At 52.8% G+C, this 40,589-nt stretch carries 29 protein-coding genes and 1 riboswitch; of the genes, 6 read left to right on the top strand and 23 right to left on the bottom strand.

Going from position 1 to position 40,589, the window contains the following annotated elements; all coding sequences use genetic code 11:
- The first annotated feature begins 244 nt into the window (after nt 1–244).
- Nucleotides 245–1,972 (top strand): putative glycoside hydrolase, encoded by a 1,728-nt coding sequence (locus Q2J39_RS03355; protein ID WP_300925326.1) that lies wholly within the window; start codon nt 245–247, stop codon nt 1,970–1,972.
- A 293-nt stretch (nt 1,973–2,265) separates the two neighbouring features.
- On the opposite strand, the gene Q2J39_RS03350 is transcribed toward Q2J39_RS03355, so the two are convergent.
- Nucleotides 2,266–2,628, bottom strand: coding sequence for a thioesterase family protein (locus tag Q2J39_RS03350; protein ID WP_230268413.1), 363 nt, complete (start codon nt 2,626–2,628; stop codon nt 2,266–2,268).
- 343 nt (nt 2,629–2,971) lie between these two features.
- On the opposite strand from Q2J39_RS03350, the gene Q2J39_RS03345 reads away from it, so the two are divergent.
- Nucleotides 2,972–4,399, top strand: coding sequence for a hypothetical protein (locus Q2J39_RS03345; RefSeq protein WP_230268414.1), 1,428 nt, complete (start codon nt 2,972–2,974; stop codon nt 4,397–4,399).
- A gap of 227 nt (nt 4,400–4,626) precedes the next feature.
- Here the strand turns inward: Q2J39_RS03345 and gpmI are convergent, their stop codons facing one another.
- From gpmI to Q2J39_RS03305, 8 genes are all read right to left on the bottom strand, one after another.
- Entirely contained in the window at nt 4,627–6,219 is a 1,593-nt protein-coding gene (gene gpmI / locus Q2J39_RS03340) for a 2,3-bisphosphoglycerate-independent phosphoglycerate mutase (RefSeq protein ID WP_230268415.1), read from the bottom strand.
- A 163-nt stretch (nt 6,220–6,382) separates the two neighbouring features.
- Nucleotides 6,383–6,943: a hypothetical protein gene (locus Q2J39_RS03335; RefSeq protein ID WP_230268416.1), complete on the bottom strand. Its 561-nt coding sequence runs from the start codon at nt 6,941–6,943 to the stop codon at nt 6,383–6,385.
- 108 nt (nt 6,944–7,051) lie between these two features.
- Nucleotides 7,052–7,243: a hypothetical protein gene (locus tag Q2J39_RS03330; RefSeq protein WP_230268417.1), complete on the bottom strand. Its 192-nt coding sequence runs from the start codon at nt 7,241–7,243 to the stop codon at nt 7,052–7,054.
- Nucleotides 7,240–7,932: an ABC transporter ATP-binding protein gene (locus tag Q2J39_RS03325; RefSeq protein ID WP_288339116.1), complete on the bottom strand. Its 693-nt coding sequence runs from the start codon at nt 7,930–7,932 to the stop codon at nt 7,240–7,242. Before Q2J39_RS03325 ends, Q2J39_RS03330 begins: the two co-directional genes overlap by 4 nt.
- On the bottom strand, nt 7,901–8,287 hold the full coding sequence (locus tag Q2J39_RS03320; RefSeq protein ID WP_288339115.1) for a GntR family transcriptional regulator: 387 nt from the start codon (nt 8,285–8,287) through the stop codon (nt 7,901–7,903). Before Q2J39_RS03320 ends, Q2J39_RS03325 begins: the two co-directional genes overlap by 32 nt.
- Nucleotides 8,288–8,579: 292 nt before the next feature.
- Nucleotides 8,580–9,332, bottom strand: a complete 753-nt coding sequence (locus Q2J39_RS03315) for an amino acid ABC transporter ATP-binding protein (protein ID WP_288339114.1) — start codon at nt 9,330–9,332, stop codon at nt 8,580–8,582.
- On the bottom strand, nt 9,329–10,075 hold the full coding sequence (locus tag Q2J39_RS03310; RefSeq protein ID WP_230268290.1) for an amino acid ABC transporter permease: 747 nt from the start codon (nt 10,073–10,075) through the stop codon (nt 9,329–9,331). The genes Q2J39_RS03315 and Q2J39_RS03310 overlap by 4 nt, the downstream gene beginning before the upstream one ends.
- Nucleotides 10,076–10,080: 5 nt before the next feature.
- Complete coding sequence (locus Q2J39_RS03305; RefSeq protein WP_230268291.1) at nt 10,081–10,911, bottom strand: transporter substrate-binding domain-containing protein; 831 nt, start codon at nt 10,909–10,911, stop codon at nt 10,081–10,083.
- 73 nt (nt 10,912–10,984) lie between these two features.
- Nucleotides 10,985–11,149: riboswitch (Lysine riboswitch) on the bottom strand.
- A gap of 505 nt (nt 11,150–11,654) precedes the next feature.
- On the opposite strand from Q2J39_RS03305, the gene Q2J39_RS03300 reads away from it, so the two are divergent.
- Complete coding sequence (locus Q2J39_RS03300) at nt 11,655–17,660, top strand: glycoside hydrolase (RefSeq protein WP_288339113.1); 6,006 nt, start codon at nt 11,655–11,657, stop codon at nt 17,658–17,660.
- Nucleotides 17,661–17,973: 313 nt separating this feature from the next.
- Here Q2J39_RS03300 and Q2J39_RS03295 read toward each other — a convergent pair whose 3' ends face one another.
- The gene (locus Q2J39_RS03295) at nt 17,974–19,605 is read right to left on the bottom strand and encodes a GH25 family lysozyme (RefSeq protein ID WP_288339112.1); all 1,632 of its coding nucleotides are present in this window, start codon (nt 19,603–19,605) and stop codon (nt 17,974–17,976) included.
- Nucleotides 19,606–19,960: 355 nt separating this feature from the next.
- Complete coding sequence (locus tag Q2J39_RS03290) at nt 19,961–20,974, bottom strand: GYF domain-containing protein (protein WP_288339111.1); 1,014 nt, start codon at nt 20,972–20,974, stop codon at nt 19,961–19,963.
- Between the two features lie 291 nt (nt 20,975–21,265).
- Between Q2J39_RS03290 and Q2J39_RS03285 the strand changes: the two genes are divergently transcribed.
- Nucleotides 21,266–22,132 carry an HAD hydrolase family protein gene (locus Q2J39_RS03285; RefSeq protein WP_230268295.1) on the top strand — a complete coding sequence of 289 codons (867 nt, stop codon included), beginning with the start codon at nt 21,266–21,268 and terminating at the stop codon, nt 22,130–22,132.
- Nucleotides 22,098–22,949 carry a hypothetical protein gene (locus Q2J39_RS03280; RefSeq protein ID WP_230268296.1) on the top strand — a complete coding sequence of 284 codons (852 nt, stop codon included), beginning with the start codon at nt 22,098–22,100 and terminating at the stop codon, nt 22,947–22,949. Before Q2J39_RS03285 ends, Q2J39_RS03280 begins: the two co-directional genes overlap by 35 nt.
- Before the next feature lie 178 nt (nt 22,950–23,127).
- On the opposite strand, the gene Q2J39_RS03275 is transcribed toward Q2J39_RS03280, so the two are convergent.
- From Q2J39_RS03275 to Q2J39_RS03260, 4 genes are all read right to left on the bottom strand, one after another.
- Nucleotides 23,128–23,784: a UDP-N-acetylglucosamine pyrophosphorylase gene (locus Q2J39_RS03275; protein ID WP_230267648.1), complete on the bottom strand. Its 657-nt coding sequence runs from the start codon at nt 23,782–23,784 to the stop codon at nt 23,128–23,130.
- 31 nt (nt 23,785–23,815) lie between these two features.
- Nucleotides 23,816–25,873, bottom strand: a complete 2,058-nt coding sequence (locus Q2J39_RS03270; protein WP_288339110.1) for a hypothetical protein — start codon at nt 25,871–25,873, stop codon at nt 23,816–23,818.
- A 151-nt stretch (nt 25,874–26,024) separates the two neighbouring features.
- Nucleotides 26,025–28,196 (bottom strand): ATP-dependent helicase, encoded by a 2,172-nt coding sequence (locus Q2J39_RS03265; RefSeq protein ID WP_288339109.1) that lies wholly within the window; start codon nt 28,194–28,196, stop codon nt 26,025–26,027.
- Nucleotides 28,186–29,202, bottom strand: a complete 1,017-nt coding sequence (locus Q2J39_RS03260; RefSeq protein WP_288339108.1) for a diacylglycerol kinase family protein — start codon at nt 29,200–29,202, stop codon at nt 28,186–28,188. Before Q2J39_RS03260 ends, Q2J39_RS03265 begins: the two co-directional genes overlap by 11 nt.
- 242 nt (nt 29,203–29,444) lie before the next feature.
- On the opposite strand from Q2J39_RS03260, the gene Q2J39_RS03255 reads away from it, so the two are divergent.
- The gene (locus tag Q2J39_RS03255; RefSeq protein ID WP_288339107.1) at nt 29,445–30,527 is read left to right on the top strand and encodes an MraY family glycosyltransferase; all 1,083 of its coding nucleotides are present in this window, start codon (nt 29,445–29,447) and stop codon (nt 30,525–30,527) included.
- Between the two features lie 210 nt (nt 30,528–30,737).
- Here the strand turns inward: Q2J39_RS03255 and rfbD are convergent, their stop codons facing one another.
- The 8 genes from rfbD to Q2J39_RS03215 form a co-directional block, all read right to left on the bottom strand.
- Nucleotides 30,738–31,592, bottom strand: coding sequence for a dTDP-4-dehydrorhamnose reductase (gene rfbD, locus Q2J39_RS03250; RefSeq protein WP_230267643.1), 855 nt, complete (start codon nt 31,590–31,592; stop codon nt 30,738–30,740).
- 108 nt (nt 31,593–31,700) lie between these two features.
- Complete coding sequence (gene rfbB / locus Q2J39_RS03245) at nt 31,701–32,735, bottom strand: dTDP-glucose 4,6-dehydratase (protein WP_230267642.1); 1,035 nt, start codon at nt 32,733–32,735, stop codon at nt 31,701–31,703.
- Nucleotides 32,736–32,741: 6 nt separating this feature from the next.
- Nucleotides 32,742–33,326: a dTDP-4-dehydrorhamnose 3,5-epimerase gene (gene rfbC / locus Q2J39_RS03240; RefSeq protein WP_230267641.1), complete on the bottom strand. Its 585-nt coding sequence runs from the start codon at nt 33,324–33,326 to the stop codon at nt 32,742–32,744.
- Nucleotides 33,327–33,396: 70 nt separating this feature from the next.
- On the bottom strand, nt 33,397–34,287 hold the full coding sequence (rfbA, locus tag Q2J39_RS03235; RefSeq protein ID WP_288339106.1) for a glucose-1-phosphate thymidylyltransferase RfbA: 891 nt from the start codon (nt 34,285–34,287) through the stop codon (nt 33,397–33,399).
- A 260-nt stretch (nt 34,288–34,547) separates the two neighbouring features.
- Nucleotides 34,548–35,288 carry a glycosyltransferase gene (locus Q2J39_RS03230; protein WP_230267639.1) on the bottom strand — a complete coding sequence of 247 codons (741 nt, stop codon included), beginning with the start codon at nt 35,286–35,288 and terminating at the stop codon, nt 34,548–34,550.
- Nucleotides 35,285–36,424: a glycosyltransferase gene (locus tag Q2J39_RS03225; protein WP_288339105.1), complete on the bottom strand. Its 1,140-nt coding sequence runs from the start codon at nt 36,422–36,424 to the stop codon at nt 35,285–35,287. The genes Q2J39_RS03230 and Q2J39_RS03225 overlap by 4 nt, the downstream gene beginning before the upstream one ends.
- Before the next feature lie 375 nt (nt 36,425–36,799).
- Nucleotides 36,800–37,963 carry a glycosyltransferase gene (locus tag Q2J39_RS03220; RefSeq protein ID WP_288339104.1) on the bottom strand — a complete coding sequence of 388 codons (1,164 nt, stop codon included), beginning with the start codon at nt 37,961–37,963 and terminating at the stop codon, nt 36,800–36,802.
- A gap of 331 nt (nt 37,964–38,294) precedes the next feature.
- Nucleotides 38,295–40,286 carry an LCP family protein gene (locus Q2J39_RS03215; protein ID WP_288339103.1) on the bottom strand — a complete coding sequence of 664 codons (1,992 nt, stop codon included), beginning with the start codon at nt 40,284–40,286 and terminating at the stop codon, nt 38,295–38,297.
- Between the last annotated feature and the right edge of the window lie 303 nt (nt 40,287–40,589).

Below are 40,589 nucleotides of genomic sequence, written 5' to 3'. Positions count from 1 at the left end.
GAGGAACTAACCTGATTTGTAAGTGAGCTTGTGAAGCTTAAGTGAACAGCATTGTTATAAAAGAGATAAAAAACCAAAAATCTGCTAAATTTGATCAGGGTTCCCCACTCCATGCCTTCTTTTTCGGTTCATTTTGGCTGTCTTCACCCTTTTTTGGCCATATTTACGTTTATTTTGGGATTGTGGTAAATTGAGAATGATGAACAGGAATTCTTTATTACGACGCGCATGCCTGACGTTTCTTATGGGCTCGCTCGCCATTGCTTCGATCGTCGTCTCGCTGACCTTCTTTCCCTTTCTGCATGAGCGGATGTATCCAGTCCGCTACATACAGAGCGAAACCCCGATTCTGAAAATTGATTCGCCCTACATTGAAAACGGTGAAATCGAGACGAGACAGTTTTCGCTCACGCGCGGACAGGAAGTGCGTCTGGTTGCCGGCGGGGCACACCTTTCGAGCATCGAAGCCGACGGAGAGATTCTCGAAATCGATAATTCCCATCTCTCACGCGATCAGCTCCAGGCTATGACACCTTCGCGCGCAAGCGTCAATCGCAAAGTCTGGCTGCGCAAGACCAAGGACGGCCCGCTCGAAGAAGCGTATATCCAGCCGGGCACGCCCTTTAAAGTGATCGACGCTGATCTCGACGATTACGATGCGAGTGCCGGGCTGCTGCGCTGGTATCAGATCGAAACGCTCCCGAATTCAACAGAGGATGACGCTTCTTTCCAGCCGCTGACTGGATATATTCCCGGTTCTGTCGTGCTGTGGCTGGCCTATTCCAATGCGTCGACAGCACCCGCCAAAGAATTCCAGAAAGACATACCCGAAGCTGCTTCTCTGGGCAAGGAAGCCTGCCCCCAGCCGGACTGGAAAGAAAACTCGCTTCCCGATCCGGAACGCGCTCTGAACGTTTCCCTTCCTGTTCTGTTCGACTATTCTTCCCAGATTGAAGACTATATGACACGAAACGACTTCAACACGCTGATCGTTACGCTCAAGGATGAAAACGGAAAGCTGTCCTATCTTTCCGATACCGCTTCTGCCTTTTTGGGTGATGACATCGATGCCGCCCAGCCCTGGGCCATCGATATGGACAGTTTCCGCGCTTTAGTCGACCGCCTGAAAGCCAAAGGCATTTTTATGGCCGCCCGCCTGGAAACGTTCCTCGATCCCCTTCTCGCCCAGAGCCGGCCGGATCTTGCCCTGTGTGAGGAAAACGGTACGCCGGCTCTGCTGGAAGGATCGTACTGGACCAGTCCGTATGAGCACAGGGTGTGGCAGTACAATCTCGATCTGGCGCTGGAAGCCTGCTCGATCGGCTTTCAGGAAATCCAGTTTGATTCGCTGCGCTTTCCCGCAGGCAGAGCCGGTCTGACCGATCCGAATTTGCCCGGGCGCACCGAACAGATTGACGGCTTTCTGTATGAAGCGCGCAATCTGCTGGAAGAAAAGCACGTCTATACTGGGGCGACGCTGGAACCGGATGCCGTTTACGACGAAATCAATTTGGAAAGCGGACAGTCCTTTCAGGGTATGCGGCAGGCGGCTAACCGTCTGTACGTGCTTCCCTATTTACAAAATCTGCAGCTGTTAAGCGCCAACTACGGCATCGAAGTGTTCGGCAGCGCGCACGATGTGCTGCAGGCATTCACGAGTCAGCTCGCCAAATATCCGCCGCAGGAATACGACAGCAGTCTTTGCGTATCCCTGCAGGGCTTTGGCTTGATGTCTCCCCAGACGCTCCAGGCCCAGATTCAGGGCGTTCTCGATGGCGGTCAGACTTCGTATGCGATCAATACGATCGACGGTCACCCCGACCGGCTGTATCCGTTAGAACCTGCGTTTCAGGCGCTGTCCATTCCGGCTGCTCCGTATACGGATGAAGTGTACGAAGAGCCGGTCGCCCGCCTGCATTGCCTGCCTTGTTCTTTCAGAAGAGCAGGCCTTCTTGCGACGCAAGCTGCGTGAGGAAAATGCCTTTCTCCCGATTCCTGGCACGGATATCCATTTTTTCCAGAACGATTCAAAACGATACACAAACGCCCGGCGGTTCCATAGGTTTTCCCATGAACAGCCGGGCTTTGGTCTTCGTATGTTTTCGTTTTGTATTCGCTTCTGGATCTGCAGTTTCTTCCAGAGTCTATATTTGCTTTCTATATAATATTTGATGCCCGCTTTACATTAGATGCCCGCTTTTTGAAACCAGAAAAGCCGAAGGGCGAAACGCCGCCGTTCCGTCGGGAAGCTGGCAGGCCGGCACCTTACTTCAGACGGCTCATGAATTTTTCCGCGTTCACGTCCACCCGTTCATGATGACCTTTACCCAGACATTTGTCGCCCTGCCAGGCGCTGACTTCAAATCTGGAAATGCGGCCCTTCTTTTCGAGAAGATGACTGACGATGCGAATGCGGGCATGCAGAGGACTAGGTGCGTCGTGCGTCGTATCCATATGGATGCCGACGGTGGTCCATCCCTCTTCCACATCGTTCAGCAAGCAGCTGGCTTCTTCCATCCAGGCGATCATCTGCGGCGTAGCCAGAACTTCAAGCGCGCCGCTTTTCATGGCGCACGCCAGCCCCTTCTCATCTACCGTTCGATAAATTACGGAATACATTTCTGCCATTGTCTTTTCTCCTTTTTACGTTCAGGCTTCACCCGTTTTCGCGATCTCTTTTGCCCGCCATATGACCTCATTGCGGAGGAAAAGCTCTCTTTTTCTCGAGACATTCCGATCGACAAATTCTAGGTGCAGCTTCTCTTTTTTCGCCGTCTTAAAACGGACCCGTTCTTTGTACAGTTTAACAAAACAGTCCTTTTCGACGCATTGGAATGATGTTTTGGATCGTGTTACGCTTAATGGTATGAATCCAAGACAAAATTCTTCAACACGACGCGCTTCTCCGGCGCCTTCACGCCGTCGAGAAGACCTTTACTATTTTAAAAAAGCGAAGCAGCGCATACAGAGCATGCTCATACTGAGCTATGGCATTCTCTGCATCTGCTCGCTGGCCCTGTATTCCATTTTAAACCAGCCGCTCTTTTCCAAACCGCCCTATTTCAACTCGCTGTACATGATGACGCTGTTTGTGGAGCTGGCCATGTGGCTGGGCATCTTCTTTCTAGCCGCGTTTGGCAAAAAAGCGTCCCGCTCGCTGTTTAATCTGGGCATTGCCGCCGAGTTTCTGTTTGCGGGCTGGCTCGTCTATGACCTTTTCCGGCACACCAGCTTCTTTGTGTTTTATCTCGTCTGGTGCGCGCTCGTTCTGATCAAAGGCTTTTTACTGATGTGGTTTAAAAACTGGCTCTTTGATTCCTGGTTTGGCCGCATTTATTACGACCACGTTCTCTTCCTTCCGCAGGAAGAGCAGCGAAGAGATCAGGCCCGTGCCCGAAACGCCCGCCGTGCTCGGGAGCAGCAGGCCAGAGCCGCTTCCGCACAAGCGCACCGGCAGCCATCGCCGACCCGACCGGGAGCACAGACCGCTGTGCAGCCGGAGACACGAAGAAGCGCTCCGGCACGGTCCGCCGGCTTTCAAACGAATGGTGCAGCGGATTACGGATCGAACTCTGCGCAGCCCCAGCCTTCTCGCACCCCGCTTCGAAACCGGCCCGACCCGGACTTCTCAAGCGCATCCCCGCGAAGTTCGCAAGCGGACTGGGAAGCACAGGAAAGAAAAACCAGTCGCCAGACCGCGCGCTCCGCACAGTCTTCCCCCGATTTGCAGGGAAATCCAGAGCGTGAAGAACAGCTTCGGCTTGAACGGCAGGCCAGAGCCCGCAAGGCACTGTCTTCGAAATATCCAAGAGCCGCCATTCGCATGGCGATCGGGGTATATGGCGAGCTGATCGTCTTTCCGATTCTGGTGCATCTCTTCCAGAACCGATTCGTTTCCATCGACAACGGATCCGTCTTCGCGACTGGTCTGATGTTTACCTTATGCATTCTGACCGCCGCCTTATGGACGCTGCCGATTTTCTTCTACTATTTAAAATACCCGGGCTCGAAAAAGAGTCTGTACGCGGCTCTGGGCGGTCAGCTTCTGATTCTCACCTATGGCCTGTTCATTTTGTATCGCTACTGGAAAAGCGATACGACCGTCTACCCCGACAGCGCCTTCATTCTGTTTCTGATTTTTGAACTCGTCCGCTACGCGGTTTTGATCATCATGGTGTTTCCGGCATTCCGGCTTCCCAATATTTACGATCCTTATCGCAGCCGGCCGGCTTCAGATGAGGAAGAAAACTATGACGTCAGTGAAGAGGGCGTCCAGTTTGAAATTTATGAAGACGATGATCCCCTTGATGAGGAAAATGAGGAAGAGGACAACGAAGATGCAGACGGCCCCGAATCCGATTTTGCGGGACGCCGCTCTGGCCGTTTTCGAAGACGGTAGCCGTTCCCCTTTCCAATCGTTTACAGACCTTTTTAAACCCATAGAGGCGCTGGCAGCGCATCGATCGAAACCCGATCAAAGCGTACCAGCGCCTTTTCTGCATCCCTGCCTGCTTTTTCCAGGCGCAAAAGCAAAGGCCTCTCTGTCCTTCTGGATCTGGAAAAGATCTTCAGGCAGAGAGGTCTTGAATGCATCAAACAGGTTCGACCGGGCCGCAGCTCTTTCGATTATTCTGCGGATTCGATGATGGAAGATCTCCAGTGTTCGTTGGGTTTTACGCCAAGAATTTCGCAGACGGTTGCTGCGATGTTGGAAAGACCCATGTCATCGTCCTGCTTGAGCTTGCAGTCGTAGTTGTAGACGATGAACGGAACCTTGTTGAGGGTATGGGAAGTTTTCGCCTTGAGCGGAGCGCCGGCTTTCTTTGGCTTCTCATACATTTCATCGGCATTGCCATGGTCGGCGGTAACGAGCAGAACGCCGTTTACGGCTTTAACAGCTTCGATGACGCGGCCAAGGGCGAGGTCAACGGATTCGACACCGATAATTGTGGCTTCCAGGCTGCCGGTATGGCCAACCATGTCGCCGTTTGGATAGTTCGTCCGCAGGAAGTCGTACTTGCCCGAACGGATGGCTTCGCAGAGCTTGTCGGTAATCTGAGCGGATTTCATCCACGGACGCTGCTCGAACGGGATTACATCGGATTCGATTTCTACGTATTCTTCGAGTTCTTCGGAGAACTTAGCGGCACGGTTTCCGTTCCAGAAGTACGTTACGTGACCGTATTTCTGGGTTTCGGAAATGGCGTATTCGCTGATGCCGGCATTAACGAGCTGTTCGGTCAGCGTGTAATGGATTTTTGGCGGTTCCGTGAGGTATTTCTTCGGAATCTGCGCATCGGCATCGTACTGCAGCATGCCCGCAAATTTTACGTTAGGAACTTTTACGCGATCGAACTTGTCGAACGATTCATCGGCATCGAAAGCGATGGAAATTTCCTGAGCGCGGTCGCCGCGGAAGTTGAAGAGGATAACGGAATCGTTGTCATTGATCGTTCCTTTCGGATCGCCGTTTTCATCGACAACGACAAAGCCTGGCAGGTCCTGGTCAACGACGCCGGTTTCTGCACGGTACGTTTCAATGGCTTCGGTTGCGGATTTGAAATTGCGTCCAAGGCCGCGCACGTGAATCTTCCAGCCTTCTTCAACCATTGGCCAGTTGGCTTCGTAACGGTCCATCGTGATTTTCATGCGTCCGCCGCCGGAAGCGATCTGAGCGTCGAAGTCGGCATCGTTGAGATCGTTCATGAAGCTTTCGATTTCATCGACGTATTTCAGTGCGCTCGTTTCCGGAACGTCACGTCCGTCGAGCAGGATGTGCAGACGTACGCGTTTCACGCCTTCTTTTTTCGCCTGAGCGATCAGAGCCTTCAGATGATTGATATGGGAATGAACGTTGCCGTCCGAAAGAAGGCCAAGGAAATGCATGGTGGAATCGTGTTCCTTTACGTTGTTTACGAGTTCTTTCCATGCAGCGGATTCGAACATTTCGCCGGATTCGATGTTCTCGTTAACGAGTTTGGCACCCTGCGAGTAAATCTGTCCGCTTCCGATGGCGTTGTGACCAACTTCCGAGTTGCCCATGTCGCCGTCTGTAGGCAGACCTACAGCCAGACCGTGCGCACGCAGTTCTGTGTGCGGGCAGGTTTCCCAGAGTTTGTCGAGATGCGGTTTGTATGCCATTTTTACGGCATTTCCAAGAACGTTGTCAGACAGACCTACGCCGTCCATGACAACAAGAACTACAGGTTTTTTAACCATTTCAATATTTCCTCCTGGTTTATCCTCTTTATTATAGCGATATGCGCTTCGACCCGCCTTGAAAAACCAATTTTCTGCCCGCATTTTCAGGCATGGATAGTTTGCTTAAAAGCCTTCTTTTCACCGGGCATGCCTGGCGCTTTTAAAAACGGCGGCGCCTGTTTCATTCGAGAGAAACAGGCGCCGTTTTGTACACATACTTCAAAAGCGAAAAACGTTTTCTTCCATACAGACGTTTCAAAAGGATTTCAGGCGACCGGACTTCCTCCACATCCGCGTGCTTTTCCACGCGTCTTGCGCAAAGAAAAGCCAGTATGCCATCCAGAAGCAGAAAGGCCAGCGCCATCTTGTAAATGATTCGAACCAGATCCGCGCCTTGAATTGTCGGACTGTCCAGAAGTGAAATGAAACCGGGTTCGAACACAAACAGCAGGCCCGCCGCAGTCAGCTGTACGATCAGCGCGCACGCAATGCCGGTCGCGATGAAAATCAGCCACTCCGAGCGGCCGTTTCTGTGGCCATAGGCTATGCCGAAGGCGCCGGAAAGCATATAGGCGATCCACTGGACAATCACCTCAATGACAAACGCCAGGACCATCTGGCGTGCATCGACATCCAGAATGCCCCCAGTCTGAATTTCCGCGAAATCGTGCAGAACAAACGGCAGGGCCACCATAGCCGTAAAAAGCGCGATCAGAAGCAGAAGCGTAAGCAGACTCGTCACAAACCAGGACCAGTAAATGGTTTTCCGGCTGTAAGGCAGCGTACGAATGAGATACGCTCTGGCGCTGTAAAAGCAGTCCGCAAACAGCTTCCAGATTTGAAAAAACGCTTAGAAGACCAGCGCCGCGCTCATCACAAATACCGCAATCAAAAGCAGATGACAGAGCAGCGAATAAAAGCGGCCGCTCCAGTCCAGACTGACCAGAATAAGCCATACGCTATAAACGATCAGCTGAATCAGCCAGACCGGAAGCAGACGCTTTCCGATCTGGGCAGTAAAGGTTTCGGTCAGTTTTTTCATAGCAGTGTCTCCACGAAAATCTGTTCCAGCGATTTTCCCTGTTTCTGACGAAGCGTATCCGCGTCTTCGTCCAGAACGATTTTTCCGTGCCGCAAAATGAGCGCCCGATCGAGGATGCGTTCAATTTCGCCGATCATATGCGTGCTGATCAGAATGGATGCTTCCGGACTGGAATGTTCCAGAATCAGATCGAGAATTTTCTGTCTCGCGACCGGATCGACACCGCCGATCGGCTCATCGAGAATATACAGTTCGGCCTTGCGGCTTAGTACCAGAATCAGCTGCTGCTTTTCCTGCATGCCCTTGGACATCGATTTAATCGGCTGATTCAGATCCAGATCCATCGCTTCCATGAGCCGGCAGGCTTTTTTGCGATCAAAATCCGGATAGAACTTTTCAAAAAAGCGAAGAGTTTCCTTTCCGTTGGCGTTCAAATCCAGATACGTTTTTTCCGGCAAATAGGAAATGCGCAGATGATCCGAGGGATCCAGCTTCTTTCCATCGGCGGAAATCTCTCCCTGCTCATAGACGAGCAGATCGTTGATGCACTTGATCAGCGTACTTTTTCCAGCGCCGTTCGGGCCAAGCAGACCGGTAATCTGTCCGGGTTCGAGCGTAAACGACACATCCTGAAGCACCGGGCGGTTTCCATACGATTTACTGAGATGACGAACGTTCAGTTCCATCATTTACTCCTTCCTTCAGAAGGCGGATGCTTTCTGACGCGGAAAATCCAAGAGCCTGCATTCCACGCAAAAACGTTTCGCAGAGCGTTTTTGCGGCTTCTCTTTTTTGTCCTGCCAGGGTTTCCGGATTGTCGCAGACGTACTTTCCGCTGGTACGCCGTGTTCCAATCAGGCCCTGACTCTCCAGCCTGGCCAGCGCTTTCTGAACAGTATTGATATTTGTCCGGCTTTCGAGTGCAATTTCCCGAACGGACGGCAGCTTATCGCCAGGGGCGAATTCTCCCCGAACGATGGCGCCTTCGAGAATAGAAGCCAGCTGCAGATATACAGGCGAGTCGTTTCGAAATGAATAGTCCATAATCTCTTCCCTCTGTCTTATCTGTATCACTTGGGTAATACAAAGATACAGCTTGGCATTTCCGATGTCAATGCCTTTGTCGGGCCGTATTTCCCGTTTCGCCACGGAATCAAAAACTGTATACCCGACGCAGTATGCGTCTATTTTAGGCCGAATCCATGACCGCCTGCGGATTCTGATTCGTGCAGTTCCGTCCAGTCCCCTCCGTTTTGGGCACAAAAAAACCCGGCATGACCTCAACGGGTCATACCGAGCGATTTAAATTCAGATTGAAGAGAGAACAGAGTCGGTTCTAGTCTTCTTTTTCAAGCGTCGTCTGGCGAAAGCGGGAAAGGAAATGTTTCGTTCTTTCGTTTTTCGGATGTTCGAAGACTTCATCCGGCGTGCCTTCTTCGGCGATGACGCCCTGATCCATGAAAATGACGCGATCGGATACATCTTTCGCAAACTGCATTTCATGCGTTACGACGATCATCGTCAGACCGGACTTGGCCAGGTCTTTCATGACTTCGAGAACTTCGCCGACCATTTCCGGGTCGAGCGCGGACGTCGGTTCATCGAACAGCAGCACTTCCGGATCCATGGACAGTGCTCTGGCAATCGCGACGCGCTGTTTCTGACCGCCGGAAAGCTTGGTGGCTCCCTTATCGAGGAAGTTCGACATACCTACGCGATCGAGATGCGTTTTGGCGATGGCGACCGCTTCTTCCCTGGAGCGCTTGAGCACCTTGCGCTGACCGAGAACACAGTTGTCCAGAACGCTCTTGTTCTGAAAGAGGTTGAAGTTCTGGAAAACCATGCCGACTTTCGAACGATAGCCGTTCAGATCGCCTTTGAGAATGTCCTGACCGTGGAACGTGATCGTTCCCGAATCCGGGATTTCGAGCAGGTTGATGCAGCGAAGAAGCGTACTCTTGCCGGATCCCGAAGATCCGATGATGGAGACTACTTCGCCTTTGTTAATGGAGAAGTCGATATCGTGAAGAACTTCCTGCTTGCCAAAGCTCTTCTTTAAATGACTGACACGAATTACAGGTTCACTCATGAGGACATCTCCATGAAAAGTTTCTTCTTTTCTTTTCCTTCGTTTTCGCGGGCGTTCATCCTGCGCTCAATGAAGCTGAGCAGCCAGGTAGCGAGCGTCGTAAGAACCAGATACAGAACGGCTGTATCGAGGTAAATTTCCGCGAAACGCATGTTGCTTCCCGCGATGGAAGACGACTGGAAGAACAGCTCCGTTACGGAAATAGCGTTCATCATGCAGGAGTCTTTCAGATTGACGATCAGCTGGTTGCCGATAGCCGGGAAGGTATTTTTGATGGCCTGCGGGAAAATAACCGAGACCATGGCCTGGAAGCTGGACATGCCGACCGCTTTGCAGGCTTCTAACTGGCCGGGATCTACGGACTGGATGCCAGAACGCAGAATTTCAGCCATGTAGGCGCCGGTGTTGATCGAGATGATCACAAAACCGGCCGTAATCGCATTCCAGTGAATGACTGGAAGCAGAAGGTAATAAATGAAGCAGGCCTGAATCATCATCGGCGTACCGCGGAAAACCCAGATGTACAGGCCGGTGATGCCGCGTCCGAACTTCTTCAGTCCTTTCATGAAGGAAGAATCGAGCGGATCAACAGGAACGGAGCGGATGGCGCCGACAATCAGACCGATCAGAAAACCGAACACTGTGCCGACGATCGCAAAGGCGATCGTAACTTCGACACCGTGCCAGAACATCGGCCAGTTATTGACGAGCGCCCGCCAGGCGTAAGACCAGTCAATACTCATACGGCTTATTCACCAGTCGTCGGCGCGTTCAGTACGGCATCCTGCATCATGGATTCGCGCTCTTCGGTTGTGATTTTGTCTAAAGCGTCCTGAACGGCTTTGAAGCTTTCGGTATCGCGGGTATTGTTTTTCAGACCGATGGATACGGATGTATCGACATCAAAGCCCTTGCCGTCTTCAAACGTGATGTACGTCAGATCCGGGTTGGCCTGCACGATGCCTTTGGCAACCGGAAGCTCAGCGGTAATCGCTTCGGCTTCTCCGGACTGCAGAGCCAGAATCAGCTCCGGATAGCGTGCTTTTGGAACGACGTGGATAACGCCGTCGATCTGATCGATGACGGTATCGTAGTTGGTGTTTTTCTGGCCGATGACTTTGTGGCCGGAGAACTGCTGAATATCGGTAAAGGAAGCGGCTTCGGAATCCTTCGGTACGATCATGACCATTTCGCTTTCGGAATACGGGGTTGTGAAGTCAATGCCTTCTTCACGTTCTTCGTTTGCGGTCATTCCGGCAACGATGGCATCAATTTCACCGGATTCAAGGGCTGGCTGCAGGCCGTCCCAGTCGATTTTTTTAATGACAAGATCCTTGCCCATTTCGTCGGCGAGCTTGCGGGAAATGCGAACGTCGTAGCCGTCGCAGTAGCCGGCGCCGCTGGCCAGAGGAACCGTCGTATCGGTTTCGGTTGTGGTCTGCCAGTTAAACGGGGCGTAGCCGCATTCCATGCCGACGGTAAAGGTATTGGAACTGTCGCTGGTCTGCGCTGGTGCAGATGAGCATCCGGCAAGCATCATCATGGCAATGGCCGCTGCTGCAATCGATGATTTTTTCATGTATTTTTCTTCTCCTTATTCAAACGAAAATCAGAAATGAAAAAAACTGCGGTATCCGCAGTCAAAAAGATGAAGTTAAGATAACACCTCTTCGACCGAAGGAGTCTGCAAAGTATTTCCCTGCAGCCCAAGATCAGCCCCTGCCGGACCTGTCTTTCGGCGATGATTGCCTTTCCCTTTCTTCTTCGAATGCCTTCTCCAAAAGGTACTATTCTGCACCGCTGCCTCTATCTTTTTCCTGTTTCGTAAGTTGCACTCATACTAGCAAGCCCCCGATAGCCTGTCAAACGGATCCCCCAAAAATCCAGAACCGGCACCCTCACGGCGCAAAAAGGACGGGATTTTCTCCTTTTGAACACTCTTTCCTGAAAAAAAGTCCTTTATTCTCATTCTGTCTGCTTTCCTCAACCAATCAGTTTGCCATCGTTCATCCTTGCCGGACAGAACCAAAACTTTATAGCCGTTCGCCTTTTCGCTCGGTCTGCGCATCCGCCCTTTGGACCGTCCTTTCCCATGTCGTCTGAAATTGTCGTTTGAAATCGTTCCGCGAAAACGGCTGCTTCAAAAAACGAATAGACAATCCGCAATGAGAATACGTCCATTTTTAAACATCCGTTGAATGTAACCGCTTAACCGGCCAAAATAAAGAAGATGGAGCCGCTTGCCTCTGTTCCCCCGGCCTGTGCGTTTTCAGGCCATGCAGACCCGGGCGGCTTCTTGCTGAAAAGCAGGAAAGGAAAGATATGAACAAAAGGTACAGACTGCTCAGTCTGCTCTGTTCCGGCGCCATGGCGATGCAAAGCATTTCCGCTTTTGTACTCCCGATTTCGGCTGCAGAAAGCGCTCCGGATCAGACGGTTCGCGTACAGGCTGCCAAAGCGTCTCCGTTTCACGATACGGACGGCGACGGCCTGGGCGAATTCGAAGGCTGGGGCACTTCGCTTTGCTGGTGGGCCAACCGCATCGGCTCAAGCGAAGCCCTGACTTCGGACACGGCAGAGAAGTTTTTCTCCGATGACGGACTCGATCTGAACATCGGCCGCTACAACCTGGGCGGCGGAGACAGCACGATCGCTTCGCTCTCTCCAAACGAAAACGCCGTTCTGTGCACGCTCGAAGAAGGAAGCGCGCCGTCCTTTGGCGGATCCAAAATGCAGATTTCTTCGAAGACGTACAACGATTCGACGCGCTGGCAGAAAACGGACCGCGATCTCGGACTTCTCAAAGGCGCAAAGCTTGGCACTCTTAAGGAAATCGGCTGGATCGGACCGATCAACGGCACGGTAGGCAATGCGGACATGCTGACGTATACCGTTCAGGCAGAAAAAACCGGAACGTATACCGTCAAAGTGCTGGTTAAACTGGACGGTACGCACAACCGCGGCGTTTCCCTGCAAGTCAATCACGACAAAATTTACTCCGCTTCCACAGAGGAAATCGAAAAGAACATCATGGCCGTACAGGGGAACGTGAAATTTTATATAGCCGTTCTCGAAAATGTGGAACTGGCTCAGGGCGAAAACACGCTGCAGCTTGGAGGAAACACAGCTTCTTCCAACACGTACATGCACGACTACATCGAGATGGCGGTCATCCCGGAGGATCAGGTTCTCGAAGACGGCACGCAGGATCCCGGACTGCATCAGAGCCACATTATTCGCTCGGACTCCGCAGTCCCCGGCTACTGCACCAACATCACCCCGATCGTCATTACCGAGGAACACCCGCTCAGCTGGTATGTAGAAAACTTCACCCGGGTCGATCCAGACTGCGGATATGCCTGGAACTATGACTGGGAGGCCGACAAGGATCAGCTGAACGTGCTCAAGGCGGCGTCTTCGGCGTCCGGTCAGGATTTCATTGCGGAAATTTTCTCCAATTCCCCGCCGTATTTCATGACGGAATCGCTCTGCTCTTCCGGAAACTACACCGCCAGTCAGAACAACCTGCGCACAGACAGCTACGACGCCTTTGCAACGTACATGGCAGATGTCATCGAACATCTCCATCAAAACGGAGTGACGTTTGAGAGCGCGTCGGCGTTTAACGAACCGAATACCGATTACTGGGGCGCCTATTCCAGCAAACAGGAAGGCTGCCATTTCGACGCAAACGCCATTTCGCAGATTCTGGTCCGTCTCAACGCAAAGCTGGAAGAAAAGAACATTGATCTCCAGCTGAGCGCGTCTGATGAAACGAGCATCGATACGCAGATCACCACGTACAACGCACTCAGCAGCGAAGCAAAAACCGTAGTCGATCGCATCGATACGCACACGTATGGCGGAAGCAACCGTGCCGGTCTGCAGGCTTTAGCGAAAAAAGAAGAGAAAAATCTCTGGATGAGCGAAGTGGACGGCGGCTTTACCGCCGGAAGCAATGCCGGCGAAATGAGCGCGGCTTTAGGTCTTGGCAAGCGCATCATTACCGATGTCAACGGCCTCAACTGCTCCGCCTGGATTTTCTGGAATCTGATCGACAAGCATGCCGATAATTCCGAATACGGCCAGAGCTGGATTTCGTCTTCCAATGGCATTGATAAAGCCACGCTCGAAGATCTCGGCTGGAACGGTCAGACCGGCGGCTACTGGGGCGTCGCGGCTGCCGATCATAACACCGGCCGCCTTGCCCTTTCCATGAAGTACTACGGCTTTGGCCAGTTCACCCGCTACATCCGTCCGGGCTATACGATTCTCGCTTCCAGCGACAGTACGCTTTGCGCCTATGACCCCGACGAGCAGAAAGCCGTCATCGTCGCCATCAACGACAAAGCCGACGCACAGACGATGCAGTTCAACCTGGGCGATTTCAGTCATGCGCCAGGCAAGGTCACCGCGATCCGTACGAGCGGCTCAATGGAAGAGGGCGAAAAATGGAAAGACGTCAGCGAAGAAGCTCTCGCCTCGAAAGATGATCATTCCGTAACCGCAAATCTGAAAGACAATTCCATTACGACGTACATCATCGAAGGCATCGGCAAGCCAAAACGCATGCTGGAAGATAGCGGCGCTTTGCGTACCGATCTCTCCTTTGATGTCCAGGACGGAGAAAGCGCTCTGCGCGATCAGTCCGGCTATGGGCTGGATGCGCCTCTGACCAGCCTGGACAGTGCCGACAGCGCAAGCTATGGCGAAGCCTCGATTTTAAGCTTCAGCCAGAACGGCTACGTCACGCTGCCCAAGGGCATGATCGAAGACGGAAACGCCTTTACGATCAGCCTGAGCGCCTATGCGCCGCAGACATCCAGCCACTGGCTGCTGACGCTTGGCAGCAAGGAAGGCGTATGGCCAAACGTCGACAACTATTTCTTCCTGACGCCAAAGAGCGGACAGGGCGGCTACACGGATAAAATTCTTGCCGCCATCTCGCAAAGCGGCGAAACCCGTCTGCCCGTCAATACCGACAAAGTCGCCTCGAACACCGCGTTTAATACGTATACCATCGTCTCGGACGGTTATACGATCACAGTGTATCTGGATGGCGAAAAAGTCACCGAACTCGACCACTCCAAAGACTGGAGCCAGATTTTAACCGGCGATCGCGACGGCTATATCGGAAAATCGCTTTATACGCCCGATCCTCTCTTCTCCGGTGCAGCAGCTTCCTTCAAAGTGTGGAACAAGGCCCTGAACAGCGAAGAGCTCGCACAGGCCTGGAAGGAAGAGCCCAATAAGGACGACTGCATGAAAGCCGCCCTGGCGCAGGCGATTTTAAACAAAAACAAGAGCGTCGATGCGATCGACTCCGATCTGAACTTACCAGCGCAGGTCTATGGACAGAACGTCACCTGGAGCGTTTCGGAAAATGATGCGATTTCCGCAGACGGCAAGTACACGATGCCGCTGGCCGATACGAAAGCAAGCATCACCGCAGCCTTCACCGGCACCGATACATCCTATGTTCTGGATCTGAACGTGCCCGGCGAAGATCCCGACAAAATTGTTTCGGATGCCAAAGCCGAACTGTCCATTCCGAACGCCGACAACATCAAGGGAAACATCAGGCTGCCCGTTCATCTGGGCAAAGCGTCGATTACCTGGTCGATGTCCGAATCGGGAAACGGCATTCTCGATCTGAGTGAAAAAGAAGCCAGCGTCCCTGGTTATGGCAAAGTTCCTGCCGGCGTCATCACCCGTCCGGCAAGCGATACGAACGTCACCTTAACCGCGACGATTTCCTACAAGAACACAACCGAAACCAAAGTCTTTGATCTGACGATCAAGGCCGCGCCGAAGCAGCAGGAAATGACGGATTATTTCTTCGCCTATTTCACCGGCGAAGGAAAAGCCGACGGCGAACAGATTTACTTCTCCGCCAGCCAGGACGGCCTGAACTGGAACGACCTCAACGACGGCAAGCCTTCGCTCGTATCGTCTCTGGGCGAAAAAGGCGTCCGAGACCCGTACATTTTGCGTTCTCCCGAAGGCGACAAGTTTTACATCATCGCCACCGATCTCAAAATCAACGGCAACGGAAACTGGGATCGCGCCCAGAAAGCCGGCTCGCAAAGCCTGCTCGTCTGGGAATCCGATGACCTCATCGACTGGGGCGAACCGCGTCTGGTCGAAGTGTCTGCATCGATTGATGCCGGATGCACCTGGGCCCCGGAAGCTGCGTACGATCCGCTGACGGGCGAATACATCGTCTACTGGTCCAGCAAAGTCAAAGGCGACAATTACGCCAAGCAGCGCGTCTACTATACCCGTACCCGTGACTTCTGCACGTTCAGCGAGCCGCAAGTATGGATCGACAAGGATCAGTCTTCAATCGATACGACCGTTATTGCTCATAACAATGCCTACTACCGTCTGACCAAAAACGAAGGCGGCGAAACGAACAGTCTAGGCGCGAAAACCAAGACGCTGTTCCTGGAAAAATCCGATACGCTTCTTGGCGAGTACACCCACATCGCTTCCGATTCGCTCAACGCCAACCAGTATGTCGAAGGTCCGGCCATTTACAAGCTCAACGCCGACGACAGCGCCAGCGACAAATGGATCCTGCTGGCGGATGACTTTGGCGGCATCGGCTACTACCCGCTTGAAATTTCCGATCTGGACTCGGGCACTTTCACAAAACTTGAAAGCGGCTTTAAGATGCCGTCCGGCGCCCGTCACGGAACGCCGATCGCCATTTCGGCCGAAGAATACGACCGCCTGATGAAAGCAAACGGCCAGGCGGAACCCGTAAACACCTGGTATTCGACATCCTCCAAGAGCGGTCTGCCCGAAACCGTCACCATCGGTCATTCCAGCTATCCGGTGACATGGCAAAACGAAGATTTGTGGAGCAGTCATAAAGCCTTCGATACGGTTACGATTAGCGGCACTGCCGTTCTGGATGAAGCGAAAAACGAGACTATGAAGGTTTTCGCTTCCGTTCAGCTGATTCCGGAAAACATGGAATACATGATCGATTGCAACAACCCCGACTCGCTTTCCCACAAATACGCTCTCGCGTCTTCTTCCCAGATGAAAAACACCGTCAGCGAACAAGTCAAAACGGACGAAAACACATGGGGATCGCTCTCGAGAATCGGCGAAAACAGCGGCGATGTCGACATGGTCGCCTTCTCCCAGACCAGTCTGGAAAACCCGTATACCGGCGGATACTGGGCGCGAGGCGGCAAGACGATTTCGTATGCGCTGACGCTTCCTAAAGGCGACCATACGATTTACGTCGGCGTCAACGGCTGGTGGAGCGTCAGCCGCACGATGAAACTGGACGTGACGACATCCAAAGGCACTTCCAAACTCATGGACTGCAACGTCACCAGTTCGAAAGAAACGCTGCACAGCGCCAATATTCATCTTGATCAGGAAGAAACGATTACCCTGACCCTTTCCAAAACGGACAATCAGGATCCGATTCTTTCCTGGATCGGCGTTTCCCTTAAGACCAGCCCCGATAAGACCCAGCTCGAATCCCTGCTTGCCGAAGTATCGGCCCTGAATGAAACCGACTGGACACCTTCGACCTGGAGCGCCCTGCAGGCGAAACGGGAAGCCGCCCAGAATACAGTTTCTAATCCGAATGCGAGTGAGGAGGACGTCAGGGCTGCACTCTCCGCACTGCAGGCAGCCAGAGACGCGCTGAAGCGCCAGTGGAGCGTCACCTTCAAAAACGGAACAACTGTCCTGAAGAAGGCGTATGTCGAAGACGGCCAGAGTGCTGAAACGCTCGCTCCAGCCGCTTCGGAGGTTACTGTTCCCGAGGGCAAAGTGTTCATAGGCTGGACGCCTGCGTTTGGACCGGTTCATGCCATGAAGGAATACACCCCTGTCTTTGAAGACGCGCCAATCGTGGTGGATAAAGAGGCTTTGCAGGCACGCGTCGATGCGATTGAAGCGGAACAGCTTGCTCTGCGTCCCGATGAAAATCACAGCTATGTAAAAGCTTCATTTGAAGCGCTGAATACCGCTCTGGATCAGGCAAAACGCGTTCTGAATGACAGCGACGCCCAACAGAAGACGGTCGATGCCGCGCTCGAATCGCTTAATACCGCCCGTTCGAATCTCACGCTGGTCGACCTGACGTTTGTCCGGCTGACCCATAACAAGTATGAGTCGCTCAACCTGTCGCTCTTTAAGGCGGATGGAAAAGCGGCTCTTACAGAGGCTGCATCGGCTGCCAAAGCGCAGATCGACAATCCGACCAGTCAGAAGGCTGTCAATGACGCGGCCAGTGCTCTGAACCAAACCCTTTTGAAACTGCGCAAAAATCCAGAAGATCCAAAAGCGAATTTCTAATCGTTCCGATTCTATTCGAACAGTTTCTGGAAAATAGAACGAAGATCAATTCTCCTTTACGGATTTTCATCCGGTGTTCTGAACTTTTAAGAATGTCGTCCTTTGTGCCGGCATTCTTTTTCTCTGTCCGGATTTTTTCTGTTCAGATTTTTTCTTTCTGGACTTTCTTTCTTTCGCAAAAAAGGCTTTGCCGCCTGGCTGTTCAATGCGAGCAGCAGGCAGACAAAGCCTTTTCGTATGCAGTGAGGATCAGAAATCGGATTCGAATTTTGCAAATCCGGATTCCGATCACAATTTCGTTTTTTGCGGTTCGCTAATCCTGGACGTGAATTTTCATGCCGTTGGGATTGGAAGAAACGGTTATGGACGATTTTGTATCTTTGTTCTCGCCGGGGCGTTCTGGATAGGTTGCCCGGCGTTTGGATGCGGTGTTGAGTTCGGGTGTTTCCACGCGAATCGATTTGTTCTGCGAGGAACTGTTATTGTGCTCGGAGGAAGAAATCCAGTTTTCACGCACCGTCTTTTCTTCTTTGCTCTCCTCGACTGTGCCGTACCAGGCAATGCCTTCCTGATTCCAGCCGGCTTTTTTCAGATAGCTGTATTCGTTGGAAACCGTAGTGAAGTGGTGCGAGCCCGTTCTGGCATTCGGGTTATAGACACGGTAAACCGGCGTGCCTTCCTTCAGATCGGAATACCAGCCGATGCCTTCGTACGTCCAGCCGGCTCGAATCAGGCCGTCTTTCTCTTTGGCATCCATTGTGTAATGGTGGTCGCCCGCATTCGGGTTGTACAGGCGGAAAACCGGCTCGCCCGTCGCTGGAAGCTGCCAGGCGGTGCCTTCATCTTTCCAGCCCGCATCGCACAAGAAGGCCCATTCGTTGCGGTCGGCGGTGTAAAAATGTTCGCCGGAATTCGGGTTGTAGACGCGATACATCGTCTTAGGCACTTCGTTTACCGTGCATAACGATTTCCAGTCTTCGGCGGAACCGAAAAACTTGTTGAGATCGAGATCGCCGTCGTAGCCTTCCAGACGGCCTCTCGACGAATACTGGTGCATCCAGTATTCCTCAAAGGCGCCCGTACCGGCCCTGTCGGTAAACGTATTTTCCCGATAGCCGTTCTGCACTTCGTTCTGGCCATAGTTGGCGACCCAGAGGGGATACCCTTCTTCCGCCAGACGGCTCCAGTCCAGCGTCCGGGTGTAATAGCTGCTCATGTAAATCATGCACTTCATGCCGGACAGACTGTAGTAGGCTTTCACAAAGCGGTACGCCCAGTCGGTATCTTTCGCGCTTAACAGATCGCGCGCTTCAAAGTCGAGAATCGGCACGCCCTTGCCGATGTAGGCACGGGTTGTGCGGTAAAAAAATTCAGCTTCCTTTTCCGGCGTGTCTTCGCAGCCGCGATCATGCGCAAAGTGGTAAAAGCCAAACAGCTTGCCGCTTTCAAGAATGCTCGAGGCGTACTCGTAAAATTTCGGATCCCGGTAGCCGTTGCCGCCGGATGCCTTGCAGATGATAAAATCCGCATCCATGGCCGCCGGATCGATACCGTCCTGCCAGCGGGAAATGTCAATACCGTTGAGCTTCACGTCGCTCTTGCGGTGATTGTCGAGCGGAAGAGGCATGGACGGCTTGTCTTCCTCCTGTTCGCTCGCTTCTTCCACGATTTCCTCTGTTATGACTGCCGGCGTTTCTGGAGCGGCCGGATCAGCAGTCGGAGCGGAAGGCGCAGTGTTATCGGATGGAGTGTTGTCCGGTGTGGAAGACGGTTCAAGCGGCATGGAGGATACGTCCTGCGAAGGGCTGCCCGTCTGCGGCATGGAGGAGGTGTGCGTTTCTTCCATAGGCTGAATGTCCTGCGCATGCACAGGAAGGCCGCCCAGCACCAGACCGCCGGCCAGCGAGGCCTGCAGAAGCCTGTTTCGTGTTGTTTTATAGTTCATAATGCAATCTCCTTTTGCGCGTTTTTGATGAATTTTTTTTGCGCTGGATTCAAATTTCTCTGCTGCGCTTTTCCCTCGCGGGCTCGTCAACCCGGCTGAAAGCCAGGTCGCGGGCAGAGGGGAAGCCGTTTCATTGTAAAGTTTGTACAGTCCTGAAATCAAGATTCGAAAGACATTTTAAGCGCAGCGGCAGAGCGGCCAAAACCATGTGCCTTTTCTTCATAGACTCGTTCTTCTTCGGCTGAAGGTTTCTCTTCTCGCTGCGTTTTTTCTCTGGCTGCCTTCCCTGACTGAATTGGAAACAAAAAGCCAGTCCCAAAACAGGACTGGCCAGGTTCGAAAAGGTGATGCAAAACTAGTCTTGCGAAATGATGGTATTGATCTGATCCTGCGCGATCATCATGGAAACGACATCGAGACCGAAGATCGACAAAATCAGCATGAGTACCGCGTTGTTGGACTGACGACGGCCGGAGCAGTCATACAGCAGGTTACCCAGCTTGTAGAAGTAGTAGATGAGGTACAGACCGCAAGTCACGATCGTCAGCAGGATAACCGACATGGCAGACGGTCCATGCGGCTGGCCTTTGGCTGCAGCAAGACGATTGGAGTCTTCTACGAGCAGATAGAGCCAGACGATACTGAAAATACCGCAGGTCAGAATGCTTCCGAGCAGATACAGTACGGGGTTGCGCGGGGTAATGTAGGCGGTGGAAGAATTGCCTGCGTTCGAGCGAAGATCCGGCTGGGAACGGCGCGGCGCAGTCGACTGCGCAGGCAGATAGGCGCGCAGTTCGGTAGCGGAAAGGTTTCTCCAGTCTTCAAAATCGCTTTTCCAGACAAGGGATTCGCCGTCAAGAATACCCTGACGGATGTAGCCGATCATAACCGTTTCCGAGAACGGTCCATAGGAGCGGCCGTTTACAGCGTAGTACCATTCCTGCGCCTGCGAGCTGTCGCCATACGTTTCAGTAGTCGAAGAATAGGAACCGGACATGCTGGTCTGGGTACTCTGCGGCGTGCTCGTATCCGTAAAGGCGTTCGTACTGGACGCTGCAGCGGTTTCGGACTCGGCCGGCATTTCAGCAGGCTCACTTTCCTGATAGAGCGGTGTGGATTTCAGGCGGGTCCATTCTTTCATGCCACGCGTCCACACGTACGTATCCGGACCGAGGTCGCCTGAAACGATCCGATTCAGGAAATCGTCTTTGGAAAAAGGACCTTTGGAGGCACCGTCTTCGACGTAGTACCAGGCCTCCGTGCTTTTGGTTTCCGTTTTATTTTCAGAATCCGGAAGACGCGTCCCGCACTCATTGCAGAACCGGCTGGTATCCAGGTTTTCCGTCTGACAATTTGGACATTTTTTCATGTGAAAACTCCTTATTTTCAATAAGCAGAGCGATAACGGTCCGGTCTGTTTGCCGGAACATCGTTTCCATCGCTGTATACAGAACACTCCCAAGGCGGGGGCTTTGGGAATTTCACAGAAATTGTGCCACAGAAACATGAAAATAATCTTAACGGGCTGTCTTTTTTCCTGAAAATTTCCCGATCGTGAACAGGAGGATAAAAGCTTTCCCTCTTTTTACCGGACCGGTTCGACCGTTTTCTTCTTTTTTCGGATTCGTGCACGCTCAGCCAAACTTGATAGAATAAGAACATGCAAATCATTCATTCTGTCCTGATCGGACTTGAAAATACGCTTCTCAACCAGTTTGGAGACATTCCTCCAGCCACCATGTCCATTCTCGAAGATCTGCATTCCAAGGGGATCGTCCTTGGTCTGTGTTCTCAGCGCGATGCCCGCTGGGTTCTTCATTTTCTGGAGCGCAAACGAATCGACAGGATTTTTTCCTACGTTCTTGCCGCCGAAGGCAGCCAGTACGTTTCCCTGCCTGAAAAAAAGATCATCAGCCTGCACGCGTTTAATCCAAAAGAAGCCTGCGAACTGCTGACGAGTCTGTCGACGCTGGAATCCGACCTTTCTCTGAAAATCCCCTGCGCCCGCATCATCGACAGCGGCCGCCGCTACCTGTGCGATCATCCGGGAACGTACGCTTTTCTGTTCGCTTTGCGCGAGCACCTCTACCCGGTTCGTTCCGTCGATTTCAATACGCTCAAATCGGAATCGTCCTATCACCGTCTGCTTCTGATCAGCTCCAAGGCGCTGATCAACCGGATCCGCCGCAAGAAAGAGCTCGAAGCCTATCCGGTCTGCCGCGTCTTCCCGACCGTTCTGGAAATTTACCCGCGCGGCAGTTCGCTTTGCGAAGCCTTTGCACTGGCCCAGAAGGAATTTCATTTCTCAGCCGAACAGACGCTCTGCTTCGGCTCGCTGAGCGTTGAAAAAGCGCTGCTGAAGGAAACGTTTGGCATCGCGATGAAAAACAGCCCGAAATCCGTCATCGATGTCTGCCGAAGAACGACCAAGTACAACGCGGGACAAAACGGAATCGCCTATATGATCAACGTCCTGCTCATGGAGAAAGCCTGTGTTTTTCGAAAGCCGAACGGAAAAGCCCGTTAACGAAGACGCGCTGGGCATCTCTTCGTCAGTCTGGCTGATTGCGGACGGAGCGAGCGCGCTCAAGGGCGGCAATCGCATGCAGACGGGATCGGACGCGGCGTGGCTGGCGCGGTCCATTGCCCGATCCGCGAAACGCTTTGAAAATCTGGACGCGTCCATCGAATCGATTCTCAAAATCATTCTAAATGAGCTTTCCGCAGCGTTTGGAGAGTGCCCCGAAGACGAAATGCCTTCCTGTACCGTAAGCATCGTGCGCGCCAGTAAGCGTACCCAGGCCTTTGAATATTTCATTCTGGGCGACAGTCCGCTGCTGTTTGCCTTAAAGGATCGTCCGCTTCGTCTGGTCGACGAGCGTGTCGGTTTCTTTGACAATAAGGTTCTGGAAGCGATGGCCCGAATCCGTCAAAACGACGATCTTTCCTTAAAAGCGCTTCGGGCGCTTCCCGAAATTCAGTCCATGCTCATCGCCAACCGCGCCCGCAAAAACAATCCAGAAGGCGGCTATCCGATTGTCGATCTGAACGCCAGCTGGTTTGCCCCGCTGACGGGTTCCATTCCCTTTGACGAAGTAAACGGATTTGCGCTGTACAGCGACGGCTTCGATCAGCTGCAGGGTTTTCTTCACGAAAGCGATGACGATTTTGTTATAAGGCTGCAAAACGATCCCGCAGGCGCCATGGATCTTCTCTGGTCGCTGCAGGAAGAAGATCCCGATGCCAGAGCGCTTCTGCGCCTGAAAAAGCGGGACGATACGTCTCTTATGGCGGTCGATGCAAAAGAGGCTCTCAAAAACCTGCAGTCCGATCTCGCAAAATGAAACGAAAATACTGAAGAGGGTGCCTTTTACGGCCCCTTTTTTCATACACTTTTTCGTCGCTGCTTTTTACATCGATTTTGCCGGCGGCTTTTTGACCAAAACAAAAAGCAGTCCTCGCTTTGGCAGAAACCGAGACAAAGACTACTTTCTTTTGAATGGATACGGATTCGTATGCGCGTTACTTTTTCGAGACGATATGATCCTTGTCCTTGAAAATCGAATTGGCAGGGATCACATGACGGACACTCGAGAGCGGATAAATGTTCGTATGGCGGCCGATTACCGTTCCCGGATTGAGAACGGAATTGCAGCCGACTTCTACATCGTCGCCCAGCATGGCGCCAAATTTTTTCAGACCGGTTTCGATTTTTTCCTTGCCGTCGCTGACGACAACCAGCGACTTGTCGCTTTTTACATTGGACGTAATCGAGCCTGCGCCCATATGCGAGCGATAGCCGAGAATGGAATCGCCGACGTAGTTGTAATGCGGAACCTGAACGTGATCAAAAAGGATCACGTTTTTTAATTCGGTGGAGTTGCCGACCACGCAGTGCGCACCGACGAGCGCGTTGCCGCGAATGAAGGCTCCTGGACGCACTTCGGTATCCGGACCGATAATGCAGGGTGCTTTTAAAACCGCGGTCGGTGCGATCTCTGCACTTTTATGAACGAAAATACCTGGTTCCTTTTCTTCATACTCCGCCGGCAGATCGTGACACAGCGTCAGAATCAGTTCATTGATTTTTCCTAAAGCCTGCCAGGGGTATTCAAACTGATCCAGCCAGTTTTTGGCCAGGGAATGTTCATGGGTATACAGATCTTTGGTTTTATACATAAAGCGCCTCACACTTCTTTTTTAATGCTGATTACTGTCCGGCCGGTACCAGTTCCGGCTGAACTTCATTTCCCGCATCCTGTACGATGCCGTTTTCTGCCGCTTCGGGCTGCGTTTCCGGCTGGGCTGCTGGATCCGATTCTGCATTGGGTTCGGCAGCCGGTGCCGGTTCATCGCTTCGTTCGATGCGGGACGTCTGCGGTTCGTGGCCGCTGAGAATGGACTGAATCGCCGTCTTCGCCTGATCCAGCGATTCCGGATCGGGAATTAACATGTACGCCGAATCGCGAAGAACGGCGGAATACTGGGTCTGGTATTCCCCGGAAACGGTCGAATACCAGCACGTGAACGGTTCCGGTTCAAGAACGTACTGCCATATGAGCGTGCAGAGCTGTTCGTAGTTGAACGATGTGATCATCGATCCGTCGAGAATACGAAGCAGGGACGGAATGTTCGTAAACGAAATCTGCTTTCTGGCCTGGGCAAGATCGCAGAACATGACAAACTGGTTCAGTTCCTGGTCGAAATCGTTTCCGGAGTAGTTGGACAGGGAGCCGAGAATCTGACGGATTTTCGGTCCGGATACGCCTTTATCCGGATTGACCGTAATCGCTGAAGCGATTTCGTATTCCCGTCCGCCCGACTGATACAGGCCGTCCATTTCATCAAACAGCGAAACGACCGCGGCCAGATCGACCTGAACGGTAAAATCAATCGACGTGCCGAATTCTTCTTCGAGCGCCTGCCGCTGCGCTTCGAGCGTGTAATTGGAAAGCAGACCGGCACGGTCGGCAGCGCCATCGGCCGGACAGCCCAGCGTGCCGTCGCATTTGGCCGGCAGAGCCAGCGCGCGCGGAATAACGGTGACGAGCACCTGATGCGCCGTCGGGTTGACGGTCAGCAGCATCGTCATTGTCGACGTGTACATCTGGGTATTCAGCCGCGTATCCGAAGCGGAAACCAGAACGGTATACGGCTGCGTGTTGAGATCGAGCGGCTGGTTTTCTTCGACCAGACCGGTCGACCAGCTGACGTTCAGCGCGCTTGTCAGATCGCCGTTGGACGTCTGTCCATTGGAAAATTCATGAATCAGCTTAATTTCCGTCGGCGTCAGAATGGCGGCACGTACTTTCTGGCCGCGAACGGCTTTGTTGAGCTGCTGGAGCGTGCTGTACGATTCGGTACGCACCGTCACGCCTTCTTCTTTCAGACGGTCCAGAACTTTTTCATTCGTTTCGTTGCCGCGACTGTCAAGAACGCCGACAATCTGGCCTTCCAGAGCGTCAATCGTCTGGAGCGGTACCGCGTTCGGTACGTATAATCCGGCGCTCAGCGTGTATTCCTGACCATAGTCGCTCAGCTGATCGATTTCTCTGGAAATCGAATGCACATAGCGCTGACCAAAAAAGCACGTTACGACAATGGCCACGCAAAGAAAGACGGCTGGAATGGACCACAGACGGTTTCGGGTTTCGAAAAACCAGAACCCCGCAACGGTCATAGCCGCCACGGCCAGTCCGACAATCCAGGCGGCGGCCGAAAGACGCAGCAGACCGAGTTCCAGCATCGAATAGAGCAGCCAGAACACGGCAAGCAGGCAGATCAGCAGACACCAGAGCCCCGGCTTTCGTACCAGTCTGGCAAAGCGGGAAGGCCCTTTTGGCGCTTTTGGCGTTTTTGCTTCTTTGGATACTTCGCTCTCTTTTTCCTCTTGCGCACTCGAATCGGAATTTGAATCCGCACTGGCGGCGGGTTCCGAACCGAACGGTGCAGTTTCTGTCTTCGGGCTTTCGCCGGCCTCTTCCTGGCGTTCGGCTTCTTCCATCAGACGTGTCAGCGGCTTTTCCCGTTCCAGACGATCAATCGCACCATCACTATGCGCCTCGGTTTCATTTTTATTTGTACTGGCATTCGCCGTTTTCGGTTTTACGATTTTTGGCGTGTTGGAGGCGCTGATTTTTGCTCGCCGTAAAGGCGGACTTCCAGCGGCCCGATCCCCTGTTGCGGCCGCCGAAGTCTCCGGCTGGCTGTTTTCAGGCGCCGCGGGCTTCTTTTCTGTATCCATTTCCTTTTCAGTCCCCTTTTCCATACAGCCGCTGGCTGTATTTTCACGAAAGCCGATATGGCTTTCTATCCCCATACGCATCCAGAAGATGCGGTTTTATTTTTTTCTTTTTGAGTATACGTCCTGCACCCTCCGGGAGATCTTTCATCTGCCTTTTCGAAGAGAAAGCGCAGGCTTAATGCAAAATGGCTTCCGGATCGCCTTTGATTTTTTTCAGGCGGGCGTGCAGGGAAAGCGTACGCGTCGTGCTCAGTTTATCAAACTGAATCACGATTTTTTGTGCCTGTCGATCCAGATCGAGAATGATGCCTTCTCCAAAGACAGGATGCGCGATGCGATCGCCGCTTTGCAGCTCGTTTTCGTTTTCCGACTCCCCTTTTAAAGAACGGGAGCGCAGCGAGATGAAGCGGGTCGCGGCCTGAATGAGATCTTCTGGAATCGGCGGCTGCCAGACGGCGTTTTCCAGCCCGATATCAAAGAGAAAGCGCGAAGGCATGCGATTCGATCCCGAATGCAGGATGCCCTGTGCATCGCTGAGATACAGCTCCTTTTTGGCGCGGGTCAGGGCGACAAACATCAGGCGCCGCTCTTCTTCCATCTGCGGGCGGGTTTTCGTCTGCCTCGACGGGAAAATGCCTTCATCGAGCGCCGGCAGAAAGACGGTGTCAAATTCCAGTCCCTTCGCCGTATGAATGGTCATCAGGCGTACCTGATCGCTGGTCGTCTGTCCATCAGCAGCGGAAAAGAGCGCGTTCTGGTTCAGCCACGATTCGAGCGTCGTATCTTCTCCCCACGACACTTCAAATTCGGCAGCCGCCTGCTTCAGTTCGGCAAGATTGTCGAGGCGATCCTGGGCGCCGCGCAGGCGCAGTTCCTTTTCGTAGCCGGAGCGGTCAAGCACTTCATCGAGCACCTGGCTGATCAGCCGGTCCTGCCATACCGTTTCTTCCACGACCGCGATATACTCAGCCGCTTTGGTCGACGCGAAATAGTCGCTTTCGCTGTTTTCGACGAGCGCCTGATAGAGCGAGATTTCCCTCTGTTCGGCATAGTCCTTTAAAAAGGCGATGCGGCCTTTTCCAATGTTGCGCGGCGGATCGTTGATCGTGCGCAAAAAGTCGAGATCGTCCCGGTACAGCAGCATGCGGCAGTACGAGAGCGTCGTCTTGATTTCCGCACGCGAGAAAAACGGCACGCCCGAATACACGGCGTACGGAATGTGCGCCGCAATGAGCGCGTCTTCAATCGGACGCGTTAAATAATGAGCGCGGTACAAAATGGCCATGTCACGATACGCCACGCCTTCCTCATGACGGGAAGCGATGCGCGAGGCGATCCATTTTGCTTCTTTTTCCGGCGTTTCAAAATGACCGGCTTCCACCGGTTTTCCATCCGGCAGAAAGGGTATCAGATCCTTGTCGATCCGGTTCGCGTTTTTGGAAATGAGCGAGTTGGCCGTCTTCAGAATCTGAGGCGTGGAGCGGTAGTTTTCGTTGAGCAGCACCGTCTGGCACGGATGAAAATGTTCATCAAAATCGAGCAGACGGCGTACGTTGGCGCCGCGCCACGTATAAATGGTCTGGTCGGGATCGCCGACCACAAACAGATTGTGATGAACTTTGGCCAGCGCATCGATCAGGCGGTACTGCAGACCGTCGATGTCCTGGAACTCGTCCACCATGATGTATTCAAACCGCTGCTGCCACTTGCGGGCGACATCGGGATTTTCGTCAAAGATTTTCAGCGTCAGCAAAATCAGATCGTTATAGTCGAGGCCGAAGTTTTTCTTCTGCGCGCTCAGATACCCGTAAAAAATCTGGTCCTGCGGATCGATCGCGTTTTCGTATTTTTTCTGAATGGCTGCGGGCGAGAGCGCCACGAGATCTTCCCGGTAGTTCGGCTCGTCCTTGATCTTGCGGATTTCAATCATGTCCCGCGCCTTGGAAAACGTCATGTCGTGAAGCGTCAGTCCCTTTTCGTCGTACACCTGCCGCAGAAGCTGATCGATATCCGCGTTGTCGAGCACCACAAACGATTTCGGATAGCTGATGATGTGGCTTTCCTCGCGCAGGATCATCGAACAGAGCGAATGGAACGTACAGATCGTCCCGCACTGATCGTCTCCGGTGAGTGAGCGGATGCGCGATTTCATTTCGGCTGCCGCTTTGTTCGTGAACGTAATTGCCAGAATGCTTTCCGGAATCATGCCGATCTCGATCAGAAAGGCATACCGGGCGGCGAGTGTTCGCGTCTTTCCGGAACCGGCGCCCGCAACAACCCGGACGTAGCCTTCAATGGCTTCGACCGCTTCGGTCTGCGACGGATTTAAAATGAGATCATTTTCCATGCGGACCGTCCCCTTGGGCGTTTTCCTTACTCGCGGGATTTTCGGGCAGCGCCAGCGGAACATCCGGGTGGAGTGCGGCGAGCCAGTCGGCCGCTTCCTGCACGTGCGATTTGGGCAGAGCGAGATTGAGAGCCGAAGAAACGGCGCGGGCCTCGACGATATCGTGCACGCCGCCGTATTCGCCATCGAGCGTCCACGGGATGTTTTCCCCTTTCAACCGGAACCAGGGCGACTGCACCTGCATCATGAGCGGATTGTCAAAAGAAGAGCGCATGAGGCAGGAAATGATCTGGTTGAGCTCGCTGATATTCATCGGGCGCTTAATAAAGACACCCTCGAGCAGTCCGTCGTGCCAGTTATAAATGTTTCGGGTAAACAGATCCGATCCGGCGATATAGCGGGAATTGGAAACCATGCCATACAGAAAGTCGCCCTGCAGCGAACCGCCTTCCCATTCGATTTCCAGCGTTTCACAGTTGTTTTCCCAATGGGCAAAATCCACGCGGCCAAGGGCTTCCAGAACGTAGGCGATCGAACCGAGGCGGTTTTTGCGCTCCTGCGCCGTCAGATAGGAAACCGAGGTGCCCAGACCGAAGGCGGCCACATAGGAAAAATATTCCTCGTTAAACTGACCGACATCGATGGGCGCCCACCAGTCGCCGCCCGCAATTTCAGCGGCTTCGCTCAGCTTGAGCGGAATTTCATGCGAGTTGGCAAAGTCATTGACGGTGCCGGAAGGAATATAGCCCAGCAATGGCATGTTTTTTCCAGCCATCCAGCCGTTGAGCGCTTCGTGCAGCATCCCGTCGCCGCCGCAGACGACCAGACGGTCGCAGCCGCTCAGATCCAGATTTTTCAGCTTTTCGCTGGCATCTCCCGGTTTCTGTGTCGGATACACCGTAACCAGATAGCCCATTCCCGTCATCTGATTGACGAGATCGGAGAGGCTGTTCTGAATTCTTCGGTCTCCGGCCACAGGATTGTAAAGAAGGAGCATCTTTTTCATAGTCCAATCCCCCAGTTCTGTACATTGAAACAAACGTATCGCCTTATCCTGATACAGAACAGTATAACCAAATCCGCTGGCCCCGTCCGGCTTTTCCCGGAAACGCTCTGCGAGTGTCGTCTTTGTGCAGACCCGTATACAGACACAGTCGCAAACTCGGGCGAACGGATGAAATACCAAAAAATGAATTTCTTTGTCATAATGGCATAAGGGCTCTCACTGTCCTGGAAAGGAGGAAGTCCGTGACTGCTGTCATGGCGTTCATTACGCCTTTTCTGATTTCAGCCGCACTCATTCCCCTGATCAAGCGGCTGTCGTATCCATCAGATGCCTGGGCGAAAATCAATAACCGTACCATTCATCACGGCCGTATTTCCCGGATCGGCGGCATAGCCATTTATCTGGCTTTCTCCTGTGCGCTGCTGCTCAACGGGCAGGCGGACCGTTCCATACTCGGCATTTATCTCGCCAGCTCGATGATGTTTTTCATCGGTCTTGCTGACGATTTTGTGGATCTTCCGGCCAAGGTCAAATTCATTTTGCAGGTGCTGGCGTCGCTGATTCTGCTTCACTACGGCATACGCGTCGATACCCTGCGCATCTTTGGCTGGGCCATCCGTTCGGATCTGATCTGTTCGATCTTCACCATCCTCTGGGTGGTCGGCATCACGAATGCGATCAATCTGCTCGACGGTCTCGACGGACTTTGCGGCGGCATGATTCTCATTGTGCTGGCCGTCATCTGTTCGATTTCGTTTGTCGACAAGCGCAGCGATATGGTCATCCTCTCCTTGATGCTTTCCGGCGCGGTACTTGGCTTTCTGCTCTACAACGCGCATCCCGCTTCGATTTTCATGGGTGACTGCGGATCTCTGTTTCTGGGTTCCATCGTTTCTTCCTTTTCCCTTCTCGGATTCAAATCGTCGACAACCATTACCCTTGGCCTGCCGATTCTGCTTCTCGTTTTGCCGATTATCGATACGCTCTCCGCGATCCTGCGCCGCAAGATTCATAACATTCCGGTCGATCAGGCGGACCGATCCCATCTGCACCATCAGCTGCTCAAGCGGTTTGGCCAGACCAATTCGGTCATCATCATGTGCGGCATTACGTTCCTGTTTGGCATGAGCGCGTTCATTTACATTTACAGCCGAAAAGCCGGTGTCGTTCTGATCCTGCTTCTTCTGCTCGTCATTGAACTGTTCATCGAGCGCACCGGCATGATTTCCGAATCGTTCCATCCGCTCCATTCCCTGGGACGGTGGATCTGGAAACATTGCCGTTCCCTGTTCAAGCGCAAGCCAAAGCCAGAGCCAAACGCATAAGCGCAAAAACAGATCTATGTCTTCCTTCTGTTATCTGGATTTGCGTGCCCGCTTTATCTTTGATTTGTTTCGGATGCCTTCGGGCATCCGTTTTCTTTTGCCGGTTTTTAAACGCGAAGACCGGCCTTTTCCAATCGTCCAAAAGAAAAACGCCCTGCCGGATGACAGAGCGTAAATTTCGTAAATTCGAACAGGCAGGCTTTAGCCAGATTAAGCCAGATCCATAGTTTTCAGATAGCGGGCGAGCGCATCCTGCCATGCAGGGAGTGGTTCAAAGCCTTCTGCAGCGATGCGGGAAAGGTCCATGCGGGAGTTGGACGGACGTTTCGCCTTAGCCGGATACTGATCGGAGCCGACTGGAATGACTTTTACGTGACGTCCGGTCTGGGCGAAAATTTCCTTGGCAAAATCGTACCAGGAAATGTAGTCGCCGCTGTTGGCCACATGGTACGTGCCGTATTTGTCGGTCTGAATCATATCCAGGCTCAGACGGGCGAGATCCCATGTGTACGTCGGCAGACCGACCTGATCGTCAACGACGGTAAGGGTGTCGTGGGTTTCGGACAGCTGCATCATTTTCTTGATGAAGTTGATGCCGTTGGCGCCAAATACCCAGGAAATGCGCAGAACGAAGTTTTTCGGGTTCTGGAACACGTAGTCCTCGCCTTCCGATTTGGTCAGGCCATAAACGTTCAGCGGATTTTTTTCATCATCCACTTTCCACGGTTCCGCACCCTGGCCGTCAAAGACGTAGTCCGTCGAGAAATACATCAGCGGGATGTCGAGTTCGCGGCACACTTTGGCGATATAGCCGGTTCCGGTCGCGTTGATGGCTTCTACGGTTTCAAACAGTTCGGGTTCTTCGCCCTTGTCCACCTGGGTCCAGGCGGCGCAGTGAATGACGGCGTCGTAATCGCCGCGGGAAATGACTTCTTCAACCTGATTCTGCCTGGTGATGTCCATTTCCGCTACATCGACGCCGACGGCGTCAATGCCGCGCTCCTTGGCCTGCACCATGATGTCGTGTCCGAGCTGGCCTTTTGCGCCGGTAACAAGAATTTTCATTTTCAATCCTCCTCTGTGCTCAAAACGAAAAGAAGCCGGACGGACGAAGCTGTTTCGCCCCTCCGGCTGCGGGTTCATAAGCGTGTATGCCTCAATAGCGAGACGGTTTTACTGGTCGACTCTTCCTTTGTCGACGTACATTTTCTGGAAGTAGTTTTTGTATTCTCCGTTGAGAATGTTTTTCCACCAGTCCTGGTTGTCCAGATACCACTGGAACGTTTTCTGGATGCCGGTATCGAAGTTTTCTTCCGGTACCCAGCCCAGTTCTTTTTCGATTTTTGCAGGATCGATCGCATAGCGGCGGTCGTGACCTTTACGGTCCGCTACGTATGTGATCAGGGATTCCGGCTTGTCGAGTGCCTTGAGGATCGCCTTAACGACTTCGAGGTTGCTCTTTTCGTTGTGGCCGCCGATGTTGTAGACTTCGCCTTCCTTGCCTTTGCGCAGGATCAGGTCGATGGCCTTGCAGTGGTCGAGAACGTACAGCCAGTCGCGCACGTTGGCGCCGTCGCCGTAAACCGGCAGGCTTTCGTTATCGAGCGCGCGGGCGATCATCAGAGGGATGAGCTTTTCCGGGAACTGGTACGGTCCGTAGTTGTTCGAGCAGCGGGAAATCGTTGTCGGCAGGCCGTACGTGCGGTGGTACGCCTGAACGAACAGGTCCGCAGCGGCTTTGGACGAAGAATACGGCGAGCTCGTATGGAGCGGCGTGGATTCCGTGAAGAACAGATCCGGACGATCGAGCGGCAGGTCGCCGTACACTTCATCGGTCGATACCTGATGGAAACGTTTAACGCCGTATTCTTTTGCGGCATCGAGCAGAGTCGTTGTGCCAAGAACGTTGGATTTTACGAAGATTTCCGGATCTTCGATCGAGCGGTCGACGTGGCTTTCGGCGGCGAAGTTCACGACGATATCGGGACGTTCCTTTTCAAACAGATCGAAAATGAAGTCACGATCGGCGATGTCGCCTTTGACAAACTTGTAGTTCGGCTTGTTTTCTACGCTCTTGAGACTTTCCAGATTTCCGGCGTAAGTCAGCGCGTCCAGGTTGATGATTTCATCTTCCGGATACGTATTGACCATGTATTCAACAAAGTTGGAACCGATGAATCCGGCTCCTCCAGTAACGAGAATTTTCATGTATGGCTAGTTTCCTTTCATCATGTCATCGTAAACGAACAGGTTGTTGGCGTCTTCGAGAACCGGCGAAATGCGGTCCTTGTCGCTGAGCACGGGTTCGCGTCCATTAAGAAGCATGCCCCAGTCGACGGCGACGGTCGGGTCGTCATAGCGGATGCTGCCCTCCGATGCCTTGTCGTAGACATTGTCGACTTTATAGCGGAATTCCACATCCGGCGTCAGGGTCAGAAAGCCGTGCGCAAAGCCCTGCGGGATAAAGAACTGGCGATGGTTGTCCGCCGACAGTTCGCAGGAAACCCATTTGCCGAAGGTTGGAGAACCTTTGCGGATATCGACCGCAACGTCGATGACTTTCCCCTTCGTGCAGCTGACGAGCTTAGACTGCGCATACGGCGGGTTCTGCCAGTGCAGACCGCGCAGCGTGCCTTCGGCTGCGGAAAAGGACATGTTGTCCTGAACGAAGTCGACCGTAATGCCGAGCTTTTCGTATTTGGGTTTGGAATAGGTTTCCGTAAAGTAGCCGCGATGATCGCCGAAAACGTCGGTTTCCACGATCAGCACGCCTGGAATTTCCGTTTCAATCACTTTCATGCTTATTTCCTCTTGAATGTCGGCCGGTCTTTTGTCCGGCTTTGGATCTGTTTTTCTTCCGAGCAGACCGCTATTTCTGGTTTTTATCAATGTATTTGCGATCGAGCAGCTTTTTGAGATAGGCGCCATACTGATTTTTCTTGTAAATCTCGTACGTTTTCTCGAGCTGTTCGCGATCGATCCAGCCCTGCCGGTAGGCGATTTCCTCCAGGCAGGCAATTTTGCGGTGCTGGTGTTCTTCAACGGTTTTCACGAAGTTGGTGGCATCCACCAGAGATTCATGCGTACCGGTGTCGAGCCAGGTGAAGCCGTCGCCAAGCAGGGTGACGTTCAGTTCGCCCTGATCGAGATAAATCTTGTTCAGATCGGTAATTTCCAGCTCGCCGCGGGCGGAAGGCTGAAGATGGGCGGCGTAATCCACGACTTTGTTGTCATAAAAATACAGACCGGTAACCGCATAGTTGGATTTCGGTTCGGCCGGTTTTTCTTCCAGGCTGACGGCTTTGCCGTTTTCGTCAAACTCGACAACGCCAAAGCGTTCCGGATCTTCTACATAATAGCCAAATACCGTAGCGCCTCTGTCTCTGCCGGCAGCTTCCACAAGCCGTTTGGTCAGACCGTGACCATGGAAAATATTATCGCCAAGAATCATGGCGACGGAATCGTTTCCGATAAAATCTTTGCCTAAAATAAATGCCTGCGCCAGTCCATCGGGCGAGGGCTGTACTTTGTACGTCAGCTCCAGACCGAACTGGCTGCCGTCGCCGAGCAGTTCCTCAAAGCGAGGCGTGTCTTCCGGGGTAGAAATAATCATGATCTCCCGGATGCCAGCTTCCATCAGAATGGACATTGGATAATAAATCATCGGCTTGTCAAAAACAGGAAGAAGCTGTTTGCTGGTTACTTTGGTTAATGGATAGAGTCTTGTTCCGGATCCGCCGGCAAGAATGATGCCTTTCATCTCTTCAGTTCTCCTTTTCCGTTCAGCTCCATCTTAGCCAAAAAAAGAAAAGATGGGAAATGATACGGCGCACGTCCCACAGCATACGAAATGTAAGAGCATTCACGGATTTTTAATGGTTTTTTCTGGCGATTTTTCTCCCACATTTTTCCCAAATTCTGCTCATTCCGAATCTGTTCAGCTTTAGGCACGGCGCTTTTTTCTCGGAGGATACGCACTTCCGTAAAAAAGCCCGGATTGCCGGACCTCCGTGTTCTTCCTTATCTTGATTTTGCCTTTTGCTTAGGAACGGGATGGCGAAGCAGCGCGCCGATCAGCTGGAGGCGCCACTGAATCTGATTTTGCAGAGAACTCGATTTGAGCGAAGACGCGTTGTTTCCATGCCGTCGATAGTCCAGACAGTTTTTCGGGCTGAAAACCACCTTGCCCATGCGATAGGCCTGCAGGCCCAGAAACTGATCGTGCATGGGAATCTTTCCAAAGGGAAGGCTTGCGTCCACGACTTCCTTTCGCACTGCCATGCAGCAGCCGATCATCGAATTGCGAAGCAGATTGTTCCAGAATCCTTCCTTCGAGCCGTGGCTTTGATAAAAGGAAGGTTCAATCACGTGAAGATCAGCATCGCATATCGAGGCATCGTGAAGCATCGCCATGACGTTCTCTTCGCGAAAGCCGTGACGGTATAAGTCGAGCTTGCCCGGTTTCCAGACATCATCCTGATCGCAGAACACGATAATTTCCCGTCTTGCCTGACTGAGCGCAAATTCAAAGTTGCGCACGACGCCAAGACCCGGGCCGCTTAAAATACGGATCCGCAAATCCGGATGGGCTTTGGCAAAGCGTTCCGCGATTTCAAGATCTTCGCTTAAACCGCCATCGCAGCTGATGATCAGCTCATCGCCGACCCATAGCTGATCGGCAATGGAATCGAGCTGCGCGTTCAGCCAGGGTGCGCCTTTATAGGTAGCCAGAACGACCGAAATGGACAGTCTCGAACTCATGCGTCCGCCTTTCCGTCCGCTTTTCGGGCTGCCTTTTTCCGATCCGTTTCATTTTGCGGGCGGTTTCCTTTCGGATCGGTTTCTGCTTCTTTTTCTTCTTTTCTGGAGGATGGATCGATCGGATTGAACGCTCTGGCTTCCTGCTGCGCAGCAGCGGAAGAAGAGGAAGAAGAAAGAATGGATTTGATGTCCATGCCAAGCGTCAGGCGGAATCCGCTGCCCTGATGGGAAAGCAGAAGCGAGCTGAGTTCAAACAGGGAGCGGTGGCTGAGCGCCTGGGCTCTCTGCGCGTAAAACGAGCGGACTTCTTCCATCTTTTCGATCATCTGCGGCTCGGCCTGAAACTGAAGCGTCAGCGAGAGGAGTGCTTCTTTCTGGAGATAGTCCTGCCACGAAGCATGCAGACGGCTTTCGTAGTCGCTGCGGCGAGTGAGACCGAGCGTGTTGCCGGGGTGCTGGCGATAGCCCATCAGTTCCTCGTCGAGATAGCCCAGACCGTTCTGAATGGCTGCGATCGCGCAGATCGCCCAGTCATGGGGCAGATTCATATCGACCGGCGTAGACAGGTACTCATCCTTCAGCCGCCTGGTCAGCGCGAGCGTACATCCTGGCGAGACATTGTAGCCCATCAGATCTTCAAAGGTCAGCCACGAAAACTGGCCGCGCGGCAGCGGACGGCGAATGAGATTATGGTTGCTTCGCCGGCTGCTCGACTTGCCTTCGATTGGACGGTCCTGGGCATCAATCAGCGAAAAGGAAGAAGCGAGCGCCAGCAGTTCCACATGCTTATCAAACATCTTCATCATGTGTTCGACTTTTTCTGGTTTCCAGATGTCATCGTGATCGCTCAGAAAAATATATTCGCCCCGCGTGCGGCTCAGCGCATCACGAAAGGCGCGGACAAAGCCGGTGTTCTCGGTATGGACGTGCAGAAACCAGCGGCCGGCGAGATGGTATGTGGCGATATATTCGCGGATTTTTTCGACGGTGTGATCTCTGGAAGCATCATCAACGATGACGACTTCATCAAAAGGCATCGTCTGCAGACGGATCGACTCGAGCTGTTCGATCAGATACACTTCTGCGTTATATGTGGTCATCGCCAGAGACAGGCGAATGGGATTCGATGGGTTCATGAAGCCTCCTTGTACCAGACTGCAGCGCCAGTCTGCGCCGCAAAGGATAAAACAAAATGAAAAGAAGATCGACTGCGGATTTTCCTTTGAAAAATTCGATGCATAGCCGCGGGCCACACTTTGAATTTTTCTGGGGGGGGGATGGAAAATCCATTTCTGCCTACTACAGAAACCGTCTGCGTATGTCTCATGCAGTCCCGCCGCGATTTTATCCCGCAAGTACAGCCTGCCGAAAGGTTTATACATCCAGACGGGCAGAATGATCCATATTCCGTATTGTGATCTTTTGCGCGGCAGATCGCAAAAAAAGCCGCCCGCCTGCGCGCATACTCCGCTTACAAACGCCCGGCTTTATTCCAATGGGCCATTCTGAATTCATTTCCTGCTGTGTTTTGTGAGATTCTGCTCGCTTTGCCACAGGATTTCAAAGCTTTTTTCAAACGCCGACAGAGACAGATCCGTTTCAAAAACCTGACGGGCCGCCTTTCGCATGGCCTCTAACTGATTTTGAGCGGCCTCCGCAATTTCCTTTGCGGTCTGTTCGAGACGGCTGCGGTCGATGTTGATCCCGCATCTGTACTCTTCGATCCAGTCGTGCACATCGCCTTCCAGACTGTTAATGACCGGAAGCCCGCCCTGTAAATAATCGAGCGTCTTCATGGAAAGGCCGGCCTGTACGTCCGGTTTCATAATGTTGATGCCAAACGCGCAGGCATCAAAAATCGACTGTTTCTGCTCTGGATCATAGACGGCTCCGTAATCGATGATTTCACAGTACGGGGAAAGCCGCTCGACCATTTCGTCGCGGCGCTGTCCCTGCGCAATCAGATGCAGGCGAACCGCCGTACGTGCATGAAGCGCCTGAAACAGAGTTTCCATCGTATCGAGGTCAATGATGTTGTTGACAAACCCCAGATAGCAGAGATTCAGATGCTCCGTATCTTCCAAAGCAGAATGCGCTGTAAAAGTTTCTTCCGTTCCGGCCGACCAGTACATCACCTGCGCGGGCAGACCGGTCTGCTCCTGAATTTTTTTCTGAAACAGAGCGCATTCGCTGGCCAGAAGATCCGCGTCTTTTAAATAGCCGTTTCGCATATGCTTCCAGATCCAGGCCGGCGGCGTTTTGCCAAACCAGGAGCCGACCGGCAGCGATTCAGGCCACAGATCGTTGATATCAAAAATCAGGCAGACGTCCGGATGCTTTCGCTTGTAGCGTCCAATTTCCATCGCCAGCGAATTGGCCGGAATCAGACAATGGATGCGATCCGGCTTCCAGTCTTCCAGCCACGTTTTGGCACGTCTGGCAAATTCCATATGTCCCAGCAGTCTTTGCCACGACAGGTTTTTCTGGTAGGGCCGATGGCGAAGCCTGACGATGCCTTCTTCATCTGACGAGAAGGGCGCCTTGGTTTTGTGCGAAAAATCCGGCGTAAGAATAACGGTCTCTTCGCCATGCTTCTGATACTGTCTGGCGAGAAGTCTGGCTCTTGGCAGGTACGTGTCGCTGATGCAGATCAGCGCGGTCTTGTTTGTCTTCATGAAACCTCCCGCTATCTGGATTTGAACATGAAGATCCCGACCAGCAGACTCAGCAGAAAGAACAGCAGGATCCAGCAGAAATATTTGAGCTTCGCAGCAGCTGTGCGCGATGTAATATCCAATTTCATAACATCCTCATTATATCGGGTTCAGTCCTTCCCTGCTCATTTCCTCTTTTTTCCCCTGTTTCCAGTCCTGCGGAAACAGAGCGGCAGGAGCGCGGAAAGGCAGAAGGGCCTCACGTCCAGGCGAACCGTTTTGCCGGTTCAGACAAAAGGCGAAAAGCTTCGATTTGCTTTTCGCCTGAACAAAATTCAAAGGAAAGGTTTGGCTATCCGCCGTAGATCGGATTGCCCCATTCGTCATAGCCGATGAACGGACTCGCCGAAGGATCGATGAGATTGCCCCAGGCATCGTACTGCACATTCGGATCGGTATAGCCGTAATCCTGCGCCGGCTGCTGATACGGATCGTAGCCAGGATCGACATAATCCTGACCATAGCCGTACGGATCGGTAACGAGCGGTTCGTTGTAGGCATTATCCTGTTCCGTCTGGGTCTGATCCTGTGTGAGATCGACCGACGGGGTAATGGCTTCGGGAGAAATTTCGATCGTTTCGCCTGCACGCACATCCGCGATAAGCGATTTCGCGTATTCCACCATGGACGGAACGGCGATGGAAGCGCTCGCCGTCGTATTGAGCGTCGCGCAGTATTCAAAAGACGATTCGCCCGCAATGGCATAGTTCTGAATGTTCCAGTCCGGACGTCTGGCAATTTCCAGCGTCACGAGGGATTTCAACTCCCGGGCGCTCATGTTCGTATCGATCGCCGTCGATACTGCTTTGGCCACCTTCGGGTAGTTGATGAACATCGATGGAGACATGCATTTGCGAATCAGCGCCTTCATGACCATCGCCTGATTTTTGACACGCTGGTTGTCGCCGTCGACATACGCATGACGTTCCCGGGCAAAGGCAAGCGCACGGTCGCCGTCGAGATGATTGACGCCCGCATGCACGCCTTCTTCTCCGTTGGCGTAAAAGCGTTCCACTTCCTGTCCTTCCGGTACATCAATATCCACGCCGCCGACCGCATCGACCAGATTGATCAGCGACGAGAAGTTCACACGTACATAGTAATTGATCGGCACGCCCAGGAAATCTTCAATCGTGCTTTCCGTCGTGCCCACGCCGTAAATGCCGGTATGGGTCAGCTTATCGGTCGAGCCGTCCACCGCTTCGCAGGCACGGGAATTCTTTTCGCAGGATACCGTCACATACGTGTCACGCGGAATGGAGATCATCAAAATCTGTGCGGTTCGCGGATTCACCGTCACTAACATGTTTACATCCGAACGGGAAACCGTATCGATCGTTCCGTAACTGTCGTTTCCGGAAATCAGGACCGTAAAGGGATCACTCATGATGTTGGCAACCGGATCGGACGGCGTGATAGACGACGCGTCGCGATCGGTATAGTAAATGTATTCGTCCGTGATGTTGGCAAACGTATTCAGCGCGCTGTACTGGTTTTCGTCATTAGCGGCCTCGTACAGCTCTTCATGATTGTTTTCCGGGAAGGCGATCGTGGTCACTTCATGATCGAAGAGCGCGTCGACCAGCGAGTAGATCGAATCGTACTGCACGGGGGTAAAGGAAGCGCCCTGTTTGCGCAGGCTTTCTAACGCGTCCTGCGTATGGGAATCGAGACCGTCTACATAGCCTACCGTACCGTCCTTAAGCTGATCGGGTTCCGTAATATGGTTGCCTTTGAGCGTATAAAAGGAAATGACGTTGGCTTTGCGATCCGTCAGCGAGGAAATTTCCGTAAACATATCTTCGGTCGCCCGCGCATAGACGCCACCCATGCCGCAGCCGACGCCAAGTACGATCACAAGAATAGCCATGATCGTCCTGGATACCGGCCGCCGTGTCTTGCCCAGCCAGATCCACACAAAAAGCAGAAGAAGCAGACTGAGAACGGCCACGAAAATGAAGAGATACATCAGCGGCAAAATGTCGAGACGGAAGAGCTCAAAAATGAAATAGCCGCCGGCACATAAGGCAGCCAGGCTGATCAGCCAGGCCAGAATGCCGGGACGGCGATTGCGTTTTTTCTTTTTCCGGACGGAACTGGGAACAGTCGGTGCCTTGCGGCGGCTGGCTTTCGAAGAGACGTTTACGTACTCGTAATCGTCATCGTACCAGTCTTCTGCTCCAGAAGAACGCCGGCCCTGGGGGTTCGATCTTCTGGTGCTTTCCGGTGCGGAATTACGGTAAGTACGCCGATTCTCCGGCCTTGATTGTCGTGGTGAAGACATAGTAAACCTCCAGAATTTTCGAACTCATCATAAAGAGAGGCGGCACCAAATGCAACAAAGGCCAGAATCCGCCCTTTTTCTGTCCATTTTCCGATCCATTGTCAGAAAGTGGAACAGATAGCTCGTCTATACTCTTTATTAAAACACTTTGTTGTTAATTTATCTGCTTTTTCGTTCAAAGCTCTCTTTCTGGACCGAGATTGAGGGGTTTGGATTTCACAAAATTGAACATAATTTTTTCGTCCGGCTGTCGTAAGCGTCAAATAAAAGACGGGTATTTTCTCGACCGCCTCCTTGGGATAA

It is taken from the genome of uncultured Allobaculum sp. (assembly GCF_948576815.1).
Taxonomy (GTDB): domain Bacteria; phylum Bacillota_I; class Bacilli_A; order Erysipelotrichales; family Erysipelotrichaceae; genus Allobaculum; species Allobaculum fili.
Note: the sequence above shows the minus strand (reverse complement) of the source record. Positions and strands in the feature narration are given on the sequence as shown.

What these genes read in the sequence shown, in the direction of transcription:
- Q2J39_RS03355 (WP_300925326.1), top strand. Translation starts at nt 245, where the DNA reads ATGGGCTCGCTCGCCATTGCTTCGATCGTCGTCTCGCTGACCTTCTTT.
- Q2J39_RS03350 (WP_230268413.1), bottom strand. Translation starts at nt 2,628, where the DNA reads ATGGCAGAAATGTATTCCGTAATTTATCGAACGGTAGATGAGAAGGGG.
- Q2J39_RS03345 (WP_230268414.1), top strand. Translation starts at nt 2,972, where the DNA reads ATGCTCATACTGAGCTATGGCATTCTCTGCATCTGCTCGCTGGCCCTG.
- gpmI (WP_230268415.1), bottom strand. Translation starts at nt 6,219, where the DNA reads ATGGTTAAAAAACCTGTAGTTCTTGTTGTCATGGACGGCGTAGGTCTG.
- Q2J39_RS03330 (WP_230268417.1), bottom strand. Translation starts at nt 7,243, where the DNA reads ATGAAAAAACTGACCGAAACCTTTACTGCCCAGATCGGAAAGCGTCTG.
- Q2J39_RS03325 (WP_288339116.1), bottom strand. Translation starts at nt 7,932, where the DNA reads ATGATGGAACTGAACGTTCGTCATCTCAGTAAATCGTATGGAAACCGC.
- Q2J39_RS03320 (WP_288339115.1), bottom strand. Translation starts at nt 8,287, where the DNA reads ATGGACTATTCATTTCGAAACGACTCGCCTGTATATCTGCAGCTGGCT.
- Q2J39_RS03315 (WP_288339114.1), bottom strand. Translation starts at nt 9,332, where the DNA reads ATGAGTGAACCTGTAATTCGTGTCAGTCATTTAAAGAAGAGCTTTGGC.
- Q2J39_RS03310 (WP_230268290.1), bottom strand. Translation starts at nt 10,075, where the DNA reads ATGAGTATTGACTGGTCTTACGCCTGGCGGGCGCTCGTCAATAACTGG.
- Q2J39_RS03305 (WP_230268291.1), bottom strand. Translation starts at nt 10,911, where the DNA reads ATGAAAAAATCATCGATTGCAGCAGCGGCCATTGCCATGATGATGCTT.
- Q2J39_RS03300 (WP_288339113.1), top strand. Translation starts at nt 11,655, where the DNA reads ATGAACAAAAGGTACAGACTGCTCAGTCTGCTCTGTTCCGGCGCCATG.
- Q2J39_RS03295 (WP_288339112.1), bottom strand. Translation starts at nt 19,605, where the DNA reads ATGAACTATAAAACAACACGAAACAGGCTTCTGCAGGCCTCGCTGGCC.
- Q2J39_RS03290 (WP_288339111.1), bottom strand. Translation starts at nt 20,974, where the DNA reads ATGAAAAAATGTCCAAATTGTCAGACGGAAAACCTGGATACCAGCCGG.
- Q2J39_RS03285 (WP_230268295.1), top strand. Translation starts at nt 21,266, where the DNA reads ATGCAAATCATTCATTCTGTCCTGATCGGACTTGAAAATACGCTTCTC.
- Q2J39_RS03275 (WP_230267648.1), bottom strand. Translation starts at nt 23,784, where the DNA reads ATGTATAAAACCAAAGATCTGTATACCCATGAACATTCCCTGGCCAAA.
- Q2J39_RS03270 (WP_288339110.1), bottom strand. Translation starts at nt 25,873, where the DNA reads ATGGAAAAGGGGACTGAAAAGGAAATGGATACAGAAAAGAAGCCCGCG.
- Q2J39_RS03265 (WP_288339109.1), bottom strand. Translation starts at nt 28,196, where the DNA reads ATGGAAAATGATCTCATTTTAAATCCGTCGCAGACCGAAGCGGTCGAA.
- Q2J39_RS03260 (WP_288339108.1), bottom strand. Translation starts at nt 29,202, where the DNA reads ATGAAAAAGATGCTCCTTCTTTACAATCCTGTGGCCGGAGACCGAAGA.
- rfbD (WP_230267643.1), bottom strand. Translation starts at nt 31,592, where the DNA reads ATGAAAATTCTTGTTACCGGCGCAAAAGGCCAGCTCGGACACGACATC.
- rfbB (WP_230267642.1), bottom strand. Translation starts at nt 32,735, where the DNA reads ATGAAAATTCTCGTTACTGGAGGAGCCGGATTCATCGGTTCCAACTTT.
- rfbC (WP_230267641.1), bottom strand. Translation starts at nt 33,326, where the DNA reads ATGAAAGTGATTGAAACGGAAATTCCAGGCGTGCTGATCGTGGAAACC.
- rfbA (WP_288339106.1), bottom strand. Translation starts at nt 34,287, where the DNA reads ATGAAAGGCATCATTCTTGCCGGCGGATCCGGAACAAGACTCTATCCA.
- Q2J39_RS03230 (WP_230267639.1), bottom strand. Translation starts at nt 35,288, where the DNA reads ATGAGTTCGAGACTGTCCATTTCGGTCGTTCTGGCTACCTATAAAGGC.
- Q2J39_RS03225 (WP_288339105.1), bottom strand. Translation starts at nt 36,424, where the DNA reads ATGAACCCATCGAATCCCATTCGCCTGTCTCTGGCGATGACCACATAT.
- Q2J39_RS03220 (WP_288339104.1), bottom strand. Translation starts at nt 37,963, where the DNA reads ATGAAGACAAACAAGACCGCGCTGATCTGCATCAGCGACACGTACCTG.
- Q2J39_RS03215 (WP_288339103.1), bottom strand. Translation starts at nt 40,286, where the DNA reads ATGTCTTCACCACGACAATCAAGGCCGGAGAATCGGCGTACTTACCGT.